47 protein-coding genes, 1 tRNA gene and 1 pseudogene (1 of these 49 running past the window's edge) are annotated in these 57,671 nt (G+C 63.9%); 14 read left to right on the forward strand and 35 right to left on the reverse strand.

Annotation, left to right across the window (positions count from 1 at the left end):
- Window positions 1–1,749 (forward strand): annotated as a pseudogene (locus tag CLV47_RS22015) (hypothetical protein); the annotation flags it as partial.
- 249 nt (window positions 1,750–1,998) lie between these two features.
- On the opposite strand, the gene CLV47_RS08680 reads toward CLV47_RS22015, so the two are convergent.
- The 4 genes from CLV47_RS08680 to CLV47_RS08695 all read right to left on the reverse strand — a co-directional run bounded on the left by CLV47_RS08680 (window position 1,999) and on the right by CLV47_RS08695 (window position 7,286).
- Window positions 1,999–2,799: a polyprenol monophosphomannose synthase gene (locus CLV47_RS08680; RefSeq protein WP_106348645.1), complete on the reverse strand. Its 801-nt coding sequence runs from the start codon at window positions 2,797–2,799 to the stop codon at window positions 1,999–2,001.
- Window positions 2,796–4,433: an apolipoprotein N-acyltransferase gene (lnt, locus tag CLV47_RS08685; RefSeq protein ID WP_170111009.1), complete on the reverse strand. Its 1,638-nt coding sequence runs from the start codon at window positions 4,431–4,433 to the stop codon at window positions 2,796–2,798. The genes CLV47_RS08680 and lnt overlap by 4 nt, the downstream gene beginning before the upstream one ends.
- Window positions 4,434–4,533: 100 nt before the next feature.
- Entirely contained in the window at window positions 4,534–6,090 is a 1,557-nt protein-coding gene (locus CLV47_RS08690) for an amidohydrolase (RefSeq protein WP_170111010.1), read from the reverse strand.
- 56 nt (window positions 6,091–6,146) lie between these two features.
- Window positions 6,147–7,286 carry a M24 family metallopeptidase gene (locus tag CLV47_RS08695; protein WP_106348648.1) on the reverse strand — a complete coding sequence of 380 codons (1,140 nt, stop codon included), beginning with the start codon at window positions 7,284–7,286 and terminating at the stop codon, window positions 6,147–6,149.
- A gap of 119 nt (window positions 7,287–7,405) precedes the next feature.
- On the opposite strand from CLV47_RS08695, the gene CLV47_RS08700 reads away from it, so the two are divergent.
- On the forward strand, window positions 7,406–8,347 hold the full coding sequence (locus tag CLV47_RS08700) for a 5'-3' exonuclease (protein ID WP_106348828.1): 942 nt from the start codon (window positions 7,406–7,408) through the stop codon (window positions 8,345–8,347).
- 47 nt (window positions 8,348–8,394) lie between these two features.
- Here CLV47_RS08700 and CLV47_RS08705 read toward each other — a convergent pair whose 3' ends face one another.
- The 9 genes from CLV47_RS08705 to CLV47_RS08745 all read right to left on the reverse strand — a co-directional run bounded on the left by CLV47_RS08705 (window position 8,395) and on the right by CLV47_RS08745 (window position 18,816).
- Window positions 8,395–9,483, reverse strand: a complete 1,089-nt coding sequence (locus tag CLV47_RS08705) for a DUF4333 domain-containing protein (RefSeq protein ID WP_106348649.1) — start codon at window positions 9,481–9,483, stop codon at window positions 8,395–8,397.
- A 162-nt stretch (window positions 9,484–9,645) separates the two neighbouring features.
- Entirely contained in the window at window positions 9,646–12,492 is a 2,847-nt protein-coding gene (locus tag CLV47_RS08710) for a DEAD/DEAH box helicase (protein WP_106348650.1), read from the reverse strand.
- A gap of 58 nt (window positions 12,493–12,550) precedes the next feature.
- Complete coding sequence (gene tatC / locus CLV47_RS08715; protein WP_238145289.1) at window positions 12,551–13,405, reverse strand: twin-arginine translocase subunit TatC; 855 nt, start codon at window positions 13,403–13,405, stop codon at window positions 12,551–12,553.
- 64 nt (window positions 13,406–13,469) lie between these two features.
- Window positions 13,470–13,937: a twin-arginine translocase TatA/TatE family subunit gene (locus tag CLV47_RS08720; RefSeq protein WP_106348652.1), complete on the reverse strand. Its 468-nt coding sequence runs from the start codon at window positions 13,935–13,937 to the stop codon at window positions 13,470–13,472.
- 14 nt (window positions 13,938–13,951) lie between these two features.
- Entirely contained in the window at window positions 13,952–14,227 is a 276-nt protein-coding gene (locus CLV47_RS08725; RefSeq protein ID WP_106348653.1) for a hypothetical protein, read from the reverse strand.
- A gap of 34 nt (window positions 14,228–14,261) precedes the next feature.
- Window positions 14,262–15,806, reverse strand: coding sequence for a class I adenylate-forming enzyme family protein (locus tag CLV47_RS08730; protein WP_106348654.1), 1,545 nt, complete (start codon window positions 15,804–15,806; stop codon window positions 14,262–14,264).
- Window positions 15,806–16,777 carry a phosphotriesterase family protein gene (locus tag CLV47_RS08735; RefSeq protein ID WP_106348655.1) on the reverse strand — a complete coding sequence of 324 codons (972 nt, stop codon included), beginning with the start codon at window positions 16,775–16,777 and terminating at the stop codon, window positions 15,806–15,808. Before CLV47_RS08735 ends, CLV47_RS08730 begins: the two co-directional genes overlap by 1 nt.
- 78 nt (window positions 16,778–16,855) lie before the next feature.
- Window positions 16,856–17,782 (reverse strand): WYL domain-containing protein, encoded by a 927-nt coding sequence (locus tag CLV47_RS08740; protein ID WP_170111019.1) that lies wholly within the window; start codon window positions 17,780–17,782, stop codon window positions 16,856–16,858.
- A gap of 35 nt (window positions 17,783–17,817) precedes the next feature.
- Window positions 17,818–18,816: a helix-turn-helix transcriptional regulator gene (locus CLV47_RS08745; RefSeq protein ID WP_106348657.1), complete on the reverse strand. Its 999-nt coding sequence runs from the start codon at window positions 18,814–18,816 to the stop codon at window positions 17,818–17,820.
- 59 nt (window positions 18,817–18,875) lie between these two features.
- Between CLV47_RS08745 and CLV47_RS08750 the strand changes: the two genes are divergently transcribed.
- The gene (locus CLV47_RS08750; RefSeq protein ID WP_106348658.1) at window positions 18,876–20,006 is read left to right on the forward strand and encodes a DUF3866 family protein; all 1,131 of its coding nucleotides are present in this window, start codon (window positions 18,876–18,878) and stop codon (window positions 20,004–20,006) included.
- Window positions 20,007–20,263: 257 nt separating this feature from the next.
- On the opposite strand, the gene pafA is transcribed toward CLV47_RS08750, so the two are convergent.
- The 6 genes from pafA to arc form a co-directional block, all read right to left on the reverse strand.
- A complete protein-coding gene (gene pafA / locus CLV47_RS08755; RefSeq protein ID WP_238145290.1) occupies window positions 20,264–21,634 on the reverse strand; it encodes a Pup--protein ligase in 1,371 nt (456 codons plus the stop codon).
- A 6-nt stretch (window positions 21,635–21,640) separates the two neighbouring features.
- Complete coding sequence (gene prcA / locus CLV47_RS08760) at window positions 21,641–22,435, reverse strand: proteasome subunit alpha (RefSeq protein WP_106348659.1); 795 nt, start codon at window positions 22,433–22,435, stop codon at window positions 21,641–21,643.
- Entirely contained in the window at window positions 22,432–23,313 is an 882-nt protein-coding gene (prcB, locus tag CLV47_RS08765; RefSeq protein ID WP_106348660.1) for a proteasome subunit beta, read from the reverse strand. Before prcB ends, prcA begins: the two co-directional genes overlap by 4 nt.
- Before the next feature lie 85 nt (window positions 23,314–23,398).
- The gene (locus CLV47_RS08770; protein WP_106348661.1) at window positions 23,399–23,590 is read right to left on the reverse strand and encodes a ubiquitin-like protein Pup; all 192 of its coding nucleotides are present in this window, start codon (window positions 23,588–23,590) and stop codon (window positions 23,399–23,401) included.
- A 35-nt stretch (window positions 23,591–23,625) separates the two neighbouring features.
- Window positions 23,626–25,134 carry a depupylase/deamidase Dop gene (gene dop, locus CLV47_RS08775; protein ID WP_106348662.1) on the reverse strand — a complete coding sequence of 503 codons (1,509 nt, stop codon included), beginning with the start codon at window positions 25,132–25,134 and terminating at the stop codon, window positions 23,626–23,628.
- Window positions 25,131–26,939 carry a proteasome ATPase gene (gene arc, locus CLV47_RS08780; protein ID WP_238145291.1) on the reverse strand — a complete coding sequence of 603 codons (1,809 nt, stop codon included), beginning with the start codon at window positions 26,937–26,939 and terminating at the stop codon, window positions 25,131–25,133. Before arc ends, dop begins: the two co-directional genes overlap by 4 nt.
- 227 nt (window positions 26,940–27,166) lie before the next feature.
- On the opposite strand from arc, the gene CLV47_RS08785 reads away from it, so the two are divergent.
- Window positions 27,167–28,012: a hypothetical protein gene (locus CLV47_RS08785; protein ID WP_106348664.1), complete on the forward strand. Its 846-nt coding sequence runs from the start codon at window positions 27,167–27,169 to the stop codon at window positions 28,010–28,012.
- Here the strand turns inward: CLV47_RS08785 and CLV47_RS08790 are convergent.
- A complete protein-coding gene (locus CLV47_RS08790) occupies window positions 27,989–28,999 on the reverse strand; it encodes a tRNA (adenine-N1)-methyltransferase (protein WP_272946790.1) in 1,011 nt (336 codons plus the stop codon). The genes CLV47_RS08785 and CLV47_RS08790 overlap by 24 nt on opposite strands.
- A gap of 32 nt (window positions 29,000–29,031) precedes the next feature.
- Complete coding sequence (locus CLV47_RS08795) at window positions 29,032–30,156, reverse strand: site-2 protease family protein (protein ID WP_106348666.1); 1,125 nt, start codon at window positions 30,154–30,156, stop codon at window positions 29,032–29,034.
- A gap of 53 nt (window positions 30,157–30,209) precedes the next feature.
- Here CLV47_RS08795 and CLV47_RS08800 point away from each other — a divergent pair, with 53 nt between their 5' ends.
- A complete protein-coding gene (locus CLV47_RS08800) occupies window positions 30,210–31,115 on the forward strand; it encodes a RecB family exonuclease (protein WP_238145292.1) in 906 nt (301 codons plus the stop codon).
- Between the two features lie 26 nt (window positions 31,116–31,141).
- Here CLV47_RS08800 and metH read toward each other — a convergent pair whose 3' ends face one another.
- Window positions 31,142–34,930: a methionine synthase gene (metH, locus tag CLV47_RS08805; RefSeq protein ID WP_106348668.1), complete on the reverse strand. Its 3,789-nt coding sequence runs from the start codon at window positions 34,928–34,930 to the stop codon at window positions 31,142–31,144.
- A gap of 231 nt (window positions 34,931–35,161) precedes the next feature.
- Between metH and CLV47_RS08810 the strand changes: the two genes are divergently transcribed.
- Complete coding sequence (locus CLV47_RS08810) at window positions 35,162–36,016, forward strand: PAC2 family protein (protein ID WP_238145293.1); 855 nt, start codon at window positions 35,162–35,164, stop codon at window positions 36,014–36,016.
- A gap of 7 nt (window positions 36,017–36,023) precedes the next feature.
- Here CLV47_RS08810 and mshC read toward each other — a convergent pair whose 3' ends face one another.
- The 6 genes from mshC to CLV47_RS08840 are packed head-to-tail and all read right to left on the reverse strand — an operon-like array spanning window position 36,024 to window position 41,212.
- Window positions 36,024–37,247 (reverse strand): cysteine--1-D-myo-inosityl 2-amino-2-deoxy-alpha-D-glucopyranoside ligase, encoded by a 1,224-nt coding sequence (gene mshC / locus CLV47_RS08815; RefSeq protein WP_106348669.1) that lies wholly within the window; start codon window positions 37,245–37,247, stop codon window positions 36,024–36,026.
- Window positions 37,248–37,305: 58 nt separating this feature from the next.
- The gene (locus tag CLV47_RS08820; protein ID WP_202862471.1) at window positions 37,306–38,061 is read right to left on the reverse strand and encodes an SCO1664 family protein; all 756 of its coding nucleotides are present in this window, start codon (window positions 38,059–38,061) and stop codon (window positions 37,306–37,308) included.
- On the reverse strand, window positions 38,058–38,615 hold the full coding sequence (locus tag CLV47_RS08825) for a DUF3090 family protein (RefSeq protein ID WP_106348671.1): 558 nt from the start codon (window positions 38,613–38,615) through the stop codon (window positions 38,058–38,060). Before CLV47_RS08825 ends, CLV47_RS08820 begins: the two co-directional genes overlap by 4 nt.
- A gap of 4 nt (window positions 38,616–38,619) precedes the next feature.
- Complete coding sequence (locus CLV47_RS08830; RefSeq protein WP_106348672.1) at window positions 38,620–39,330, reverse strand: MSMEG_4193 family putative phosphomutase; 711 nt, start codon at window positions 39,328–39,330, stop codon at window positions 38,620–38,622.
- Window positions 39,331–39,332: 2 nt separating this feature from the next.
- Window positions 39,333–40,163 (reverse strand): undecaprenyl-diphosphate phosphatase, encoded by an 831-nt coding sequence (locus CLV47_RS08835; RefSeq protein WP_106348673.1) that lies wholly within the window; start codon window positions 40,161–40,163, stop codon window positions 39,333–39,335.
- Window positions 40,163–41,212 (reverse strand): LLM class F420-dependent oxidoreductase, encoded by a 1,050-nt coding sequence (locus CLV47_RS08840; protein ID WP_106348674.1) that lies wholly within the window; start codon window positions 41,210–41,212, stop codon window positions 40,163–40,165. The genes CLV47_RS08835 and CLV47_RS08840 overlap by 1 nt, the downstream gene beginning before the upstream one ends.
- Window positions 41,213–41,320: 108 nt before the next feature.
- Here CLV47_RS08840 and CLV47_RS08845 point away from each other — a divergent pair, with 108 nt between their 5' ends.
- From CLV47_RS08845 to CLV47_RS08855, 3 genes are all read left to right on the forward strand, one after another.
- Window positions 41,321–42,295 (forward strand): aldo/keto reductase, encoded by a 975-nt coding sequence (locus CLV47_RS08845; RefSeq protein ID WP_106348675.1) that lies wholly within the window; start codon window positions 41,321–41,323, stop codon window positions 42,293–42,295.
- A gap of 6 nt (window positions 42,296–42,301) precedes the next feature.
- On the forward strand, window positions 42,302–44,230 hold the full coding sequence (locus tag CLV47_RS08850; protein WP_106348676.1) for an AAA family ATPase: 1,929 nt from the start codon (window positions 42,302–42,304) through the stop codon (window positions 44,228–44,230).
- A gap of 87 nt (window positions 44,231–44,317) precedes the next feature.
- A complete protein-coding gene (locus CLV47_RS08855) occupies window positions 44,318–44,563 on the forward strand; it encodes a DUF5703 family protein (RefSeq protein WP_106348677.1) in 246 nt (81 codons plus the stop codon).
- 25 nt (window positions 44,564–44,588) lie between these two features.
- On the opposite strand, the gene CLV47_RS08860 is transcribed toward CLV47_RS08855, so the two are convergent.
- From CLV47_RS08860 to CLV47_RS08870, 3 genes are read right to left on the reverse strand one after another with little or no spacing between them, the layout of a single operon-like run.
- Window positions 44,589–45,581, reverse strand: a complete 993-nt coding sequence (locus CLV47_RS08860; protein WP_106348678.1) for an NADPH:quinone oxidoreductase family protein — start codon at window positions 45,579–45,581, stop codon at window positions 44,589–44,591.
- Window positions 45,578–46,417 (reverse strand): SDR family oxidoreductase, encoded by an 840-nt coding sequence (locus tag CLV47_RS08865; RefSeq protein ID WP_202862472.1) that lies wholly within the window; start codon window positions 46,415–46,417, stop codon window positions 45,578–45,580. The genes CLV47_RS08860 and CLV47_RS08865 overlap by 4 nt, the downstream gene beginning before the upstream one ends.
- 11 nt (window positions 46,418–46,428) lie before the next feature.
- Window positions 46,429–47,787, reverse strand: a complete 1,359-nt coding sequence (locus CLV47_RS08870; protein WP_238145294.1) for a M20/M25/M40 family metallo-hydrolase — start codon at window positions 47,785–47,787, stop codon at window positions 46,429–46,431.
- A 282-nt stretch (window positions 47,788–48,069) separates the two neighbouring features.
- Here CLV47_RS08870 and CLV47_RS08875 point away from each other — a divergent pair, with 282 nt between their 5' ends.
- Together CLV47_RS08875 and CLV47_RS08880 are read left to right on the forward strand one after the other, a co-directional pair.
- On the forward strand, window positions 48,070–50,154 hold the full coding sequence (locus CLV47_RS08875; protein ID WP_202862473.1) for a DEAD/DEAH box helicase: 2,085 nt from the start codon (window positions 48,070–48,072) through the stop codon (window positions 50,152–50,154).
- Window positions 50,155–50,210: 56 nt separating this feature from the next.
- A tRNA-Leu gene (locus tag CLV47_RS08880) sits at window positions 50,211–50,295 on the forward strand.
- Between the two features lie 48 nt (window positions 50,296–50,343).
- Here CLV47_RS08880 and CLV47_RS08885 read toward each other — a convergent pair.
- Window positions 50,344–50,766, reverse strand: a complete 423-nt coding sequence (locus CLV47_RS08885; protein ID WP_106348681.1) for a hypothetical protein — start codon at window positions 50,764–50,766, stop codon at window positions 50,344–50,346.
- On the reverse strand, window positions 50,766–52,316 hold the full coding sequence (locus CLV47_RS08890; RefSeq protein WP_106348682.1) for a sodium:solute symporter family protein: 1,551 nt from the start codon (window positions 52,314–52,316) through the stop codon (window positions 50,766–50,768). Before CLV47_RS08890 ends, CLV47_RS08885 begins: the two co-directional genes overlap by 1 nt.
- A 118-nt stretch (window positions 52,317–52,434) precedes the next feature.
- Here CLV47_RS08890 and CLV47_RS08895 point away from each other — a divergent pair, with 118 nt between their 5' ends.
- The 3 genes from CLV47_RS08895 to CLV47_RS08905 all read left to right on the forward strand — a co-directional run bounded on the left by CLV47_RS08895 (window position 52,435) and on the right by CLV47_RS08905 (window position 55,724).
- The gene (locus CLV47_RS08895) at window positions 52,435–53,166 is read left to right on the forward strand and encodes a mycothiol-dependent nitroreductase Rv2466c family protein (RefSeq protein WP_106348832.1); all 732 of its coding nucleotides are present in this window, start codon (window positions 52,435–52,437) and stop codon (window positions 53,164–53,166) included.
- 3 nt (window positions 53,167–53,169) lie between these two features.
- Window positions 53,170–53,634: an alternative ribosome rescue aminoacyl-tRNA hydrolase ArfB gene (gene arfB / locus CLV47_RS08900; protein WP_106348683.1), complete on the forward strand. Its 465-nt coding sequence runs from the start codon at window positions 53,170–53,172 to the stop codon at window positions 53,632–53,634.
- A 71-nt stretch (window positions 53,635–53,705) separates the two neighbouring features.
- Entirely contained in the window at window positions 53,706–55,724 is a 2,019-nt protein-coding gene (locus CLV47_RS08905; RefSeq protein WP_106348684.1) for an NAD(P)/FAD-dependent oxidoreductase, read from the forward strand.
- Window positions 55,725–55,751: 27 nt separating this feature from the next.
- Here CLV47_RS08905 and CLV47_RS08910 read toward each other — a convergent pair whose 3' ends face one another.
- Together CLV47_RS08910 and CLV47_RS08915 are read right to left on the reverse strand one after the other, a co-directional pair.
- Window positions 55,752–57,293, reverse strand: a complete 1,542-nt coding sequence (locus CLV47_RS08910) for an acyl-CoA synthetase (protein ID WP_106348685.1) — start codon at window positions 57,291–57,293, stop codon at window positions 55,752–55,754.
- A gap of 58 nt (window positions 57,294–57,351) precedes the next feature.
- Window positions 57,352–57,671, reverse strand: the 3' end of a protein-coding gene (locus CLV47_RS08915) for an isocitrate lyase/PEP mutase family protein (protein WP_106348686.1). Its footprint extends 583 nt past the window's final position; 320 of the gene's 903 nt are visible here — the last part of the coding sequence; the start codon falls outside the window, past its right edge; the stop codon is at window positions 57,352–57,354.

Below are 57,671 nucleotides of genomic sequence, written 5' to 3' on the forward strand. Positions count from 1 at the left end.
CTCGGCGACCTGCCCCTCCCCCACGCACGCGCGCTCGACCTCGCCCTCGACGCGCTGGCCGACACCGCCGACGCCGATGATCCGCGTACCCACGCGCAACGCCGTATCGACGCGCTGCTGGCCTGCGTGCTAGGACCCGCGGTATTCCACACCCACCCCGCCAAAACCACGAACCACCGAACCGACGGCGACGACGGTCGAGGTCGCGGTCGCGGTCGCGGTCGCGGTCAGGACAATGAACCCGGCGACACCGGCCAGTACCGCGACCACCGAACCGGCGGCGGCGGTCGCGGTGATAGTGCCACAGACCACGGCAATGACTGCACCCCCGGCGGGACTGGTACCGACAGTGAGACCGGTACAGACAGTGAGACCGGTACAGACAGCGGCACCGGTACCGACAGCGGCACCGGTAACGACAGTGACGCGCCGGCGTGGCCGGCGCCGCGAGACGAAGACGAACCGGCAGCGGACTACGGCCACGGACAACCCGACGACCGCGCTCACGACACCGAGGCACCAACGAGAAACAACAACAACGCCGGTAGCAACGACAGCAAGGCCGAGACCGAAAACGAGACCAAGATCGAGGCCGACGCCGACATGGTGGATCTCGACGCGGACGAACAGAACCCCTACCGCGCACTACCACTACCGATATTCGACGACCGAGACGAACCCCAACCCGATCCGCACACCCCCGACAACGACGACGCGGACCCACTCACCCGCGCCCTATGGGACCCCGACGACCGTGGCGTGTTCGCGTTGATCGACCCAGCAGAGGCCGAACGAGTCACCGAACTCTGGGACCTGATCCGGCAACTCGCCGCCCACATCAACCTCACCATCCCCACCCCACCAGAGGTGCATTTGGATGTCACGATCCCGGTCGACCTCCTCGCCGGCAGCGACCACGCCACCAATCCCGACACCAGCACCACCAGCCCCGACCCAAACAGAAGCCACGCACACGACGACGGGAGCAGTCTGCCTCCAGACACCGACAGCCCACCCGACCGCGGCGACCAGCCGCCAAATCCGGATAACCGGAACAACAGACCACCCGACCCAGGGGTTCACGACACTGACCGCGACGGTAGTAACAGCATCGGATGCGATCAGCCATGCCTGGACATCGACGAGACCGCCAGCCAAACCGCGCACCCACCCGACCAGTCAGATCCCGTCGACACCAGCACCAACGACGTCCGAAGCAGCAGCGGCGGTGATCCGAGCTGCCCACACACCGGAACGACCCGGTGGCGCGCCGGTGACCTCATCGATGAACGGCACGCCGCGATCATCGACGGCATCGGACCGGTCGACCCCGACCTCGCCCGCCACCTCGCCGCCGACGCCCGCTGGCGCCGGGTCCTTCACGACCCAGTCACCGGCATCGTCTACGACGTCGGGAAGACCCGCTACCGGCCACCAGCAGACATGCGCCGCCGCGTCATCACCCGGGACGTGACGTGCCGCTTCCCCGGCTGCGCCCGCACAGCCGAGTACTGCCACCTCGACCACGTTATTGAATACCCGAACGGGCCGACCGCCGACACGAACCTGATCGCGCTGTGTGAACTCCACCACCGAGTGAAACACCAAACCGGATGGCGACTAGTCCTCCACGACGACGCGAGTATCGACTGGACCAGTCCCACCGGCCGCCGCTACACCACCTACCCGCCAGGACGTAAAACACCACCCCGCCGCACCACGCGCAACAAGAAGAAAACCGCCGCCTAAACCAGGTGACTCCATACCTCGGCGTGATCTGCACGATCCGCCTGATCGGCATCCAGCGCTGCGACCGGCGCGACCACGAATCAGCGCACAGACATGCGCGGCTAACGGGTCTCGGATCCCCCGAATCGATTCGCTTCGCTCACTCGGGGCAAGTCCCTAGCTCTCTCCACCAACGAGGGCAACTCGCGAGCAAGTTCGACCAGCGGAGGACCAGGAGTATCCACATTTCGGCTGCCGAGTGAGCTGCGATCAATCAGTGTTAGGGGTGCGTCTGAAGGATCGTGAGACCGCGCGTCGTACCTGCGTGAAACGGTCTGCGATGCCCCAGCGAGTCACGTTGACCAGCGACTCGAAAAAGACGCCGCCCGACATTTTGCTGTCTCCAACGGTACGTTCGACAAAGGTGATCGGTACTTCGCGCACCGTGAATCCAGCGCGCACCACTCGTCTTGACACGTCGATTTGGAAGCAGTAGCCGGTCGATTCCACAGATGTCAGATCCACCGTCCGCAGTACGCCGGCTCGGTAGGCGCGAAACCCGGACGTTGCATCGTTGAGATCGATTGCCAGCATTATCCGCACGTAACGGTTGGCCGCGCGTGAGAGCCATACGCGCGACCTTGACCAGTCACGTACGTCGCCGCCAGCCACCCATCGGGCACCGACAACCGCGTCGACGCCGTGCAGGCCGGCCAGTAGCGCGGGTAGTTCTTCGGGCTGATGCGAACCGTCTGCGTCCATCTCCACGATGATCGTGTAGTCGTGATCGAGCGCCCAGTGGAAGCCCGCGACGTAGGCGCGTCCGAGCCCTTCTTTGCCCTGCCGATGCAGGACATGGACTTGCCGGTCCTCGGCACTCAGGTTGTCGGCAAGTGCACCGGTACCGTCCGGCGAGTTGTCGTCCACAATGAGGATGTCGGCCGCACGCAACTCGTGACGCACCCTGGCCACGGTTCCTTCGAGGTTGCCAACTTCGTCGTACGTCGGGATCACGATCAGGATTCGCTCAATCGGAGTGAGACCTCCGGTCCGCGGGTCAGGAACGCTCACGTCACCACCGCGTCGGCAGCCGTCATCTCGACAGGATCGGCACTCTTCTCGCGGGACCTTCGTCGGGTGCGTGGACGCCGAAGAAATCCGATCACGATCCCACACAGCGCGGCCACACACATCAGGTATTCCGGCCACGGACCGACCCAGGCCGCGACCGTGGTCGTGCTCATCAGCGGCACGGTGCCGACGTACTTTGCAGGTTCGTACAGGCCCGACTTGTCGATGACCGTGCCGTCCGGCAGGATGATGCCGCTGATTCCGCTGGTTGACGCCGACAGGACCGTGCGATCAAACTCGATTGCCCGCAGCCGGCTCATCGCGAACTGCTGTGCCGCCTCGTTAGTGTGCCCAAACGTCGCATTGTTGGTCTGTACGGTCAGGATCTTTGCGCCGTCCCTGACCGTGTCCGCGACCAGTCCGTCGTACGCCACCTCGAAGCAGATGACGTCGCCGAGCACAAACGGCTTCGCGCCGTCCCGGGCGATGTTAAAGGTGCCCACCCGTTTTCCGGCGAGGAAGTCCGCGCGCACCTCATCGACCATCGGGGTGATCTTGCGGAAGAACGAACGGTACGGGATGTACTCGGCGAACGGCGCCGGATGCCGCTTCACGTACTTCTGCCCAGGACCAGGCTTCGCGGCATTACTAGGCCACCACATCACGGCCATGTTCAGCGGGTGATCGCCTGGGCCATTAGCAACGGCACCGACCAGAATCGGCGCATTGACCGCATCGGCGGCCGCCTGAATCTCAGTCGACGCGTCTTCATTCACAAACGGGTCGATGTCCGACGAATTCTCGGGCCACAGTACGACGGTCGGCTGCGGCGACTTGCCCGAGTCGATATCGGCGGCCAGTTTGAAGGTCTCCTTGACGTGATTATCGAGTACGGCGCGGCGCTGCGCGTTGAACTCGAGCCCTTCACGCGGCACGTTGCCCTGGATAACCGCGACGACAGTGGTCGGCACTTTGGAATCGCTGCCACTGTTGATCGTGAGCCAGCCGAGCGAACCGAGCAGCGGGATGAGCAACGCGCAGCCGGCTACGACCAGCACCGGCCGGGTGAATGTCGTGCGCCAATTCGGTCGCCTTGTCGAGCGGAAACCCGCCTGCGCACGAATCCATGCTTCGGCAAGCAGAAACCCACACAGGGCGACCATCGCCGACAGCAGAGGTATGCCGCCGTACGCGACCCAAGGAGTGAACGGCCCCGCGTCCTGACTGAAGCCGAGCCGACCCCACGGGAACCCACCAAACAAGTAGCGGGAACGCAGCGCCTCCATCCCGACCCAGGCGCAAGCAGCCCAGACAGGCCAGACACGGAGCCGGAAGATCGCCACCAGTGCCGGTCCGAGGAAGCCGACGAACACCGATTGATACACCGCCAGCGCTGTCCACGGCAGCCAGCCGAGGAACTCCCCCGCCCACGCGATATGCGGCACGAAAAACGCCATACCGAACACGAACGCAACGAGGTACGCCGTACGGGCACGCAGACCACGCACCGACAGTGCCAGCAAGAGCGGGCCGGCAACCGCCAGCGGACGCAACGCACCCGCCGGAGGAAAGGACAACGCCATCAGCAACCCGCCGGCAACCGCGACGACGATCGCGACAATGAAACGCCGCACTAAGCTGCCTTTCCTCGAGCTGCAGAAGTTGACAATCGGCCAACGGGAACGGTCGTTGGTCGAACGACCCATCGTCTCACGCTTCGTGTATGCGCGTTGCTCAGTTAGGGATCAAGCCGGTGTTGTGTACGACGCGTCCGCCGGCAATCGTTGCCGCGCAGGTCGGTGCGGCGAAACCCTCCGCCGTAGGCAAAACGATGCCCTCGGTATCCCAGACCGCGACGTATGCGGGAGCCCCAGTTCGCAGAGTCCCCGCACCGCCGTCGCGGCGCAACGCCCGCCACCCGCCGCGGGTCATAGCCGAGAACGCCGCGCGGGCCGAGATCCGTTGATCGTGCGTGCGGTGAAATACTGCCGCCTGCACCGAGGCCCACGGGTCGAGTGGTGTGACCGGAGCATCCGAGCCGAACGCCAGCGGTACGCCGGCCGCGCGCAAGGTGGCGATCGGGTTGAGTAACGCGGAACGCTCGCCAAGCCGCTGGCGGTACATCGAGTCATCGCCGCCCCATGCCCGGTCGAACATGGGCTGCATAGAGGCGACCAGACCGAGCCTGGACATCGTCGTGATCTGCGCGCCCGTCACCATCTCGCAGTGTTCAATCCGGTGCGACAGCCCGCGTACCGCTGCCTCCCCCAGCTCGTTCGCGACCTCACTGATGCCGTCGATCACCGCACCCACCGCGACGTCCCCGATGGCGTGAAATCCGGCTTGAATGCCCGCGAGCGTGCATGCGCGCACGTGACTGGCAACCTGTTCTTTCGACAGCCATAGATGCCCCGTGCCGGCGTCGTCGGCGTACGGCGTGGATAGTGCGGCAGTGTGTGAGCCGATTGCACCGTCACAGAAGAGGTCGCCACCTGCGCCGGCCAGTCCGAGTTCGGTGACGATGTCGGTCCGCCCTAGTTCTCCCCAGTAGGCCGCGGCGTCGATGGTGTCCGGCGAATCCGCGAGTCGCAGCAGCGCCTCCATGTCGGCCTCACCAGATATGGTCGGGCCCGCCATCTCGACGATCAGGCCAATCCCGAGCTGTGCGCACCGATCAAGTGTCGCCCGCTGCGCAGCAGTTCGTTGCGTGCTGGTGAGCTGTTCGCCGGCGTACTGGTGCACGAGGGTGTACGCCGCCAGTCGCAGATGCGCGCTGCCGGCTTCCTCCGGCGCACCCAGCGCTCCGTGAACGCCAGCGACACGGTCTCGGAGACGAGAAGAGACCAGTCCCGAGTGCGCGTCGATCCGAGTCAGGTAGATCTGCCGGTCACCGCACGCGGCGTCGAGCTCGGCAAGCGTCGGCGGCTCGTTTTCCGGCCACTGCGTTTCGTCCCAGCCTTGACCGGTCAGCACGGAGTCGGTGTCCGCCGACTCGCAGTAAGTCGCGACCATGTGTAACGCCTCGGCCTTGGACCGGGCCGCCGTGAGGTCCAGGCCGAGGATCGACTGACCGGTGCCGGTCGCGTGCACGTGACTGTCGACGAACGCCGGCGTGACGAGCCGGCCGCCTAGGTCGACGACACGGTCGGCCACGTGCCGTGGAGCGTCGTCCTCGCTACCGACCCAGCCAATGGAATCGCCCTCAATCAGCAAGGCTGTCGAAGGCGTCGTCGTACTCGGTTCGTCGATCCGTCCGTTGTGGAACAGGATGCTCGGGGAATGCGCGGGCATCTCCCGATGATGTCGCATCACCAGGTGACCTGCCCGACCGGATCGGTTCGAAACATCTACCCCGGCAGGGCGACGAGGGCGTGATCACGGTTGTTGAGTCGTCGTACCGAGTCGTCGGTGCACACGACGATGTCCTCGATCCGGGCGCCGTACCGACCCTCCAGGTAGATGCCGGGCTCGATAGAAAATGCCATTCCCGCCTCGATCGTCCGATCGTTGCCTTCGACAATGTAAGGATGCTCGTGCACCTCAAGCCCGATCCCGTGTCCGGTGCGGTGCAAGAAGTGCTCACCGTGACCGGCCGTGGTAATGATTTCGCGGGCCGTCGCGTCGATCTCTTCAGCGGTCACGCCGGGCCGGACGAACTGTACGGCGGCTTCTTGTGCGGACTGCAGTACGTCGTAGAACTCGCTCACCTCTTTGGTCGGCTCACCACCAACGACGTAGGTGCGGGTGCTGTCGGAGCAATAGCCGTCCGGCATGGTCCCGCCGATGTCGACGACCACGACGTCCCCGGCACTGATGACCCGATCGGCGTACTCGTGGTGCGGGCTTGCGCCGTTGGGCCCCGAACCGACGATCGTGAAGTCGACGGTGGCGTGACCGCTGGCCCGGATCGCCGCCGCGATCTCATGAGCGACCTGCCTCTCGGCCATACCGACTTTCAGAAGTTCGCCCATCTGCGCATGCACGGAGTCAATCGCGTCGCCGGCACGCGCAAGAGCCTCGACCTCGACCTCAGACTTGACCATCCGCATCGCTGCCATGATCGTCGCCGCGCTGGTGAGCTTCGCGTCGGGCGCGGCGTAGTGGATTCCGAAAAGGTGCTGCGCCCACATCCTGTCTGCCACGGCAATCGCGCGGGGTCGATCGGTGGGCCGCGGGACCAGGTCCACCACCATGTCGGACGGGTTGTCGGTCTCGTCCCACCCTCGTACCTCGACACCGAGCCCCGCGGCCACGCTCGCGGCGGCAAGGGATTTTTCCAGCGTCGGCGCGATGAGCATTGGCGTCCCGGACGCCGGTACGACGAGGCAGGTCAGCCGCTCGCTGAGCATCGCGTCGTACCCCGTGAGATAGCGAAGGTCGGCGCCCGGAGTCAGGACGACGGCGTCGGCTGCGGATTCGGCGACTAGGCGTGCCACCTTGTCGAGCCGGGCACGAATTTCTTCAGGGCTATCCGGTGCGAGCGTCATGTAATGAGCGTGCCACATTACGGCGCCAGTGACACCTGCCTCGGGGTGAATTGAGAGCGCCAGGCTGCGTCGTCGGTGACACCAGCCTCACCGGTGAATACAGTGGCACGGTGACCACGATGCTGCTCGATAGCGCTAGCCTCTACTTCCGCGCGTACTACGGCGTACCCGACACGTTGAAGGGGCCGAACGGCGCGCCCAACAACGCGATCCGCGGATTCCTCGACATGATCGCGCGGTTGGTCAGCGACCGCCGGCCCGATGGGCTCGTCGCGTGTCTCGACTACGACTGGCGGCCGGCGTTTCGGGTCGAGGCGATTCCGTCGTACAAAGCGCATCGTGTCGCCGAGGACGGCTCCGATGGCGCCGAGGAAGTGCCCGACGATCTCTCCCCGCAAGTGCCGGTCATCATCGAAACCCTTGCCGCACTCGGGATCTGCACGGTAGGCGTCGAAGGCTTCGAAGCCGACGACGTCATCGGCACGCTCGCGCAGACGTTGCCCGGACCGATCGAGGCCGTCACCGGCGATCGGGACCTGTTCCAGTTGGTCGACGACGATCGAGGCGTGCGCGTGGTCTACACGGCACGGGGTATGTCCAACCTCGAGGTTCTCACTAATCCCGACCTGGTCGCGAAGTACGGCGTACGAGGTGACCAGTACGTCGACTTCGCGGTCATGCGTGGCGATCCGTCCGACGGGCTGCCCGGCGTACCCGGGATCGGCGAAAAGACTGCTGCGCGGCTGATCGAGGCGTACGGCGACCTTGCTGCGATTCGGGCGGCCGCCGCCGACCCGGCCGACAAAGGACCGTTGAAACCGAAACAGCGCGAGAACCTCATCGCGTCGAGCGATTACCTCGACGTCGCCAACCGTGTGGTCGAGGTGCGCGGCGACCTGACAATCGACATCGACCCGACGTTGCCTACGAAACCAGCGGACCCTGAAGCCCTCGGCGTCCTGGGGCGGACCTGGGGTATCGAGTCGTCGCTACGCCGGATCGCCGATGCGCTTCAACACGGACCTTCTGACCGGCCGCCCACGCAATCGGGGCCGATCTAGTCGCCCGGATGCGACTTGACCGGCCCCGAGAGTGCGGCTGTGGTTAGTTACTGGTGGTCGTCTTTCCAGGTGTAGTCGCCGTTGTCGGCGTTGGTCACCGTGATCGTGATGTCGACGTTGTCACCACCATCTGCCTTTGCATGGCACTTGTACTCAGCGCCCTTTTCGACCTTCAACTGGTCTTTGTCGCACTTGAAGCCACTGAGTTTCGTCTGGTACTGATCGTTGTACTGCGCGGTGACATCGGAGGCAACGGCGCTCTTGTCAAGGACCTTCGTGCTGAGTGGACCGAGGGCAAGCCAGGTGCCGACGCCGCCGAGCGCAAGGATTACGACGGCGACAATGCCAATGATGAGGCCCTTGTTGCTCTTCTTGGGGGCGGCCGGCTGGTTCCAGCCGGTCTGGGGTCCGGCCTGCTGACCGTAGCCAGCGGTCGCAGGCTGTCCGTACTGGTCATAGCCGCCCTGCTGCTGGCCATAAGGATCGGCCGCCGGCTGCTGTCCGTACTGGTCATAACCGCCCTGCTGCTGGCCGTAGGGGTCGGCCTGGGGCTGGCCGTAACCCTGCTGGGCATACGGATCGCCCTGCTGCTGGCCGTAACCCTGCTGGCCGTAAGGGTCCGCTGGCTGACCGTAGTCCTGGCCGTACTGCTGGGTGGCGTACGGATCCGCGCTCTGACCATACTGGCCGGCGCCGTACACCTGGGTAGGCTGCTCATAGCCACCGGTCTGAGGCGCGCCGTACTGCTGATCCGGCGGCGGGGTCGGCTGTGCGCCCGTCGATGGTGCCTGTCCATAAGGCTGCTGCCCGTAAGGCTGTTGTCCATAAGGCTGCTGACCGTATGGCTGCGCACCGGTGGCAGGCTGTTGGCCTTGGTCATAACCGCCAGGCTGATATGGCTGCTGACCCTGGTCGTAGCCGCCGCCGGGCTGATATGGCTGCTGACCCTGGTCGTAGCCGCCGCCGGGCTGATATGGCTGCTGATTATCAGGGTAGGACGGTGTGCTTCCAGTCGCCGGACCCTGCTGCGAGCCGTCGTGAGGAGCCTGGCCCTGCGCCGGTACGCCGCCGGTGCCCGGCTGCTGCGGTGGCTGCTGACCGTTTTGGTTGCCGTCGCCGCTAGGCGGATACGTCATCGTGTTACCCCTTTTTCAACTGGCCGTCTGGGTGCGGCCTCTACTGTATTGCAGACCGACCCGTTATTCGTGACCTACCGCCTAAAATGACTTCAGGACGGTAACTCCCGGGAATTCTAGGGTGGTGGTGCGGATTAGCCCCCTAATACCGCACCACCGTGGCTACGACGTAAGACCATTTCCTCTGGTTGCATCGATTTCCGCGAATTCTGCCGCGCCCAAGTTGTCGTCGGTCACATACCCGAGCCGTTCTGCTGGCAGAGCGCCGGTTGAATCGGCCAGTACGCCGCGGCGCATGAGGCTCGCGGCCTCGTGCGCGGTGCGAGTCACGGACGGATCGACGGCATCAGTTGGTAGCCGTGCGATCTGACCAAGCATGTCGATGACCTGCCGACACCAACGAACGAAATCTCCAGGCGACAGTTCCACACCCGCGCCGCGCAGGTTGCGCAGTACTTGTTCGAGGCTGTCCCCCACAGTCCATCGGTACGCCGCGAGCGCGAATCCGTGGTCAGGTTCACGGATGAGCGGCGCATTCGCTTGCCCCGCGGACTCGCTGATCTGGGCCCATACGTCATGCGTGGCTTGGAGTACGGCGCGCACGGCTTTGGATCCGACCGGCACCGTATGGGTCTCGAACCGTTCCCCGGAACGGCTTTCATACAGCAGAGCCGAGACGACGCCAGCGAGTTCCGGCGCGGTCAGCTCGTCCCAAAGTCCGCGGCGCAGACAGTCCGCCGCAAGCAGGTCTGATTCGCTCCACAGCCGAGAAAGCAATGCGCCATCGTCGGTGACGACAAATTCCGATCCGTCGGCCTCCAGGTAGCCGAGAGTCTCGAGTACGGTGCAGATGCTGTCGAAGGTGCGCCCGAGCGACGTCGTACGTCCTTGGACGCGGGCGGTGAGTGTCTCGGCCCGACGCAAGGCGTGCCGAGCGTTCTCGAATTCGCGCACGTGCCGGTCGCGGTCGGTGCACTCATGGACGGGGTGCGCCTTAATCTGCGCGCGCAGCTCGTGGACTTGCTCATCGACCGGGTCGGCCCCGCGACCGATCCGAGCGCCCTTCAACGGAAGGTCACGGGTGACGTTGGCGAGGTTCGCGGCCAAATCACGTCGCGCCTGAGCAGACCGATGCGCGAAGGACTTGTTGACCTTCATCCGCCCGACGGGAATGACCGCGTCGTGGAAGTCGCGCATCGGCACCCGGCCGGCCCATTTTCCGGCCGTCAGCACGACAAGCCGCGGCTCGTCCGACGTCGACACCGACTCGAGGACGACCGCTGGCCCACGGTGCCGCCCGCTCGGTACGACGATGATGTCACCGCGACGCAGCGCCGCGACCGACGATTCGACCCGATCGCGGCGACCGGCCGAGCGGGACTTCGCGGCGCCCTTTTCAAGATCGCTCAGCGCGCGCCGCAGGTCGGCGTACTGCTCGACCGATCCGCGGCTGCAGGTGATCTTGTCGGTGACCTCACGCGCCTCGCGCGCGGCCTGATCGCGCTGCTTGACCAGTCCGACGACCGCGCGGTCGGCCTGAAACTGGGCGAAGGACTGCTCGAGCAGATGCCGTCCCTCCTCCCGACCGATCTGGCGGACGAGGTTGACGGCCATGTTGTACGACGGTCGAAACGACGATCGGAGCGGAAATGTGCGGGTCGTCGCCAGCCCGGCGACGTCGTTGGGGTCGAGGTCTGGACCCCAAATGACGACGGCGTGCCCCTCGACGTCGATCCCGCGCCTGCCGGCGCGCCCGGTCAACTGGGTGAATTCGCCAGGCGTGAGGCGGTTGTGCGACTCACCGTTGTACTTCACCATGCGTTCCAATACGACGGTGCGGGCCGGCATGTTGATGCCAAGCGCGAGTGTTTCAGTCGCGAACACGACCTTGCACAGCCCACGAAGAAACAGCTCTTCGACCGTCTCCTTGAAGATCGGGATCAGTCCCGCATGGTGAGCGGCCACGCCGCGCTCCAGCCCGTCGAGCCATTCCCAGTAGCCGAGCACTTGCAGGTCCGCGTCAGACAGGCTTTGGGTGCGGCCGGTGACGATTCGCCGAACCTCTTCGCGGTCCTCGTCGTCTATCAGGCGAATGCCAGAGCGCAGGCACTGTTCGACCGCGGCGTCGCAGCCGACCCGGCTGAAAATGAAGTAGATCGCCGGCAGCAGGGCACCGCGATCGAGCCGGTCGACGATGTCCGATCGCCGCGGTGGACGCCATTTCTCTCGTGTGTGGCGCCGGCGCTCGACGCGCATCGCCTGCTCGCGCGCGACCCGAACCAATACCCTGTTAGCGCCGGACTTCTTCTGGGCGGCGCCCGGCCGATGCTCGGCCTCGGTGTCGAGCAGGTCGTAGATCTTGTTGCCGACCATCATGTGCTGCCACAGCGGCACCGGACGGTAGTCACTGACGACGACGGCCGTGTCACCGCGCACCGTAACCAGCCACTCACCGAACTCCTCGGCGTTGCTCACCGTCGCGGACAACGAGACGAGCTGCACCTTCGCGTCGAGATGGATGATCACCTCTTCCCAGACCGCGCCGCGGAACCGGTCGGCCAGGTAATGCACCTCGTCCATCACCACGAAGCCGAGATCGTCGAGGGTGCTGGAGCCGACGTACAGCATGTTGCGCAGCACCTCGGTCGTCATCACGAGTATCGGCGCATGCGGGTTGATCGAGTTGTCGCCAGTGAGTAACCCGACCTTCTCGGCGCCGTACCTCGTCACGAGATCGGCGTACTTCTGGTTCGACAGCGCCTTGATCGGTGTGGTGTATGCGCAGCCGAGACCCTGTGCCATCGCCAGGTGTACGGCGAACTCCCCCACGATCGTCTTGCCCGCGCCGGTCGGTGCGCACACGAGCACACCGAGGCCGTCTTCGAGGGCGCGACAGCCAGCGGTCTGAAAATCATCGAGATCGAACGGGAGCTCCGACCTGAACTGCGCGAGCTGGCTGTACTTGCTTCGGTCCTTCGCAGCGGAATACGCCTGTGCGGGACTGTCCATGCATCCGAGCCTACGTGGTTCTACCAGTGACGCTGCGCCAATAGGCCGTATCGCGGGATTACTCCTCCGGATTCAGCGGGGACGGTTCATCGTCGGGGATGTCTTCGAACCCTTGCGCCATCTGTCGGCGCGCCACTCGCTTGTCGTGGACGCGCGCGAACTGGATTGCGCACTCAAACAAGATCGCCATCGGGATCGCCATCGCGAGCATAGAGAACGGGTCTTGGCTCGGCGTGATGACTGCGGCGAACACGAACGTCAGGAAGATCAGCCAGCGACGCGACTTCTTCAGTAGGTCGTACTTAAGGACACCGACGAGGTTGAGCATCACCATCAGTAATGGAAGCTCGAAACTGACGCCGAACACGATAAGCAGGATGATCACGAAGTTGAGGTACTCCGGCGCCGACAGCGCCGCTGTGACGTCTGGCCCGGCCAGCCCGACGAGCACCCGCAGTCCGGCCTTGAGCGTCAAGTAGGCGCAGGCGGTGCCCAGCGCGAACAAGAACGAGGAGACGCCCACGAAGGACACCGCCCACCGGCGTTCGTTCTTGTGCAGGCCAGGTGTCACAAACGCCCACAACTCATAGAGCCAGAACGGTGCCGAGATGACCATGCCGGTCATGAAGCTGATTTTGAGGCGAAGGACCAGGCCGTCCGTGGGATTGAAGAACAATAGCTTGCAGCCGCCGGTGCCGTCCGTGAGGCGCATGCTCGCCGGGAGGTCACAGTAGGGGTTTTGGAGGAACTGGAGCAGCCCGTGCGAATACCACCAAAATCCGATGGCCGCGCCAATCACGATGAAGATGAGCGCCTTGAAGATCCGGGACCGCAACTCGCGCAGATGCTCGATGAGCGTCATCGAGCGCTCAGGGCTCTTCGTCTTCTTACGTTTTTCGGGCGGCGACGGCAATGGAGGACTCGGCGATGCGGACGGGAGAGACGGCACGGGGCGTAAACGTCCGGGCTATCGGTCGTTAGCCGCGAGGCTGGGTCTGCGGGTCGTACGCCGGGGCCGGCTCCGCTGCCGCTGACGGCGTCGAGGCGGGCTGCTGCGCAGGTGCGACGTAGGGGGCGGGCTGAGCCGCCGGTGTAGCCGGAGCCGGTGCGGCTTGCTGAGGAGCGGTTGGCTGAGCCATAGGTTGCGCCGACGGCTGGGCGGGCTGTGCTTCTGTGTAGGCCGGCTGGGCTGGCGGCTGTGCTGTGTAGGTCGGCTGGGCTGGCGGCTGCTCGGTGTATGACGGCGTGGCCGGCGCCAGCGGCGAACGCACGGTCTGCGCCTCAGCCTTGGTGACGACGTCGTCTTCCTTAAAGCCCTTCATCTCGCCCTTGAAGATGCGCAGAGATCGGCCGATCGCACGAGTCGCGTCGGGCAGTTTCTTGTATCCGAACAGCGCAAAAATTACGATCGCAATGATGATGATCTCGGGGGCGCCGAGGTTCATGGCAGTTCCTCCAACTAGGACGTTGTTTCGAGTGTACGTCCTGTGTGTTCGTTCGCAGTATGTCCGGCGAGAACGTCCAGGTGGGATTCGTTCACGGTCTGATGTTTCGCGACCGTGGGCCGCGCAACGTTGGCCAACGACATGAGCACCGCGACATACGGCGCCGTGTCGTCTTGGGCGACCTTGACCGCCTTTTGTAGCCGTTTGAGGTGGCCCAACACATCGAACACCAGGATGGCGAGCACGATCAGCGCCACCACCACGACCGCAATGCAGATCCAGAGCACCATGCGGCCAGTGTAGAGGTGGTTACGACATATTCGCTCAGCGCAGCGGCTTTCCCCACTTTTCCTTGTCGCCGAGCTCTGCTCGCAGTGCCGGTTTGACCACCTTGCCGCCAGGATTGCGCGGCAGTGGTTCGCGGCGGTACTGGATGTACTGCGGGATCTTGAAGTCCGCGATCTTGCCTTGGAGGTAGGCGACGATGGCGGCGGGGTCTTCGGCCGAACCGGGCGCTGGTACGACGACCGCGCCGACCTTCTCCCCCATCACCTCGTCGGGTACGCCGACGACGGCGACCTCGCCGATGCCGGGCGCCGCAGCGAGGGCGTTTTCGACCTCGAAACTGTAGACGTTTTCACCGCCGCGGTTGATCAAGTCTTTCGCGCGGTCGACGATATAGACCAGACCCGACGGATCGACCCTGGCGAGATCGCCGGTCCGCAACCAGCCGTCGAGGAACGCCGCAGCGGTCTGTTCGGGTTTGTTCCAGTACGACGCGGTGACGTTGGGCCCCTTGACCAACAGCTCGCCCACGCCCGTGTCGGGGTCCGGTTCGTGCAGCGCGATGTCGTCGACCGGGACGACGAATCCGACCGAGTCCGCGTGCTCGGCGGCGTACCGGTCCGGGAGTGTGGTCATGAGCGAGGCGGACTCGGTCATTCCGAATCCGTTGGCCACGACGGCCTGTGGAAACGCGGCCTTTATCCGATGCACCAGGTCCGGCGCAATGGGTGCGCCGCCGTATCCGATCCACCGCACGGGCGAGGTGTCGGTGTCGACGAACTGGGGGTGCCCAATCAACAGTTGGTAGACCGCAGGAACAGTGACGAGGAAGTTGATCCGTTCGTACGGGATCGTCTCCAGCAGCACGCCCAGGTCCAATGCGGGCAGGATGACACTGGTGCCCCCGGTGTAGATCGTGACGAGCAGTTGGCTGTTGCACCCTGTGACGTGAAACAGCGGCACCGAGATCAGCGTGCGCAGGTCCGCGCCGACGTCGGCAGGCAGGCTCAGGCCGCGGATCATGTTTTCGCAGTTAGACAGGAATCCCTCATGCGTGGTGAGGGCCCCCTTCGGTGCGCCGGTTGTGCCGCTGGTGTAGAAGATCGCCGCGAGCGTGTCCAGCTGCGGGTCCGGCGCAAGGTAGGGCTCGCCGTCCGGCAGCGGTTCTCCCGCCCGAAACACAAATCGCGCTCCGGAGTCGTCGAGTACGTACTGCACTTCGGGTTCGGCGAACCGGGTGTTGATGGGTACGGCGACGGCACCGGCCAGCAGGCAGCCAAAGAATGCGACCACCCAGTCGTTGCCGGCCGGGGTGAGGATCGCGGCGCGGTCGCCCGAGGTGACACCCGCTTCCTTAAGACCCCCGGCGACCCGGCTTGCGCGTCGCCATAGGTCGGCGTAACTAATCCGGCTTCCGCCGACCTCCACGATCGCTTCCGCGTCGGGCGTGGACTCGGCGTGCTGGCGCAGGACATGCACCAGCGACTGGGGAAGGTCGTCGTACCGGCTGATGCCGTCCGCGCCTCGGGTGATGCCCTCGCTGCGGATCGGGTTGTCACCGCGCGGCAGTGCCTCGATCGTCATTATTTAGCTCCGACGGTGAAGTAGTTGCGCGGGTTGTCGACCAGCATCGTGGTGATCTGTTCCTCGGTCACGCCCCGCTCGCGCAGCGCAGGCAGCACGTCGTCGTGGATATGGGTGAAGTGCCAGTTGGGCACGGCGGCTTCTTTGGTGTCGGTCGGGAACCAGTCGATGTAACACGAGGCATCGTGGGCCAGAACAATTTTCTCGGCGTACCCGCGTCGACACATTTCGGCGACCGTGTTGACCCGCTGCTCGAACGGCAGCAGTACGTCGAGTCCGAAGCGGTCCATCCCTACATAGGAGCCGGCCTCGACAAGTTTCGTGAGGTAGTCCAGGTTGTCGCTGTCTCCGCTGTGACCGATGACGACCTTCGTCGGGTCGACACCGCACTCGGCGAAGATCTTCTGCACGATCAGCCCAGACCCGATATGCGGGTTGGTGTGCACCGTGATCGGCGCCCCTGTCTCGGTGTGCGCGGCCGCCACCGCGCGCATTACCCGCTCTACGCCGGGGGTCAGGCCCTGTTCTTCAATTGCGCATTTGAGGAACGCCGCCTTGACCGACGTACCGGCAATCCCTTCCGTTATGTCCTTGACGAACATCGCGATCATCGGGTCGTCGCCGCCGAACATCGTTTCGGGGCCGACGTACTGCAGGAAGAACGGAATCTCGTTGTAGGTGTACAGCCCGGTCGCGGCGATGATGTTGATATCGACCTGCTCGTTGATCCGCTGGATCCGCGGGATATAACGTCCGAGGCCGATCACGGTCGGGTCGACGATGGTATCGACGCCGCGCTCTTTGAGCGCCTTCAGCTTGGTAACTGCATCCGCGACGCGCACATCCTCGTCCCAGTAGTCGGGGTAGTTCTCGCGGATCTCTTCGCTGAGCACGAACACATGCTCGTGCATGAGCACTGTGCCGAGTTCGTCGATATCTACCTGACCGCGCACGCTCTCGACGTTCGCCATCGCGGAGCCTCCAGTTCATGCCGATTGATGATTCTGCTCACCCTAACCATTCGTGGGTGCCGACGCGAGGCGCAGCACTTAGCGGTAGTTGTTGAGCGCCTCGCCGCTTCGCTCCCCGATGCGATGGGCCGCTTCGAGCACGTGCGGATCAATGAACGCGGCGACCCCGGCCGACCCGAGCTGCCAGAGCAGGCGTTCGAGGGCATCGTCCTCGGCGACCGGCAATTCCGCGTACGTCGTACCGTCATCGGCGTACTCGACGTTTTCCAGCTCGTAGTAGTCGGTGAGCCAGCGCCCGCCGAGACTCAGTTTCAGACTCACGACGGTGTCGTCCGGGCCTGGCTCGTAGACCCCCGCGGACAGGTCGCGGGGGTCGTCTTCTGGTGGGCTGGCCGGCTCGTCAAGAACAAGCGCACGGTCGATCCGGTCGAGCCGAAATGTCCGCATGTCTTCGGCGCGCCGGCACCATGCTTGTAGGTAGTCCCCGCCCGGGACCCGGACCATCCGGACCGGGTCGACCACCCGCGTCGTCTTCTCGTCTCTCGTCGCGACGTAATAGTCGATTTCCAATGCGCGACGGGACTCAAGAGCCTTCTTGACATCCGCCGCAACGGCTGGTGTCGGCGTGGCGCTTACCGCGATTGCCCGGGAAGTGGATGCCCGGTCCCCCACCGCGGTCTCGATCTTGTCCAGTGCGGATGTCACAGAGTCGTTGTCCACTAGCTCCGGGCTCGCGGTCAACGCCCGCAGCGCGACGATCAGCGCCGTCGCCTCCTGCTGTGTCAACTGTAGCGGGCGGTCGATACCCGCATCGAAACTGATGTCAACTACCTCCCCGTTGAAGCTGACTTCGATCATCTCGCCCATCCCCTGGCCGGGGAGCCCGCAGAACCACAGCGCCTTGAGGTCCTTACGGATCTGGGCCGGTGAGGTATCGAACTCGGCGGCGAGCTCCTGGACAGTGACGCCCTCATGAGTCTGCACATACGGCACGAGCAGACTCATGCGGCGCAGTTGGGTTTGTGAATTTCCGACGGACGTCACGAACGGCCTCCGTTGCGTGCGGTGAGCCGAGCTTCCGACCATTGGTAGAGCGCGGTGAGCCGGTCGATGACTGCTTGACGCGCTTCGGGCGGCTCGAGGACTTCGACGTCCGCGCCGTAGGGCGCGACCAGGGTCGCTAGCCGGCGCAGGTCGTCGTAGCGAACGGATACAAGGCCAGGCTCGGTTGGCTGCTCGAGACCTTCGGTAAGTCGGCGTAGCCCGACCGCGTCGCCGCGATGGATTCGGATGGTCGCCACTTGGTCTGCGGTCGGCGTGTAGAAGTCGATCGACTTGTGCAGGTCAAGGTCGTCCGGGCGGTCGAAGACGCCCGGTTTGCTGGTCGTCTTGACCTCTCCCTCGATGCGCGAGAGCCGGAAGATGCGTTCCTTCTCCCGATCAAGGTCGAAGCCGACGACGTACCAGCGAAACTTCCAAGACGCCAGTCCCCACGGTTGCAGCCGACGCACGGCCGGTTGCGCGTCGCTACTGCCGCGATAGGTGAACTCGATCTCCGTACGTTTTTCAACGGCAGACAGGATCGCATCAAAAGAGGCGTCGTCGGCGCGCATGTGCGGTTCGATGTGCCCGAGCGTTTCTCGGTCCATCGTCAAGCCGGCCGCCTTGAGCTTCAACAGCGCGCCTCGCGATGCAGACTCGAACTGAGCGCCCTTCCATAGCTCAGTAGCGATCCCGACGGCCGTCGACTCGGCCTGGGTGAGATTGATGTCGGGCAGTTTCGCGTCGCCGCCCGCGATCCGATATCCCTCCGTGTCATCGCCCCACCCGTTGCGGCCGGTCTCGATCTCCACACCGAGCTCGCGCAGTTCGTCCTTGTCGCGTTCGAACATCCGCTGAAATGAAGCGGTGCCTTTCTCGGACCTGTCAGTGCCGTACGACGTCACGGCGCGGCGGATTCGTTCGGCGGAAATGAACTGTTTCGTCGACAGCAGACAGATCAGCAGATTGAGCAGGCGCTCGTTCTTTGAAGAGGACACGTTGCAACCCTAATGGGCGATTGCCGTCGCGGCATGTAGTGGCGCGGTAGCCTCGTGCCGTGCCGACCGATCCTCAGACCCCAGCCGAAGACTCGCTCATCCGATGGCGACGCGGAGTCGTCGTACGCGAGCGCAAACGGTGGCGCGGCGCCGTCGAGCTCGATGTGGAGATCGAGGGTCGCGTCGCGGGTGAACCGGACCGCCAGGACGCTCGCGCGATCGCCTACCCCGCGCTGGTCGGTACGCCGCGCGCCGGTGAGTCTGTGCTTCTGAATACGACGGCACTGGCAATAGGTCTGGGCACCGGCGGGTACGCCGTCGTGATCGCCAACCTCGACCGGTTACCGGACGACCGCGAGGGACTGGGGCATTTAGTCAAGGCTCGTTATACGCCGCTGCAGGCCACGGTTCTCGGTGTCGACGAGCAGGACTCGCCTCATCACGACACAATCGCGGGCGCCACGCACATTGGGCTGATGCCCGTGGTGGTGGCCGATCTGCACTCTGCGCTGCCGGCCATTCTCGCAGGCATCCAGGCGACGTCCGCCGGACTTAAGGTCGCCTACGTCTGGACCGACGGCGGCGCCTTGCCGGCCTGGTTCTCGCGCACGGTCGCCGATCTCGGAGACCGTCTCGCGGCGACGATCACCGTCGGGCAGGCGATGGGCGGCGACCACGAGGCCGTCTCAATCCACAGCGGGCTGCTCGCTGCGAAACATGTGGTCGGCGCCGATATCGCCATCGTGGCGCAGGGTCCCGGGAACCTCGGCACCGGTACGCCCTGGGGATTTTCTGGCGTCGCCGCTGGTGAGGCGATCAATGCGGTCAACGCACTGGGCGGCCTTCCGATTGGTGCGCTGCGGATCTCCGACGCGGACCCGCGTGGTCGCCACGTCGGCGTCTCGCATCACTCGACTACGGCATTCTTCAAGGTCGGGTTGGGTCCGGTCCGCATTCCGTTGCCTGACAGTCTTCCGGATGAGCTCGCTCGGTCGGTGGCCAGCGACCTGGCGGATCGACCCGATCGGGCGGTTCTGGAGCGAGTCGACACGTCCGGGCTGGATGAGGCGCTGCGGACGAGTCCGGTGCGCCTGTCCACAATGGGCCGAACACTTGACGAGGACTACGCCTACTTCCTCACCAACGCCGCCGCCGGCCGCTTCGCCGCGACAGCGCTCACCACGGCCTAACACGCTTCACCCCCGACCGGAGCCTCCGCGCTCTGCCACGAAACGCTTGGTCGTAGTTAGAAACGCTTCGACGTAGTTATTGCACACAAATGTATGGTTCCGCAGCGCCGATGACGAAGTCTTGCTGTCGAACGATACATTTGTACGATCGATGTGCTGAATTCGGCCTGCTTTGAACGCAACCACGGCTGCGGGCGCTTCCGGCGTACGAGGTTTCGGTCCGCTCGTACCTCGCTTCGCTCCACCCGCGAGACTAATTAGCCGATGCTGTCGATGAGGCGTTCGACGCGTTCGTCGACGGACTTGAACGGGTCACGGCACAGGACGGTGCGCTGAGCCTGGTCGTTGAGTTTAAGGTGCACCCAGTCAACGGTGAAGTCGCGGCGGTGGTCCTGTGCCTTGCGCACGAAGTCGCCGCGTAGCTTGGCGCGAGTGGTCTGCGGCGGGATGGACTTGGCCGCGAATGTCTCGATATCGCTCGTGATCCGATCGACGGTGCCGCCGGCCTGCATGAGGTAGAACAACCCGCGGCCGCGCCGGATGTCATGGTAGGCCAGATCGATCTGCGCGACTCGCGGATCGCCCAGCTCCAGGTCGTGCCGCGCCATGTAGCGGTCGATGAGCCGCTTCTTGATCGCCCAGTCGACCGTGCGCTCGATCAGCGAATGATCACCACTCTCGACCGCCTTGATCGCGCGTTCCCACAGGTCGATCGCGACAAGATGCGCCTGGTCGGCCTCGTGATTGGCGACGAATTCCTTCGCGCACTCGAGGTACTCCGTCTGCATCTGTAGCGCGGAGACCGTCTTGCCGTTGACGAGGCGTACCTTCTGCCGACCGGTGAGGTCGTGCGAAATATCGCGAATCGCGCGAATGGGATTTTCCATGACGAAGTCCGGCGTGCGCGCGCCGTTTTCGAGCATACGTAGGACCAGGTCGGCGCTGGCCACCTTGAGCAACGTGGTGGTCTCGCTCATGTTGGAGTCGCCGACGATGACATGCAGCCGCCGGTAGAGCTCGGCGTCGGCATGCGGCTCGTCGCGGGTGTTGATGATCGGACGCGAACGAGTCGTCGCGCTCGATACTCCCTCCCATACGTGCTCGGCGCGTTGACTGAGGCAGTATTTCGCGCCCCGCGGAGTCTGGAGTACCTTGCCGGCGCCACAGATCAGCTGCCGGCTGATCAGGAACGGCACCAGCACTTCCGCGACGTCGGAGAACCGGCCGTGGCGGGTAATCAGGAAGTTTTCGTGACAGCCATAAGAGTTGCCGGCTGAGTCGGTGTTGTTTTTGAACAGATAGATCTGCCCGGCGATGCCCTCGTTGTGCAGGCGCTCTTCCGCGTCGACGAGCAGCCCCTCGAGGATGCGCTCACCCGCTCGGTCGTGCGCGACGAGTTCAAATAGGTTGTCGCACTCGGCCGTCGCGTATTCGGGATGGGATCCCACATCGAGGTAGAGGCGCGAGCCATTGCGTAGAAAGACGTTGGACGAACGGCCCCAAGCCACGACGCGTCGGAACAGATATCGCGCGACCTCGTCTGGGGACAGCCGGCGTTGCCCGCGAAAGGTGCAGGTCACACCGTATTCGGTCTCGATCCCAAAAATTCGCCGTGTCAATGGGGCCATCGGAAGCTACTTGTCCTCGGGCGACGCCGGATCGGGGTCGCTGTCCTCGCCAGTCTCGTCCGTCGCGCTGGCTTTTGGTGTGTCGGTCGACGGATTGTCACCAGACTGTTCGACAAGCTGGTCGAGACCAGCGCCAGTAACGCGACGAAATGTGCGCCCGGGCTTGTCTCGTTCGAGAATGGCGACCTCAAGATTCTCGGCCGAGATCGGCCGCGGGGTGCCGTTTTCGGCGCCGACCGCACCGAGCGCACGCACACACAGGCGGACCGCCGCGGTGAGGTCGATGCCCTCTTCATAAGAGTCCTTGAGCGCCCCGGTCACCACGTCGGCCTGCCCGCCCATCGCGATGAACGACGGTTCGTCGACGACGGAGCCGTCGAACGTCAGCCGATAGAGCTCATCGTCGGCGGGCGCCTTCGCGACCTCGGCGACGCAGACTTCGACCTCGAACGGCTTGAGCTGTTCGGAGAAGATCGATCCGAGGGTTTGAGCGAACGCGTTGGCCAGGCCCCGCGCGGTCACATCGCGGCGGTCGTAAGAGAACCCGCGGGTGTCGGCGTAGCGAATGCCGGCCTGGCGCAGGTTTTCGAACTCGTTGTAGCGGCCGACCGCGGCAAAGCCGATCCGATCGTAGATCTCGCCGACCTTGTGCAGCGAGGACGACGCATTTTCGGCGAGCATCAGGACGCCGGCGTCGTAGGTCATCACGATGACGCTGCGTCCGCGGGCGATGCCTTTGCGGGCGTATTCGGTCTTGTCCCGCATGATCTGCTCGGCTGAGGCGTACATGGGCATCGTCATAGTTGGCCATCCTCGGTGGAGTCGAGCATGGGCGGCAGCGGGGTACGCCGCAGGCGTGTGGCGCGTTCTTGGTCTATCCGCCGGCAGACGTTTTCGATGTCGTTGTCGGGCAGTCGGGTCGTACCGTCACGGTCGATCGTGTAGATGATCGGGAAAAGCCCGCGGGTCGAGTCCGGACCGCCGGTGGCGGTGTCGTCGTCGGCCGCGTCGTACAGCGCCTCGATCAAGGCATAGGTCGCGTCGTCTCGGTTGAGTCCCTGGCTCCAGAGCTTCTTGAGCGAGGACTTAGCGAACATCGAGCCGGAGCCGATCGAGTGGTAGAAGCGCTCCTCGTAGCAGCCGCCGGTGATGTCATAGCTGAAGATTCGGCCCGCGTCCTCGTGCGGAGTCTCGGTGTCGTAGCCGACGAAGATCGGAACTACGGCGAGGCCTTGAAGAGCGATCGACAAGTTGCCCTTGAGCATCTGCGCGAGGCGGTTTGCCTTGCCGTCGAGCGAGAGCGTCGCGCCCTCGATCTTTTCGTAGTGCTCGAGCTCGACCTGAAACAGCCGGACCATCTCGATCGCGATCCCGGCCGCGCCGGCGATTCCGATCGCCGAGTGCGAGTCGGTGGCGAAGACCTTTTCGATGTCGCGCTGCGCGATGACGTTTCCCATCGTCGCGCGCCGGTCGCCGGCGATCATCACCCCGGACTCATAGGTCGCCGCGACGATCGTCGTGCCGTGCGGCGCGACGTCGCGGCCCGTCATATCGCCCGGCAGTGCGCGCCTGCCGGGTAACAGGTCGGGTGCGGAGTTTCGAAGAAGCTCGGTAAAGGACGAACCATTGGCATTGAGGTAGCTCGGTGGCAATCCACCGCGAGAGTGTTCTATGGGCACAACGCGACTGTACCGTGCAGCGCCGACAAGGTGCTGGTGAACGGCGCGGATTGGCGCGATCTCGAATCCGCCCGCACCGATGCGCCTACTGCCCGCCCTTCTGGACGAACTGTTTCACGAACTCTTCGGCATTTTCTTCCAGTACGCCGTCGATCTCGTCCAGAATCGAGTCCACGTCCTCGGTCGCATCTTCGCGGCGTGCGGTGGTCTGGGCGTCTGCGGCATCGTCGCCGTCGTCACGACCGCCGCGTCTTTCGACTGATTCCTGACCTGCCATGATGACCTCCGATTTGTGCCAACGGACTCCGGCACCTAGTGCGCGGTTGCGGTGAGCTGATCCACCAGTTCGCGCGCGGTTGAGCTTGTTTCCAACAACGTCTCGACGTGTGCTTTTGTGCCTCGAGTTGGTTCGAGCATAGGCACCCGGACGAGTCCGGGTCCACCGACATCAAAGATCACCGAGTCCCATGACGCCGCGGCGATGTCGGCCCCGAAGCGCCGAATGCATTCGCCTCGGAAGTAGGCCCGGGTATCGGTCGGTGCGGCGTCGACCGCACTCTTGATCTGATCCTCGGTGACGAGGGTGTGCATCGCGCCGCGATGCACAAGCCGGTAGTAGAGACCCCTGTCGCGCCGTACGTCGCTGTATTGCAGGTCGACCAGTTGTAGGCGGGGACTTGCCCAGCCCAGCCCGTCGCGTTGTCGGTAAGCCTGCAGCAGCCGCAGCTTCGCGACCCAGTCGAGGTCCTGGGCAAGCGTCATCGGGTCGGTCTCGAGTCCGGTGAGGATCCGGTCCCAGCAGCGCAGCAGCGCCGCCGTCTCATCGTCGAGGTCGTCCCGCATGAACTCGGTCGCCGTTTCGAAGTACCAGCGTTGCATCTGCAGCGCGGTCATCGTGCGGCCGTCGCGCAGCGTGATCAGTGTCTTGAGTGACGGATCATGGGAGATGGCGTGCAGCGTGCCGACTGGGTCGCTGATCGCCAGGTTTTCGCGTAGGTAGCCGTTTTCGATCATCGCCAGAATCAGCGAGGTCATACCGACTTTGAGGTACGTCGAGGTCTCGGCCAAGTTGGCATCGCCGATGATCACGTGTAGGCGGCGATACTTGTCGGCGTCCGCATGCGGCTCGTCGCGGGTATTGATGATCGGTCGCTTGAGCGTCGTCTCCAAGCCGACCTCGACCTCGAAGAAGTCCGCGCGCTGCGACAGTTGAAAGCCGTCGCCGCGGCCGTCCTGTCCGAGGCCCACGCGCCCGGCGCCGGTGATGACTTGACGCGACACGAAGAACGGCGTGAGGTGGCGCACGAGATGCTCGAACGGCGTGGATCGGCGTACAAGATAGTTTTCGTGAGTGCCGTACGACGCACCCTTATTGTCTGTGTTGTTTTTGTAGAGCCCTATCCGCGGCTGCCCGGGCACGGTCGCCGCCCGCTCGCCGGCAGTCTCCATGACCCGTTCACCCGCCTTGTCCCACAGCACCGCGTCCATCGGATTGGTGACCTCTGGGGCGGAGTACTCCGGATGCGCGTGATCGACGTACAGGCGGGCGCCGTTGGTCAGGATGACGTTGGCCAGAAACGGATCGTCGTCGGCGTCCAGACCGGTATGATCCAGGGCCGCCGACGGCGCAAGCGAGAATCCTCGAGCGTCGTGCAGCGGCGTCTCCTCCGCGAAGTCCCATCTGGGTTTGCGGCGGGGTACGTCGTTGGCGGCGTACGCATTGACGATCTGCGCTGACAGCAGCATGGGGTTTGCAGTGGGGTCACCGGGCACGCTGATGCCGTATTCGACCTCGGTGCCGACGATGCGATGAACGGTCATAGGTACTGGCCGGTGTTGGGCATCGTGTCGATCGCCCGCCCGGCATCCTTTGACTTGCTGGAGATCAAGGTGCGGATGTAAACGATCCGTTCCCCCTTCTTGCCCGAGATCCGAGCCCAGTCGTCCGGGTTGGTCGTGTTAGGAAGATCTTCATTTTCGGTGAATTCGTCGATGCACGCGGTCAGCAGGTGCTGGATCCGTAGCCCACGCTCACCGCTGACGAGGAACTCCTTGATCGCGAGCTTCTTGGCCCGGTCAACGATGTTTTGAATCATCGCGCCTGAGTTGAAGTCCTTGAAGTACATGATTTCTTTGTCACCATTGGCATACGTGACCTCCAAGAACCGGTTTTCGTCGATCTCCGAGTACATGCGCTCGACGACGCTTTGGATCATTGCCTGGACCGTTGCCTCACGGTCGCCGCCATACTCCGCGAGATCGTCGGTGTGAATCGGCAGATCCGCCGTGAGGTATTTGGAGAAGATATCCGCCGCTGCCTCGATATCGGGTCGCTCGATCTTGATCTTCACGTCGAGCCGGCCCGGACGCAGAATGGCCGGGTCGATCATGTCCTCGCGGTTGGACGCGCCGATCACGATGACGTTTTCGAGGCCCTCCACACCGTCGATTTCGCTGAGCAGCTGCGGCACGATCGTGGTCTCTACGTCCGAAGACACACCCGTGCCGCGGGTCCGGAAGATCGAGTCCATCTCGTCGAAGAACACGATGACCGGCGTACCTTCATTGGCCTTCTCCCGGGCGCGGGCGAAGACGAGCCGGATATGCCGCTCGGTCTCACCGACGTACTTGTTCAACAACTCCGGGCCCTTGATGTTCAGGAAGTACGAACGACCTTGCCGGCCGTCGATGTCTTCCCCCTCCCCGGCCTTGGCGCGTGCCAACGTGATTTGTTTGGCCAGCGAGTTGGCTACCGCCTTGGCGATCAGCGTCTTACCGCAGCCGGGCGGGCCGTAGAGCAGCACGCCTTTGGGCGGGCGCAGGTGGTGTTCCTTGAATAGATCTTTGTGCAGGAACGGCAGTTCCACAGCGTCGCGGATCAGATCGATCTGATTGGTCAGTCCGCCGATGTCCGAATAGTCAATGTCCGGCACCTCTTCGAGCACCAGATCTTCGACCTCGCTTTTGGGAATGCGCTCGAAGACGTACGACGACTTCGGTTCTAGGAGCACCGAGTCACCAACCCGCAACGAGCCGTCACGCAGTGAGTCCGAGAGGTGCACGACACGCATCTCATCGGTATGCGTGCTGACCATCGCACGATCAGTCTCGCCGGCCTCGTTGACAATCAATTCTTTAACGGCCACGACCTCGCCGGCGCGGTCGTAACCAACGACCGCAACGACGTTCATCGCTTCGTTGAGCATGACCTCCTGACCGCGGTGCAGGCCATTGATGTCGATGTCCGGGGAGACACTGACGCGCAGTTTGCGTCCACCGGTCACGATGTCGATAGAGGTCTCATCGTGCACCTTGACGAACACGCCAAAGCCACTCGGCGGCTGGGCGAGACGTTCGATCTCGTCGCGCAGCCGCACAAGCTGCTCCTTCGCGTCGCGCAGCGTAGAGCCGAGCCGCTCGTTCTTTTCCAAAAGCGCGGAATTGCGCTGCTGCGCTTCCATCAGCCGGTCCGCCAGCACCCGGCCTTCACCGGGGCGGGTCGCGATCTTCGCGCGCAGACGCTCCACCTCAGCCTGCAGAAGGCGCACCTGCTCGGCCGATACCGGTTCCTCATGAGCATTGCCACGCGGATCGTCGGCCTGGGACATCGGCGAATCTTCCGACACGTTGCCTCCTCAGCAGCTTGGTTGAGCAACTACACGTCTGACTGTATAGCGCTGGACGGCCACTTAGCCCGAGACGCACTCGACCATTAACGCACTCGTTACGAACCGCGTTCCCGCCCACCGCGCTTCCCGGCGTTGTGACAAATGGTGCGGATGTTTTCAAAGTTAATTAGTGTGACTGGGCCGTGCCTCCACGACCACGCCGATTTTCTCGCTACCGTTGTTGCATGTTTAGAGCACGTGCCCTGGCCGCCTCACTGACCGCGGCCCTTTTCACCGCAATCACGTTCGCCGCACTCTCCTGGGGTGTCGCCGAATCTGCCGCACGCGGAGTGGACGGAAACAAGCTGCCAGCTCTGCTGACCATCGGAAACTTCTCGAGCATCGAGTGGCCATATCGCGTGGGAGGGGTGAGCCTCTCGACGCACATTTCGTTCTACGTCGCGATCGTCGTACTCGCCATCATCGCCGCGATCGTCACGTTGGTCGCAACCCGTACCGCCTCACCGCGTTCAGGTGCGAGTGCGTTCCTCGGCACCTGGATCGGGGTAGTCATCGGCGCAACGCTGGTTGGCATCGCACTGTACTTCTTCAAGGTCGGCGACGCGGTAAGTTCCGCCGCCGGACGAAACGACTACCTCGTCGCGACGATCAAGGGAATGGCCTTCGGCGGACTGATCGTCGGTTGGTTCCCCGCGATCTTCTCGTGGTCGGCGTTCAAGGTCGCCAACCGCAAGGGCCTTATTGCCCTGGAAGAGGCCGAGGCGGCAACCGGTGCACGGGAGTCGGACAACCCGTTCGACTTCACGCCAGGCTCTATCTCCGAACAGCGTCCAGTGGAGCCAGGCTTCACCTATCCCTCCGGCGACGAGTTCGATGATGTCAGTGCATACGACACGCAGAACGCGTACTCGACCACCCCTGATCGGAACGCTGCCGCGGATCGCTTCTCCGACACGACCGACGTGACCGGCGAAGATGACGGCGACACCGGTTACACGACGCGTGTTGCCGAGCAGCGAGTCACCGATAAGGATGGCTCTACCCAGCTACGGGAGCCGGGGGCGGCGTAACTTACGAACATCGTCGACGCCGTCGGCATCTGGGGCAACCTGGATGTCGACGGCGTTTGCGTGTGTGAAGGCCCCATCGGTCGGCGTACCGACCGTTTCGCCCGCGGTTGCCGCGCGCGCGGTCGTGGGCTTGCGGTGCCGAGACGGCGCGGTGACGCCATCGGCCAGTCGGCGTGTCTTCACCAAGAACGCGGTGTGCGCGATCATTCGATGATCGGGCCGTACGGCGAGCCCGACCACGTGCCACGGGCGCAGTAGGCATTCCCACGACTCCGGCTCGATGAAGCTGCCGTGGGCACGGATCGCCTCGACCAACCGCGAGAGCTGCGGGACGGTTGCGACGTACCCAATCAGTACGCCGCCCGGCCGCAACGCCGCGGCAACGCTCGCCAACGGAAGCCACGGAGCGAGCATGTCCAGGATGATCCGGTCGTAAAGTTCGTCCCCAGCCGCACCGATGCCGTCCACATCTGCGCGGCGCAGCTGCCAGTTGTCCGGTCGGCTGCCAAAGAAACGGTCGACGTTCTGCTCGGCGACATCCGCATGGTCGTCACGGACCTCGTAGGAGACGACGCTGCCCTGTGGACCGACCGCCCGCAGCAACGAGCAGGTCAGCGCCCCCGACCCGGCGCCGGCCTCGAGGACGCGTGCACCCGGTCCGATATCGCCCATCGCGATAATCTGTGCCGAGTCCTTGGGATAGATCACCTGCGCGCCACGCGGCATCGACAACACGTAGTCGGTCAGCAGCGGCCGCAGCGCAAGGTACTGCGTGCCAGACGTCGCGGTCACGATGATTCCCTCGGACTGGCCGATGAGATCATCGTGCAGGATCGCGCCGCGGTGCGTGTGGAACTCCTTCCCGGCCTCAAGCGTGACCGTGTGCAAGCGGCCCTTAGGGTCAGTGAGCTGGACCCGCTCCCCAACTGCCAACGGATAGTTCACCGGTGGCTGGTGGGCATTCTGATCGTCGGCGTCGGTCGTCACACTTCTCCTCGAGTCGGCGCTGATGTGAACCATCAACCCGATGAGGTTACCGACTCGACGGATACGACGCCGATCACCATCCCATCGGCGGCAGTCACGATGAAGTTCGTCGTGCCGTTGTGAGTGAACCGAGTAAGGACGTCGAGCATCGATGCCGCTTCGGTGAGCACGTCGTCGGCCCCGACACTCTGCGCCACGACGTCGATACGGGTGGCCTCGCGGATGGGACCAGGAACAGTTTCAAGAGCGGCTCGCGTTGCAATGCCGGTCGGCGCGCCGCCGTTGATGACGACCAGGCGGTCGGTGTCGCACAGAGCGAGTGCATCACGCACGGACGTGTCGTTAGAGACAACTGCCGCGGCCTCGATATGCGAGGAGACGGACTGGTCGGCGAGGCGCTGCTCTCGCACGGTGGCCCGGCGGCTGTCGCGGGCCATGAACCACAGCATGACCGCCACGATTCCCATGGCGATCAACAAAGGCGTCCCCCCGGGACCGAACGTCCCGGTAACTGCGAGGAGGGCGATCGCCAGCAGCAGCACGATCGCGATGCCTTGTCCGACGGTTGCCGCCGTGCGGGCGGCAGCGAACTGATCGCCCTTGCCGCGCCATAACATCGCGACCAGCACGCGGCCGCCATCGAGCGGAAGTCCCGGGAGCATATTGAATACCGCAACAGCGAGGTTGGACAGGGTGAACGTGCCGGCGACTACACCGAGACTGTCGCGTAAGCCGAATGACAGGGTCGAGCCGGCGAATGCCGCGATCACTCCAGGCGCGGCCAAGGCGAGCGATACGGCCGGGCCCGCGATTGATACCCAGAACTCCTCGCTCGGACGCTCGTCCTTGGTCGATGTCGTCGTAACGCCGCCGAGAAAGCCGACCTCTACCTTGTACACTCGCGACTTCATCAGCCGAGCCGCAGCAACATGCCCAAGCTCGTGCAAAAGCACCGAAAGGCCCCACAGCAAGGCAAGTCCCGCCGCGAACAAGATCGCCACTGGCCAGCTGTCTTCGATGCCGTGCAGGATTCGCGCGTAGAGCACGATGACGATCAACGCGAACCACAGCCACGAGGCGGACACATAAATCGGCGCCCCGAGGAACCGGCCGATCCGGGCTGTGGGAAAGGCACCACGGCTCCCGGTCGCTGTCATCCGCTCATCGTACGGACGACGAAGTTGTCGGGATGATCGCCTACGCTGGCGGTGTGCCCGAATCCGAAGCCGTCCGATCTGTCGACCTCTCCGCCGAAAGCCCCGCGGAGAGCGTCGTTCCCTCCCTGTCCCCGTCCCGGGCGGCGGACTTCAAGACCTGCCCTCTGCTGTATCGCTTCCGCAGCATCGACCGGATCCCCGAGGCACCGAGCTCGGCCGCGACGAGGGGCACCGTCGTACACGGTGTCCTGGAAAGCCTGTTCGATCTGCCGCCGGCCGAACGTACGCCGGATGCCGCCGCCGCGATGGTCGCCCCGCAATGGCGCAAGCTTCTCGAACAAGAGCCTGAGCTCGCCGCGCTTTTTGCCGACGACACCAATCATGCACAACTCGACGAGTGGCTGAAGTCCGCCGAGTCCCTTGTCCGCGCCTATTTCCGGCTCGAGGACCCGGCACGGTTCGAGCCAGCCGGGCGGGAACAGTACGTCGAAACCACGCTCGATAGCGGGTTACGACTGCGCGGCTACATCGACCGGCTCGACGAGGCGCCCGACGGCCGGGTGCGGGTGGTCGACTACAAGAGTGGTGCCGCGCCGCGCGAGGCGTTCGAAGCCAAGGCACTGTTTCAGATGAAGTTCTACGCGCTGATCATCTGGAAGACGACCGGCACGGTCCCCGCGCAGCTCAAGCTGATGTACCTGTCCAATGTCGACGAGCTCACCTATTCGCCCGACGAGCGCGAGCTACAGGCACTCGAACGACAACTTGGTGCCCTGTGGGCCGCGATCGAAAAGTCGATCATCACAAAGGATTTCCGGCCGAGCCCGAGCCGGCTGTGCGACTGGTGCGACCATCAGTCACGATGCCCGGCATTTGGCGGTACGCCGCCGGAATTTCCGGAGCATCCGCTGGCAGCCACGGCGGTCGACCGGCGTACCGAAAACGCCAACGCCGACTAGCGCTGGCGTTTCGGATGACCGCTGTCTTAGCCTTCGGGCTCGTAGCTGAGGTTCGATGACAGCCACCGCTCCGCGACCTCCACGGGCCAGCCCTTGCGCTCGGCGTACTCCTCGATCTGGTCCTTGGCAATGCGCCCCACGACGAAGTACTGCGACTGCGGATGAGAGAAGTACAGTCCGCTGACCGACGCGCCCGGCCACATCGCCATGCTGTCGGTGAGCTCGATACCGGTGTTCTCGGTGACGTTGAGCAGCTCCCAGATCGTCTTCTTCTCGGTGTGCTCGGGACAAGCCGGGTAGCCGGGTGCCGGGCGGATGCCGACGTACTTCTCGCCGATCAGCGAATCGTTGTCGAGCTCCTCATCCGGCGCATAACCCCAGAACTCGGTGCGCACCCGCTGATGAAGCCGTTCGGCGAAGGCTTCGGCGAGCCGGTCGGCGACCGATTCAAGCAAGATGGCGCTGTAGTCGTCGAGCTCGTCGCGGAACTCCTGGCACTTCTCGGTGCTGCCGAGCCCGGCCGTCACCGCGAACCCTCCAATGTAGTCACGCAGGCCGGTCGACTTCGGCGCGATGTAATCGCCGATCGACCGGTTGGGGATTCCGGGACGATGTTTGCCCTGCTGCCGCAATGTGTAGAGCGTCTTGAGGACCTCTGTGCGCGACTCGTCGGTGTAGACCTCGATGTCCCCGTTGTCGAGTGCGTTGGCCGCGAAAAGGCCGATGACCCCGTTCGCGCGCAGCCAGCCCTTCTCAATTGCTTCGTCCAGCATCTTCTGCGCGTCGTCCCACAGTTTGCGGGCCGTCTCGCCGGTGGCCGGGTTGTTGAGGATGTCGGGGAACCGGCCCTTCATCTCCCACGAGTTGAAGAACGGCTGCCAGTCGATGCATTCGCGTAGTTCCGCGAGCGGGTAGTCCTGGAACGTCTTGGTGAACTGAGTCGCCTTGGCCGGGCGGCCGTCCTCGTTGCTAAGGTCACGCGCCTGGCGCAGCAGCATCGTCGGCCGAGGCGGCTGATAACTGGTCCAGTCGATCGGCGTGCGGTTGTCCCGAGCAGCCTCGATCGACAGCATCGGCCGGTCGTTCTGCTTTGATGCGTGACGCTCTCGCAACGCGTCGTAGTCGGCCTTGATGTCATCCATCAGCGGCCCGCGGCCGGTCTCCGACAGCAGGGATGAGGCCACCGGCACCGAACGTGAGGCGTCTTTGACCCAAACGACCGAACCGTTGTACTTCGGATCGACCTTGACCGCAGTATGTGCGCGCGAGGTCGTCGCGCCGCCGATAAGCAGCGGTATCTCGAATCCCCGGCGCTCCATCTCATTTGCGACGTTGACCATCTCGTCGAGCGACGGCGTAATCAGACCAGAAAGCCCGATCATGTCGGCGCCTTCTTCGATCGCGGTGTCCAGGATCTTCTGAGCAGGCACCATGACCCCGAGATCGACGACGTCGTAGTTGTTGCACTGCAGCACGACGCCGACGATGTTTTTGCCGATGTCGTGGACGTCGCCCTTGACCGTCGCCATGACGATCTTGCCCTTCTTCGTCTCCGCGTCACCGGGCTTCTTCTCTGCCTCGATGAATGGAATCAGATAGGCGACGGCCTTCTTCATGACGCGCGCCGACTTGACCACTTGGGGCAGGAACATCTTGCCCGCACCGAACAGGTCGCCGACAACATTCATCCCGGCCATCAGCGGGCCTTCGATGACCTCGATCGTGCGGCCACCGCGGTCACTGATGAGTTTGCGCAGCTCCTCGGCGTCGACCTCGGCGAACTCATCGATGCCCTTGACCAGAGCATGGGTGATCCGCTCGTCGACCGGCAGTGAGCGCCACTCGGCGTCCTGCGGGTCCTCCTCCACCTTGTTGGTCGCGAACTTGCCGGCTATCTCTACGAGCGGTTCGGTGGTGTTCTCCTTGCGGTTGAGGATGACGTCCTCGATCCGCTCGCGCAGTTCCGGATCGACTTGGTCGTAGACGACCAGCGCACCGGCGTTGACGATTCCCATGTCCATACCGGCTTGGATAGCGTGGTAGAGGAACACCGCGTGAATCGCCTCGCGGACGGGATTGTTACCACGGAAAGAAAACGACACGTTGGACACGCCACCGGACACTAACGCGCCCGGCAGGTTCTGTTTGATCCATCGGGTCGCCTCGATGAAGTCGACGCCGTAGTTTGCGTGCTCCTCAATTCCTGTCGCAACGGCAAACGCGTTGGGGTCGAAGATGATGTCTTCGCTCGGGAATCCGACCTGTTGAGTCAGGATGTCGTAGGCACGCTTGCAGACGTCCTTACGGCGCTGCAGGGTGTCGGCCTGTCCCTCTTCGTCGAAGGCCATAACGACGACGGCGGCACCATATTTGCGGCACAGCCGCGCTTCGGCGATGAACTTCTCTTCGCCCTCTTTCATCGAGATCGAGTTGACGATCGACTTGCCCTGGATGCACTTCAGCGCGGTCTCGATGACCTCCCACTTGGAAGAGTCGACCATGACCGGTACCCGGCAGATGTCTGGCTCAGTGGCGATCAGCTTGGCGAAGCGGTCCATCGCGGCCACACCGTCAATCATGCCTTCGTCCATATTGATGTCGATCACCTGCGCGCCGGCCTCGACCTGCTGGCGCGCGACGGCGAGGGCCGCGTCGTAATCACCGGCCTTGATCAGGTTGCGGAACTTCGCCGAGCCGGTGATATTGGTCCGCTCACCGACATTGACGAACAGCGAATCGTTGGTGATGTTCACCGGCTCCAGGCCGGATAGGCGGAGGGCAGGTTCCGGCTCGGACCAGGTGCGCGGCGCCTTACCCTTCGCGGCTGCCGCGATAGCAGCGATGTGGTCTGGCGTCGTACCGCAGCAGCCACCCATCAAGTTGACGAGGCCGCTCTCGGCGAACTCCGAAATGACCTCGCTCATCGTCTCGGCGGTTTCGTCGTACTCACCGAACGAGTTGGGCAGGCCGGCGTTGGGATAGCAGGAGATAAACGTGTTGGCCAACCGCGACAGCTCGGCGATGTATGGCCGCATCTCCGACGCGCCGAGTGCGCAGTTGAAGCCGACGGCCAGCGGGGCCGCGTGCCGCACCGAGTTCCAAAACGCCTCGGTCACCTGGCCGGACAGCGTGCGGCCAGAAGCGTCGGTGATCGTTCCAGAAATGATGATCGGCCAGCGTCGGCCGCGCTCCTCGAAGAGGGTCTCAAGCGCGAAGATCGCCGCCTTGGCGTTGAGCGTGTCGAAGATTGTCTCGATCAGCAGCAGGTCCACACCGCCGTCGACCAAGGCGTTGGCCTGCTGCAGGTAGGCCTCCACCAACTGATCGAACGTGATGTTGCGCTTGCCCGGATCATTGACGTCAGGCGAAATCGACCCGGTGCGGTTAGTCGGACCGAGGGCACCAGCGACATACCGCGGCTGGTCAGGCGTCTCGGCGGTCATTGCGTCCGCCTCGGCTCGCGCTAGCTTCGCGGACTCGAAGTTGAGCTCGTAGGCGAGCTCCTGCATGTTGTAGTCGGCCATCGAGATGACCTGCGCGTTGAAGGTATTGGTCTCGATGATGTCAGCGCCGACGCGAAGGAACTCACGGTGGATGTCTCTGATCACGTCTGGCTGGCTCAGGCTCAGCAGGTCGTTGTTTCCGCGTACGTCGCTGGGCCAGTCCGCGAATCGTTCACCGCGGTAGTCAGATTCCTCAAGGCCGAGGCGCTGGATCATGGTGCCCATGGCGCCGTCGAAGGCAAGAATGCGCTCGCGGAGGGCGGCGGACAACTCGTCGGTGACATCGGGACGGATGAGCGTTGACTCTGGCAACGGAATACCTCTTGTTCAATTCTCGTGGCGCGGACTGAACCGCTGGTACGGACATGAGTGACGCGTGCGCTGGTCTGCAAATCGCGCGGCCTGCGGCCCGGTCACGAACATGGGTGTACCCAACCTTCGTGCATTGGGTACTACAACCGTACCCGGCTGCATGTCCGTCGCGACGCAGCCCGGTGTGTGAGGCGCGTGATTCGCGCGTGCGAATCGACGTACCCTGGCCTGGTGGACGATTACGACGACTTTCCCGAGCTCACCGAGCCGGTCATGATTGGCGCCTTCGCCGGCTGGAACGATGCAGGTGATGCCGCCAGCGCGGCGGTCGAGCATCTAGAGCTGATCTGGGATGCACGTCCACTCGCGGCGGTCGATCCCGAGGACTACTACGACTACCAGGTCAACCGTCCAATTATCGGCCTCACCGACGGTGTGAGCCGCAAGCTCGAATGGCCCAGCACCCAGTTCTCGGTATGCCGTCCGCCGGGTTCCGCGCGAGACGTCGTACTGATGCGTGGCCTGGAGCCCAATCTTCGGTGGCGCAGCTTCTGTGAAGAGATCCTCGAACTGGTGCGCGAGCTCGGCGTCGAAACCGTAGTCACTCTTGGCGCGCTGCAGACCGACATCCCGCACAGCCGGCCGGTCATCGTGACCGGGTCGTCGTACGACGCCGCCTCAGCGCAGCGGTTTGGGTTGGCACGTACCCGATACGAGGGTCCGACCGGGATCACCGGCGTCCTTCATGACGCGTGTATTCAGGCCGGCGTGATGGCGGTGCAGTTCTGGGCTGGTGTCCCGCACTATGTCGCTACCCCGCCCAACCCGCCGGCGACGCTCGCGCTGCTTCACCGGCTCGAAGACGTGCTTGACCTACCGATTCCGGTAGGCAGCCTGCCCGAGCAGTCGGACGCGTGGCTGGAAAACACGAATGCGATCACCAGCGATGACGCCGAGATCGCCGAGTATGTCCGCTCGCTCGAGGAAAACACCGACGATGACGCGGAAACCCCGAGCGCAGACATGATCGCGCAGGACTTCGAGCGCTATTTGCGTCGGCGCGGTCCCCGCACCGATGGCGGCTGAGCGAGCCCTACAGCGCAATACCCAGAAGCGCATCGATAGCCGTCGATAGCTGAACGCCCGCTCCTTCGGCGGTGCCGCTTGTCGATGCCCAGTCGTCGATGATGCGGAGCGCGGCAGGCGTGTCGAGGTCGTCGGCAAGTCGTTCACGGATCGCGGCGATCACCGGCGCGGCCTCGGGTGCGTTGTCGCGTGCGACTGCGGCCCGCCACGCACTCAAACGATCGAGCGCGGCGTGCAGCACCTCGTCGCTCCAGTCCCGGTCCTGTCGATAGTGTCCGGCCAGGAGCCCGACTCGGACGGCCATTGGATCGACGCCGTCGCGTCGTAACACCGACACGAGCACGAGGTTGCCCTTGCTCTTAGACATCTTCTCGCCGTCCAGGCCGATCATGGCCGCCTGGCTGTAGTGACCGGCGAATGGGGTGAGTCCGGTGAGTGTTTCGGCGTGTGCCGTGGACATCTCGTGGTGCGGGAACCGCAGGTCCGATCCCCCGCCTTGGATATCGATCGTGTCGCCCAGGCCGTCCAGCGCGATGGCCGCGCATTCGATGTGCCATCCCGGGCGTCCCTCGCCGACGACGGTGCTCCAGGACGGTTCCCCGTCGCGTATCCCCCGCCATAGCAGCGGATCCAGCGCGTGTCGCTTGCCCTCACGCTCCGGGTCGCCGCCGCGTTCGGCGAAGAATCCGAGCATCGTCGCCTCGTCGTACTGGCTGACATAGCCGAACTTCGGCGCCGCGTCGGTGTCGTAGTAGACGTCATTGGTGCCGTCGGCGAGCCGATACGCCGCACCCGACTCCAACAGTTTGTTGACCGCGTCCGCGACCAGGTCCATCGACTCGACCGCGCCGACGTATCGCTCCGGCGGAAGCACTCGCAGCGCGGTCATGTCCTCACGGAAGAGATCGGTCTCGCGGCGGGCCAGATCCTGCCAGTCCTCTCCGTTCGCCTCAGCACGCTCGAGCAGCGGATCGTCGATGTCGGTGACATTTTGCACGTAGTGCACCGTTTTGCCCGCGTCGCGCAGCTGGCGAATCGCCAGATCGAAGGCCAGATAGGTCGCCGCATGGCCGAGATGAGTCGCGTCGTACGGCGTTATTCCGCATACATAGATGCGATACTCGCCCCTATCGGCTAACGGTCGAACGGTGTCCGACGAACTGTCGTACAGCCGCAGAGCGGGCGGGTTGTCGGGTATAGGAGGTACGACGACGTCGGGCCACGAATGCATGATTTGACAGTACCGCCCACACTCAAACCGGTGGTCGCCTACCTAGCGACGGTTCGTCCTAGAACGGCGGGTACGGATAGGCAGGCCAATCGGCAGACGGCGTCGGGTGACGACCCGTGTGCAGCATGTCATCCACGCGGCGGACTGTCTGCCTCACCTCATCGGTGGTCAAGTGCTCGCGCAGCACACGGCCAAGTTCGCCATCCAAACCGCAACGGACCTTCCCCAGGATGTCGATCGCCTCGTCGGTCAGCCGATCCCCGGCCCACATCCAAAGGATCGTGCGTAGCTTGTCGTCGACGTTGAAGGTGACGCCGTGGTCCACGCCGTACACGTGACGGTCGGCCAACGCGTCGCTCGCGTCGGGTTCTGCGGGCATCGGGATCAGGTGGCCGCCCTTGCGGTCGGAGTTGTTGACGATCGCGTCGTAGACGGCGAGCCTGCGCAACGCCGGCGACTCGGAGCGGACATACTCCACGAGGTCGACATCCTCGTCGCCGTCCACCCACAACTGCACCATGCCCGGACCGAATTCGCCCTCGCGCAGGATCGTCGGCGGCACGAGATCCCACCCGGTGAAGGCGCACACCTTGTACGCCGCGACCTCGCGGTCGGCGAGCGTGCCGTCCGGGAAGTCCCATAGCGGCCGCTCGCCTCGAACGGGTTTGTATACGCAGTGGGCTTTTTGATCACCCAGAACGACTTCGCACAGCAGCGTGGCGTTGCTGGCTTCGACGATGCGCCCCAGGATCGTCAGTGATCCCTCGCGCAGCAGCTCCAGAGAGCTCGGCACATCTATGTGCGAGACGCTCACGCCAGCGTGGCCCGGTGGTAGCCATTTTGACGCGGACAGATATGGCCGTCACGGCTCAGCGGTTGCGAGCAGAGCGGGCACGGTGGCCTGCCGGACTCCACCAGCGCGGCCGCGCGGCTGGCGAATGCCTTGGCCTGCACGGCTTCCAACTTGACCCGGATCGCGTCGGGCGCATCGTCCTCATCGGAGAAGATGCCGGACTCCTCTACCTCACCCGAACTGCCTGAAACCGCCTCGATCACGAGCACATTGTCCGTGTCGTCCCATGCGAGACCTAGTGCGGCGACCCGGAACTCTTCGAGCAGCGGCATCTCCAGCGGGCCGAGATCACCGGCGGGAGCCTCGATCGGCGGAACCTCTCCGCGCCGGGTCACCTCGTCGATGACGTCGTCAACACGTTCGGCGAGAATCCGCACTTGTTCCTTCTCCAACGCCACGGACACCGTGTGCCCGCCGTCGGAGGCCTGCAAGTAAAAAACCCGGTCGCCGGGTTCGCCGACGGTCCCCGCCACGAACCGTTGCGGGCGGTCGAAAATGTGTAGTTTGCGAGACATTGTGTTATCGACTTCCCTTGCCCCGTCCGGCCCCTCCGCCTACAACGGCGTCCGAGCTCGGTTTCTTCCGCCGGCCGCTCTTGGGCGGCGGTGGCACGAAACGTTCCATGGGGCTACCTGTTGAATTCAGTTGCATGACGAACGGCCGTAACGGCGTGTAGCGGATCACCGTGATCGACGCGGGGTCGACGTTGATCCGCTGGAACTGATCGAGATGTAGTCCCAGCGCATCAGCGATGATCGCCTTGATGACGTCGCCGTGGCTACATGCCAACCAGACACCATTGTCCCCTACCTTGGCGTTCCAGTGCCGCACGGCCGCGACGGCGCGTTGTGACATCCCCAGCATCGACTCGCCGCCACGCCCCGGGAACTGCACGGCGGACGGATGCGCTTGCACGACCTGCCACAGGGGGTCTTTGGCAAGGGTGCCGATTGACTTGCCGGTCCAGGACCCGTAACCACACTCGATGAGGTCGTCGTCGGTGCGCACCTTGCGGCGACGGCCGGCAGCGACGTATCCGATTGTCTCCTGGCAACGTTCGAGCGGGCTGGAGACCATCGCATCGAAGGTGACGTTGGCGAGCGACTCGGCGGCGCTGGCAGCCTGCTTATGGCCGGTCTCGTTGAGGTGTACGCCGGGGGTACGGCCGGCTAGCACGCCGCCCGAGTTAGCGCTGGACTGTCCGTGGCGCAGCAGGAATAGCGTCGTCATCGTTAGGTCGCCGCCAATACGCCGGTCGACAGCAAGATAATGACCACGATCCCAAGAAGGATGCGGTAGAGCACGAATCCGGTGAATTTGTTGGACTGGACAAACTTCAGTAGCCACGCGATCGACGCGTATGCCACGACGAACGAGACAACGGTGCCCACCAGCGTCGGGCCGACACCCACACCACCCGGCTTAATCGCGTCGGGCAGCGTGAACAGGCCTGCCCCAATAAGGGCCGGCAACCCGAGCAAGAACGAGATTCGGGTCGCGGTCACCCGATCCAGTCCGATGATCAAACCGGTGCTGATCGTGGCACCGGAACGGGACACGCCCGGGATCAGCGCGAGACACTGGGCGAGACCCAAGACGATGCCGTCTCGGTAGGTCATGTCCTCCTCGACCCGGCGTTGACGACCGACGGCGTCGCCGAACAGCAACGCGAACGACCACACGATAAGCGCGATAGCGACGACCCAGAGACTGCGCAGCGGCCCCTCAATCACGTGCCGTAGCGCAAATCCGACAATGCCGATCGGCACTGAACCAAAGATCACAATCCATGCGAACTTATAGTCCGGGCTGTCTCGGTGGGCCGAGTTGAACACCCCTTTGAACCACGCCGTCACCAGGCGGACTAAGTCCTTCCAGAAGTAGATGACAACCGCGATGATGGCGCCGATCTGAATCACCGCGGTAAACGCAGTCACCGACGGATCGTCAATCTTCAGACCCATGATCTTCGAGGCGATCGTGAGGTGGCCGGTGCTTGATACGGGGAGAAACTCAGTGAGACCTTCGACAATTCCAAGGATGATTGCCTGGAGCAAATTCACTAAAGGATTCCTGCCTTACGACCTGCTTCAGCCAGTAGACGCACTTGTTCGATCTCACTTCCATTTGAGCCATCGCCGTAAACCGAGCAGTTCACCGTCGTGATGCCCTGCTCGGCAAGAATGCTCAACCGCTCTGCTACCCGGTCCACAGGACCGATGAGCCCGGTCCGGTCAACCAACTCGGTGGGCACCGCGGCTGCTGCCTCATCATACTTGCGACCCAGGTAGAGGTCTTGGATTCGCTCAGCGTCATCTTGGTAGCCGAGCCGCACTGCGTTGCGGTTGTAGAAGTTGGTCTTGCGGCTGCCCATGCCGCCGATGTAGAGGGCGTGATGGGGGCGGATCCGATCGGCTAACGACTCGATGTCGGCGCCGATGGCCGTGCTGCAGCTGATCGCGTAGTCAAACCCGTCAAGACTCTTACCCGCCTTCTCGCGGCCCGCCTTGATGTGGTCTAGTGAGTCACCCATGTCGTCATAGGCTGCGGAGACCCCGAGCCAGCCGTCGGCCACCTCGCCGGTCAGTTCCAGGTTTTTCGGGCCAACCGAGGCGAGATAGATGGGGATCTGCGCACGCACCGGATGCACCGTGAGCTTGAGCGCCTTCCCCTCCCCGTCCGGCAGCGGCAGCTGGAAGTGCTTGCCGTCGTACATCAGGCGCTCTCTCGTCCAGGCCCGCTTGACGATGTCGACGTACTCGCGGGTCCGGCCTAACGGATGCGCGTAACGGACACCGTGCCAGCCCTCTGACACCTGCGGTCCGGACAGGCCGAGTCCGAGCCGGAACCGACCGCCGGAGAGGCTGTCGATCGTCGCGGCTGTCATCGCCGTCATCGCCGGAGTACGGGCTGGGATCTGCATCACCGCCGAACCCACATCGATGCGGTTGGTTTTGGCCGCGACGTAGGCCAGCACGGAGACCGCGTCCGAGCCGTACGCCTCCGCTACCCAGGCAACGTTGTAGCCCAGCTGGTCGGCCTCAACGGCGAGATCCACATTGGATGCGTCGTTGCCCTTTCCCCAATATCCGAGATTGATCCCAAGCTTCATTTTTCCTCCGACAGGGTGGGAACGCGGCCGCATTACAACGTTGGCGGCGTCGTCAGGACATGGCGTGCCTGAACTCTACGCGGTGGCCACACGGGTAGGTTTGAGCGCGTGGAACAGCGCGTAGCAGGCAGAAGCGGATTGGTCGTCTCACGGCTCGGTCTCGGCACCATGACGTGGGGCCGAGACACCGACCGCGATGAGGCGACCGCTCAACTGATGGCGTACGTCGAGGCCGGGGGCAATTTCCTCGACACGGCCGATGTCTACGTCGATGGCGAAAGCGAGAAGGTCGTCGGGCGATTGCTGCGCACCGTCGTACGCCGAGACCAGATGGTGGTGGCGACGAAGGCGGTCGGCCGTACAGGACCCGGCCCAATGGGTCGCGGTGCCTCCCGGGGACACTTGCTCAGCGCGCTGGATGCATCACTGAAACGGCTCGGCACGGACTACGTCGATCTGTGGCAGTTGCATGCGTGGGATCCCCTCGTGCCGCTGGAGGAGACCCTTGCCGCGCTCGACACCGCGGTCTGCACGGGACGCGCCCGGTACGTCGGTGTCTCGAACTACAGCGGATGGCAGTTGGCGCGGACCGGCACACTGCAGTCGGTCACGCACCCTGCCGCCCCGATCGTCGCGGCGCAGATGGAGTACTCGCTGCTCGAGCGGGGCGTCGAACGTGAGGTGGTCGGCGCGGCACGTGCTCTCGGCGTCGGGATCATCGCCTGGTCCCCGCTCGGGCGCGGCGTACTGACTGGGAAATATCGGCACGGCACGCCATCAGACTCGCGCGGCGCCTCGCCGCACTTGGGCGAGTTCGTCAAGCGGTATCTGAGTGCGGACTCTTCGCGGATCGTCGAAGCGGTTGCCACCGCCGCAGACGGGCTCGGCGTCTCGCCGCTCGCCGTCGCACTGGCATGGGTACGGGATCGGCCTGGAGTGACTGCCGCGATCCTCGGCGCCAGAACCGCGGGCCAGCTGCAGGCGTCGTTGGACATTGACGATCTCGAGCTGCCTTCGGAAATTCAAGGTGTTCTCGACGAAATCTCGGCGCCCTCGCTCGGTTATCCCGAGCGTCGCCGCTAGTCGTTCGTGGCTGCCAAACCGGCCCCTCCACGTTGGCCTAGCGACGCTGATCCTGTTTTCATCGCGTTCTGCGAGGCGGGCCTGTGGTCCGGACTCGGCAAGAGCGCCCTTACGCACGTGCCGACAGCGGGCATCACGCGGCCGGGCCTGATCACCAAGGAAGCCCTGCTGCGGATTCCGCGCGTCGCCGCCTCCCGGGCCGAACGGCTGATCTCAGCTTGGATAGCGGCCACTCCCGAGTACGACCTCGCACAGGTAATCGTGCCTGCAGGTATCTCGGCGTACGCCGTGCCGGGACTGATCGACGCTCTCGGTGATGCTGCAGCGACCGTCCTCGAAGACGATCCGTGGCGGATCGTCGGCGTACGCGGGATCGATGTCGGCCAGGCCGACGCGGTGGCCCGGGCAATGTTTGGCGGTTTCGAGCGCGACGATCCTCGGCGGGCCCGCGCCCTTGTCGGCGAGGCGCTACGCGAGGACAACAACAACGGCCACACCATCACACCGCTGGAGGACGTGCGGGACTCACTGCGCACCTGGGGAATTCCCGATGCCGACACCGCCTGTCAAGCGAGTATCGACCAAGGGCTCGTCGTACACCGGCAGTTCGACGGCTACGACGCCTTATCGCTTCGCGTCCTCGCCGACGACGAAAAGTCGATCGCGCGGGATATCGCGCGGCTCACGAAGTCGTCGCGTAAGTGGGGTACCGCCGCGTCGTTGAAGAAGGTGAGCAAGGGCCTCGACAGTGCGCAAAGCCGGGCGGTCGAGCTAGCCCGCACCGAGGGTGTGTCGATCCTGACCGGTGGCCCTGGCACCGGAAAGTCACGCACCGTCGGCACAGTCGTCGAGCTCGCCGAAAAGCATTCACAACACATAGTCCTGGCGGCGCCCACGGGCCGAGCGGCTAAGCGGCTCGCCGAGCTCACCGGTATGGAAGCAATGACGATCCATCGATTGCTTGGTGCACAAGGAAAAGAGGGCGGTTTCCTGCGCGGCCGTGACGAGCCGATCGAGGCCGACGTCGTCGTCATTGACGAGGCATCAATGGTCGACGTCCGGCTTGCCGCGGCGCTCCTCGCGGCGTGCGAGGACGGCACACATCTGATGATCGTCGGGGACGAGGCGCAACTGCCTTCTATCGGACCCGGCAGGGTGCTCGCCGACCTGATCGATTCCGACGCCGTACCGGTGACCTACCTCGAGACGCTGTATCGGCAGGCGGCCGGTGGTCAAATCGCCAAGCTCGCCGCCGCCGTACGCAAAGGTGACCTGCCGCCAGTTGAGATGGACGAGTCCAAGGAAGTAGTCATCGTCGCCACCAACGGTTCGGGACAGGCCGCGCATCGCACGGTCCAATTGGTGACCGACTCGATCCCCCGCGCGCTCGGAATTGAAACCTCCGAGATCCAGGTCGTCACACCGGTGCATCGCGGTGCCGCCGGAACCAAGGAGCTCAACTACGCCCTCAAGCAGAAACTCAACCCCGGCCCTGGCGCGGTGTCCGGCTTCGATGTGGGCGATCGTGTCATCGCGACGGCAAACTACCTTGACGCCAGCCCGACCGGCTACGCCAACGGCGAAGTCGGCGTCATCACACGGCTCTCTGACAAGGGAGTGACAGTTCAGTTCGCGTCCGGCACAGCAGATGTCGCCGGCAAGGCGCTACGCGACCTCGTGCACGGCTGGGCGATCACGGTGCACCGGGCACAGGGGTCGGAATGGCAGGCCGTCGTCGTAGTCGCACCGCCAGAAGCCGGGCGGCTGATGAGCAGATCGCTGATTTACACCGCGTTCACCCGCGCGCAGAAACACCTCAGCATCGTTCGCACTCCCGGTCCGGCACTGGCATATGCCGTCCGCGAGCGCGCCCTACGGCCTCGTCGTACCACTCTTGCCGAGCGTCTTCGCGAGTTAATGCCTGCTTGTTCTTAGCGCGTCGGTTGGCGCTCAGGACAGATCAGGTCAGGACGCGGCGAACCGGTGCGCGCGTTAGTCGCCGATCTGGTGCAAAATGTCGTAATGGCGAATTCGAAGCGTGAGGCAGTCCACTCGGGCGCCGTCACGCGTAACGAGAGCGACTGGGAGTACGCGCCGGTGCGCATCGGTCCACACACTGGGATCTGGCTTGCCGCGCAGATGCTTGCGGCGCAGGCCGGAGTCGGGGGTTGGGAACTCGCTCGAGTACTCAAATACACCGATGGGACGAGGAAGGTCGTGATGCGCCGGCGTCGGCGCCACGAGCATCTTCCCCGCCCCATCTTGTGAGCGGTCGCCGGTCCGGCACAGTTGACTACGGAACGACGACGACCTTGCCAGTGGTTTTGCGCGAACCGAGTGCTACGAGTGCTTCGGGCAGTTCCGCGAACGAGTAGATCTTGGAGATATGCGGCTTGATCTTGCCCTCGGCGTACAGCTTGGCAAGTGCCTTGTCTGCCTCCGGGATGACCTCGGGACGCATTTTCCGGTAATAACCCCAGTGCACGCCGACGACGCTGTAGTTCTTCACCAGCACATGGTTTGTCTTCGATTCGGCCATTCGCCCCGAGGTGAATCCGATGATCAGGATCCGACCTTCGAATGCGATGCACTTTGTGGACTTGTCGAATACGTCGCCACCGACCGGGTCGTAAACGATGTCGGCGCCACGCCCGTTGGTGATTTCCTTGACCACGGTGGCGAAGTCCTCGCTGTTGTAGTCAATCGCGTGGTCGGCGCCCAGATCGAGGCAGACCTGCTTCTTGGCTGGACCGCCCGCGGTCGCGATCACCGTCGCGCCCGCGGCCTTGGCGATCTGGATCGCAGATGACCCGACACCGCCGGCCCCTGCATGCACCAGCACGACGTCGCCGGCCTTGATCTGCCCGCGGGTATGCAAAGCGACCCAGCTCGTCTGATACGTCAGCAGGTAGCCGGCGGCCTCCTCGGCTGGCATACCGGGTGGCGCGGTGAGGATATCCGCGGCGCTCATCAGCGCGTATTCGGCGTAGCCGCCGCCGGCGCCAGAGGCACTCTGCGGACCACCGAAGACCTTGTCACCGACCTTGATGGTGCTGACGCCCTCACCAACCTCCACGACCTCGCCAGACACCTCAACACCGGGCGTGAACGGCAGGGTCGGCGTGATCTGATACTTCCCCTGGCACAGCAGGATATCCGGGAAGTTAAGCGCCGCGGCCTCAACCTTGACCTTGACCTGACCAGATCCCGGCTGCACATCCGGCACGTCCGTCCATTTCAAGACGTCCTGCGGGTCACCGAGTTCGGATACCAGCCAAGCTTTCATTTATTGCCTCCTGAATTTGGTTTCTGAGCATCTGGATTGACCGATGTCGGCACACCGGCCCGCGTGCCGTCGGCGTGCCTGGCGGCAGGTACGCCGCGAAACTTGAACGGCGCGGGTTCGACGCCGGCCTGGATAAGCCAAGCAAGACCGCTGTCCGGCGACTTCACTGCCTCGATGAACGTCTCGGCCACCGTGCGCGGCTCAATAATCGGGAAGTTTGCTTTCTCGAAGTTGTCGCGCATCCGGTTGATGATTGGCGTGTCGGCGAATCCTGGGCACAGCGCGTGCATGCGGATCCCGTCGTGCGCGAGCTCCACTCCGAGCGAGCGCACGTAGCCGATGACGGCAGCCTTGGTGAGCGCGTAGAACGGGTTACCGGGAGGCGCAACGAGTCCGGCCATCGATGCCGTCGCGACAATGCAACCGCCCCCACGTTTGCGCAGCGCCGGCAGGACCGCGTCCGTGCCGTATACGACGCCGTCGAGGTTGATGCCCATAATCCGTCGATAGCCGTCCAAGTCAAGTGCGTCCGCGCCACGCAACCCGCCACTGATTCCGGCATTCAAGAAGGCAATATCGAGACCACCGAAATGCGCCTCGATATCTGCGACCACCTTGTGGTTGGCCTCGAAGTCGCTGACGTCGAGCGTGAACCCGACGGCACCGAGCTCTTTAGCCGCGGCCTGGGTGCGATCCTCGTCAATGTCGCACAACGCGACCTGGGCGCCGTTCTCGAGCAAGATCTGGGTGATGGCGCGGCCGAAGCCGCCGGCGCCACCGGTGACAAATGCGACCTTGCCGTTGAGGTTCATGACGCCGGGTTCGGTGGAAGTCAAGAGTTGAACTCCTATGCAGATAGCAGGAAACGGTCGAGTACACGTGCGCCGAACTGCAGCGCGTCGACAGGTACTCGCTCGTCGATACCGTGAAACAGTGATGCAAAGTCGAGATCAGGTGGCAGCCGCAGTGGTGAGAACCCGTAGCAGGTCATTCCTAGCGTTGCGAATGACTTCGCGTCCGTGCCACCGGACATCAAGTACGGCAGCGTATGGCTGCCAGAGTCTTCGGCGGCGAGCGCGGCGGTCATCGAGGCCACGAGGTCGCCTTCGAATGGCACCTCCAGCGCACGGTCGGTGATGATCCATTCTCGTTCGACGTCCGGGCCGAGGAGCTCGTCTATCTGACGCTCGAACTCAGCCTCCTGACCAGGAATGATCCGGCAGTCGATGACGGCGCTCGCGGACCCTGGAATCACATTGGCCTTATAACCGGCATCCAGCATTGTCGGGTTGGCCGTGTTGCGCATCGTCGCGCCCACGATGCGACCCAGCGGACCGAGTTTGTCGACGACCACTTGCGGGTCGACGTGCATCAGGTCGGTGTCCATCAGGCCGCCCAGCCCCGTCAGAAATGCACGGATCGTGTCTGTCCACGCGACCGGGAACTCGTGGCGGCCGATCCGGGCAACCGCCTCGGACAGCTTGGTGATGGCGTTGTTGTCGTGCAGCATCGAGCCGTGCCCCGGCGCTCCCTTCGCGGTGATTCGCATCCAGGCGATGCTCTTCTCCCCCGTCATAATCGGGTACACGCGCACTTCTTCAGAAATCGAGTAGCTGAAGCCGCCAACTTCACCGACCGCCTCCGAGCAACCGTCGAACAGTTCCGGATGCTCATCGACGAGCCAGTGCGCGCCGAACTTACCGCCGTGTTCCTCGTCCGCGACCCACGCGAAAACCATGTCCCGCGGTGGTTTGATGCCATCTCGTGTCCACCGCCGGACGACGGCCAGCATCATCGCGTCCATGTCCTTCATGTCCACGGCGCCGCGGCCCCAGACATATCCGTCCTTCACGATTCCGCCGTAGGGGTCGACCGACCACTCCGAGGCATCGGCCGGTACGACGTCAAGATGCCCGTGCACGAGCAGTCCCGGTCGGGTCGAGTCTTCGCCTTTGATCTTGATGATGACACTGGCCCGCGTCTCGGCGGACTCGAGAGTCGTCGACTCGATTCCAACCTCGGCGAGTTTGGCAACGACGTACGCCGCGGCTTCTCGTTCTCCGACAAGCGTTTCCGGGTCTCCGGTATTGGTGGAGTCGATCGCGATCAGCTCCGAACACAGTTGGACTACCTCGTCGAGTGCGCCTGGGGCGGCGAGTCCGCGGGGGTCGCTGTCGCTTGCTGGGCTACTAATTGAGTCAGTCACGTCTCTATTCCTACCGCATCGACCTCGGCGTACGGAGAGTCGCGTCACGAATCCCCCGTCGCTGGCTCCCGCCTGATAACGTATTGGCATCGGCATGTGCGCAGGTGAATATTTTGACGAGCCTGACTAACTCGTCTCTTGAAGTAGAAGCGCTCGGCCAAGCATCGAAAGCGACCGCTTATCGGTGTACGCGAGCGCAACCCGCACTCTATCTAGCCCCTTCTTATCTCATTCACGGGCATCCTTGTGCGTTCCGTTGTGCCACAACTGAATGGAACCACCGTGTCTTACGCACCAAAAACGCCTGGCCTTGCGCCGTCCAAAACCGGCGTGAAGCCGCGCCACAAAGGCAAGAAGAAAGCCTTTGGCGCAAACAAGAGCGGCCCGCCCTCTCGTACCGCCCCTACCGGAGCGCCCAAGAAGGCGCATCGCAAGGGCACTCGCAGGCCGGACGAGTTCACTCCTGCGTCCGAACGTGGCGCCGCCGGCGATCGCAAACCACGCACCTTCAACAATGACCGTCCGGCTCGCTCGTTCGACCGCCGCGACGACCGCCCGGCCCGCTCGTACAACAACGACCGTCCCGCACGCTCGTACAACAACAACAACAACGACGACCGCCCAGCGCGCTCGTTCGACCGTCGCGATGACCGCGGCAGTTACCAACGCCGCGACGACCGCCCGGCCCGCTCGTACAACAACGACCGTCCCGCACGCTCGTACAACAACGACCGTCCCGCACGGTCTTACAACAACAACGACGACCGCCCAGCGCGCTCGTTCGACCGTCGCGATGACCGCGGCAGTTACCAACGCCGCGACGACCGGCCGGCTCGCTCGTTCGACCGTCGTGACGACCGCCCGGCCCGCTCGTACAACAACGACCGTCCCGCACGCTCGTACAACAACGACCGTCCCGCACGCTCGTACAACAATGACCGCCCCGCCCGGAACTTCAACGACCGCCCAGCGCGCTCGTTCGACCGTCCCTCCCGGGACCGGTTCGCGGACAAGTACGAAGAGGGCATCGACGAGCTGACCCCGATCGCGGGCAAGGCTGCGGTTGAGGTTGGCGAGGACAACGGCTTCACAGCTATGGGCCTGCCTGACCAGCTCGTCGCCGCGCTCGCCGCGGCCGGCATCTCCGCGCCATTCGCAATCCAAGGCGAAGCAATTCCGACGGCGCTGACCGGCGCCGACGTGCTGGCCCGCGCGGCGACCGGCTCCGGCAAGACGCTCGCGTTCGGTCTACCGTTGATCGCCACGCTCGCCGACGTCAAGCGGGAGCCGAACCGCCCGCACGCGATGGTGCTGGTGCCTACTCGCGAACTCGCGATGCAGGTAATGGAGGCCCTGGCCCCACTCGGCAAGTCCCTCGGACTTCGAATGGTGCTGATAGCTGGCGGCATGCCGTACAAGAAGCAGCTCATGGCGCTCGAGAGCGGTGTCGACGTACTCATCTCCACGCCAGGTCGATTGATCGACCTCATTGAGCGTGGCGCTGCGGATCTGAGCGACGTGCGCATCTCGGTCCTCGACGAGGCCGACCAGATGTGCGACATGGGCTTCTTGCCCGAGGTAACTCGTATCCTCGACGAGACTCCGGCGCACAGCCAGCGGATGCTCTTCTCCGCGACGCTCGACGGCGACGTCGACAAGTTGGTCAGGAAATTCCTGACCAACCCCGTGCGTCACTCGACGGCCGACGTCACCGCGTCGATCGACTCTATGGAACATCACGTGTTCGTCGTGCATCCCGGCCGCAAGGCCGAGGTCACCGCCGAGCTCGCATCTCGCGAAGGCCGGACGATCATCTTCGTGCGGACCAAGCTCGGCGCGGACCGCGTCGCAGAGAAGCTTCGTGAGGCCGGTGTCGGCGCTGCAGCGCTGCACGGTGGGCTCAACCAGGGTGCCCGCACCCGGACTCTCTCGGCGTTCCGTGAGGGCCACGTGCCGGTGCTGGTCGCGACCGATGTCGCCGCCCGCGGCATTCACATCGACGACGTTGAGCTCGTCGTACAGGCCGATCCGCCCACCGACCACAAGACCTACCTGCACCGCGCCGGTCGTACTGCGCGCGCGGGTGGCTCGGGCAGCGTTGTCACCTTGGCGATGCCACGGGAGCGGGGCGGCGTTGAGCGCACCACACGGCTGGCCGGCCTGAAGGTCCGCGGCGTTTACGTCGAGCCCGGCGATGCGCCGCTCGAGAGCATTACCGGTGGCACTAAGCCCAGCGGTGTCCCAGTTGAGGAGTACCGCGCGCCGGCGCCGGTACGCAATCGTCGTCCGCGGCGTGACTTCAAGGGCGGCGATTTCAAGGGAGGCCGCGGTCGTAGTTATGGCCGCCGGCCGCAGCGCTCCTTCTAAAGGAGGGGCGGCTGCAAGCCGCTGCGTCGGATTGGGTATTGTTTCCGACGCACCTTGTCCAGGTGGCGGAATGGCAGACGCGCTAGCTTGAGGTGCTAGTGTCCTTGATAGGACGTGGGGGTTCAAGTCCCCCTCTGGACACTTTCGAACCCCTGACCTGCAGCTGTAATTGCGGGTCAGGGGTTCTTTTTAGTTGGGTGGAACCGAGCTACGGCGGCCGCCACTCGGGCCGGAGCGGTCCGCGCAAAACGCGTAGAGCAATCCGCTTGCGATCGAGTAGAAAGGCCAGCCAACAAGCACCAACACACCCATGCTCGTAGGCAGTCCGGCGATCGTAATGGCGGGGTTGCCGAGCGCGAGCCACGCGACGAGCCACACAGCCAGGGAGATCGCGCTGTACGCCCCCAACACGACGATCACGCTGCGGGTTGGCCAGGTGTTATTAGGCCCCAGAGTTGCCAGCAGCATCATGACGGCAATGATCAACGGAATCGGCAGCATGATCAATGCCGCGTTGTTGGCGAACATGCCAATCATCGTGAGAACGAGCAACGTCGTGAACGTCAAAACAATCCGGTCGACCCTGCTCTGACCGCGGGCTTGGGCATCCATTACCGCACCCCCTCTTCGGAGTAGGAATAGTTGGGTTCGGGCTCTGCGCCCGCGTCGACCTCGATCGCCGCCGGTACGACATCCAAGTCCGATGGATACAGGTCGTCGAACATCTCCCGGTCCTTTGCGGAATTCGTCAAGTAGGACAACACAACGAAGATGACGATCCCGGCAATAATGATCAGCGGCGCTGCGAAGAACTGTTTTGGCGGCACGACGAGCTCCTGGGAGGTCAGCAGCGTCATCCCGACATTGAGCACGAGGCCGGCGATGATCGAGACCATCGCGGCAATCCCAGTCCCACGACGCCAGTAGATGCCAAGTACGACGGGGCCGAAGATCGCCGCCGCGAACGCTGCCCAGCCGATCGAGCCAAGCAGATAAATGATCTGGTCGAGGTAGAGCCCGATGACCAGTGCGGCTAACACGATGACGAGGCTGGCTAGCCGGTTCCACAGTAGGTCGCGCCGTACCGTGATCCGCAGCGCGGACATCAAGTCTCGGGTCAGCGCGGCGGCGCCAATGGTGATGAAGCTGCTCGCGCTCGACATGATCGCCGCCAGGAGCGCGACAAGCGCGAGCCCGGCGATGACCGGATTAGTGAAATGCGAGAGGAAGCTAGTCGCCGTGTCGTCGAGGTTGTCCGGCGCTGCGACCTTGCCTTCGATAATCGCCGACCGCATGCCAATACCAACGCCCAGGGAGAACAATGTCGTCGTGGCGTAGCCGATAGCGGCTACCGTGGCGCCCCATTTGAGTTCCTTCGTTGACTTGAGCATCAGAAACTTGTGAATCAACTGCGGCTGAGCAACCATTCCGAGGAACAGCATGATCGCGTTGGCCACGATCCAGACGACCGGTTGCACGCCGTCCAGCGCGACAAAGCGCAGGCTCTCGCCGGACAGGGTCGACATGACGTTGGTCCATCCTCCGCCGCTCACAAGCGCGAGGATGAAGATCAGCAATGACATCCCGATCATGATCAGGCCCTGGATAAGGTCGGTCCAGACGGCCGCTAGCATTCCGCCGGCCATCGTGTACGCCGCGACGATGAGGCCGCCGATCCAGGTCGCGGTCATGAAGGGCACTCCGAGCAGGAGGCTGGTGATGACGCCGGCGGCAACGATTTGCGCTGTCATATAACCGATCGCGCCAAGAATCATCGCGATTGACATCCATATGTGGGCGCCACGACTCTGATACCGCACCCGCATGATGTCAGGGATGCTGTAGACCTCGTGCTTTTGCGAGATCCGTCGCAGACGGCTGCCGAGCAGAAACCAGGCAAGCGCGAAGCCAATAGGCACGACGGTGGCGCTGATGACCGCACCGACACCCCAGGCCGACACCGTGCCGGTCGAGCCGACCATCCCCCAGCCACTCTGGATCGAGGAGAACGACGCGATCGCCATCACGAAGAAGCCAAGTGACTGGCCGGCGACGAGGAAGTCCTTCGACGACTTCATCTTCGTGTTGGCCCAGATGCCGATACCGACCATGACCAACAAATACAGAATCGCTACCAGCAAGATGATTGTCTGGGAATCCATGCTCACCTAACAGTCGACGTGGACCCCCGCAAGCGGTGTTAGTAGAGCATCATGTGTGATTCAGGTCAAGGAGCCGACATCAGATGCCCGCACCTGGTCCGCGCGCTACGGTGGAGTCATGAGTGATGCCGACATCAATTTCTATTTCGATCCTGTGTGCCCGTTCGCCTGGATGACAAGCAAGTGGGTCCGCACGGTCAGTGCGCAGCGCGACTACAGCGTCGACTGGCGATTCATCTCGTTGCGCAAGATCAACTCACACGTCGACTACGACGCGCAGTTTCCGCCGCGCTACGAGGCCGGGCATACGGCCGGCTTACGCCTATTGCGGGTTGCCGCTAAGGCACGTGCAGATCACGGCCGCGACGCCGTCGCCGCCCTGTACGCCGGGTATGGCGCCCACATCTTCGATTCCGATGCACCAAAAAAGAGTGCCGATCCCACCAGCGACACCCGCGGCACGAGGGCCTTTGTCGAACCGATCCTCACCGAGGTCGGACTACCGGCGACATTGGCCGATGCGTTGGACGATGAGTCGTACGACGCATTGATCCAGACCGAGAGCGATGAGGCGCTTGCCCTCACAGGTAAGGATGTCGGTACGCCGATCATCCACTTCGAACCGCCAAACGGTACGGCGTTCTTCGGCCCGGTGATCAGCCAGTTGCCGAACGACGAGGACGCAGTGCGGCTGTGGGACCACGTCGTCGGCCTGGCGAGTTTCCCCGGTTTCGCCGAGCTCAAGCGCAGCCTGCGCGAACGCCCGCAGCTACGCGCTTTCGGCGTCGCGCCTGATGCGACCGGCAAGAAGGAAGACTGGCACGGTGGAAGCCGCCGAACCAAGCACTAGTCCATGACCACCTCGCCGCCGAGCCGCGTCGACGGACCATTATTTGTCAACGACGCTCTTACTATTCCCGCCGCAGAGCTGAACTGGCGGTTCTCACGGTCCTCGGGTCCGGGCGGTCAAGGCGTGAATACGGCCGACAGCAGGGTCGAATTGACCTGGAGCCCGGACCGGTCGGCCGCGTGCTCGGCTCTCGGCGACCACCTCCGACTACGGTTACTCGGACGGCTCGAATCCCGTCTTGTGGGCGATGCGGTGGTCATCGCAGCCTCTGAGTATCGGGCTCAGTTACGCAATCGGGAGGCCGCTCGTCGGCGGTTGGCAAGTCTCATCCGCGACGCGCTCGCGCCGGCTCCCCCGCGGCGGCGTTCGACGAAGCCAACGCGCGGTTCGGTTGAACGTCGGCTCGCAGGCAAGAAGGCCCGTTCGGTCGTTAAGTCGCGCCGGCGAAACCCGGGCGGCGACTATTGAGTGTCTGATCCAGTTCTGAACCGATTCGACGGGCACGTGATCGCGATAGGTTCTCCAGAAGGGCGTGAAGGATGACCACGATGCACGATGAGCTACTTGTCGCCAGTGACGAGACGATCGACGACGCTGTCCAGCACGCCGATCCGCTGGTGTTGCGCGGTTTGGTGTATCAGTTGACTGGTGATGAGAGCCTGGCCTCAGGCGTGCAGGTCGAGACCGTGGTGTCGGGGTACCGGTCGAAACAGGTCATCGCCGAGGACTCGGACGTGGCGATGATCCGGGACAAGGCGGCGGCGTTCCTCAAGTCGTGCCGCGATACCGGGCAGCACGAGGTCCCGTTCGGCCCGATGCAGCGACTACGGCGCAGCCTGAGCCTGATCGTCGGTTCCGAGGTCCCGGCCGCTGAACTGGAGTTGTGGACCGAGCAGCTTGGCATCGACCCGTTCGCGCGGGGTCTTGCGTGGACTCACCCTCCGACGCCCGAACAGCTGCAGGACTTTTCGGTGATCGTGATCGGCGCGGGTATGGGCGGGCTGAACGCCGCGGTCCACCTCAGCGAGGCTGGGATACCGTTCACCGTGCTAGAGAAGAATGACGAGGTCGGTGGCACCTGGTACGAAAACCGGTACCCCGGCGCCCGAGTGGACACGCCGAGCCGGATCTACACGCACGTCTTCGGCGCCGACTTCACCTACCCCTCGCCGTACTGCGAACAAGCCGAGAACGAGAAATACGTCAACTGGATCGCGGACCATTTCGACCTGCGCAAGCACATCACCTTCGATACCGAGGTCAGCTCGGTCGTCTGGGACGAGCCGGCGAGCATGTGGACCGTGACCGCCGCCGGCCCGGACGGTGAACACACGTTGTCGGCGAACGCGATCATCACCGCGGTCGGGCTCCTCTCTCGACCCAACGTTCCGCACCTCGACGGCATCGAGCGCTTCCGCGGTCAGTACTTCCACACCGCCCGCTGGCCCGCATCGCTGGATGTGACCGGTAAACGGGTCGCGGTCATCGGCAGCGGCTGCACCGGCTACCAACTCGTCCCCGAACTCGCGAAAAATCACGACGTCGAGCACGTGTACTTGTTCCAGCGCACCCCCAACTGGGTCTACGACACGCCCGGCTACCTCAGCCCCTACCCTGCCCAGGTGAACTGGCTGGACCGCAACTTCCCCTACTTCGCGAACTTCGTCCGCTTCGCCTACTCGTGGGCGCTGCGCCCCAGCGCCACTGCACCGGCGAACGAGATCGACCCCGCGTTCAACGATCCGCACGCGGTCAGTGCCGCGAACAAGGAACTGCGCGACCAGCGCCTCGCATTCATGCGCTCGAAGTTCGCCGACCGCCCCGACCTCATGGAAGTCATGCTGCCCGACGCGCCACCGATGTCGGCCCGGCCAGTCCTGGTCGACCGGGACTACAGCATTTATGACGCGATCCAGCGCGACAACGTCACGCTGGTCCCCGAGGGCGTCGGGCACGTCACCGAAGACGCGATCGTCCTGGACGACGGCACCGAATACCCCGTCGACGTGATCGTCCTGGCGACCGGGTTCCGCGCGAACGACTTCTTGTGGCCGATGGACATCCGCGGCCGGGACGGCGCAGCGGTCGAAGACCTGTGGCAGAAGGACGGCGCGCGGGCCTACCTCGGGAACCTGATGCCCGGGTTCCCCAACTTCTTCATGCTCTACGGCCCTAACACCAACGCCAACGTCGGATTCGCCGCGATCCACCTCGAGGAACTCGTCACCAGGTTCGCGTTGAAGTGCATCGAAGCGCTCGTCACCAGCGACAAGCACACTGTCGAGGTCACGACCGATGCTTACTGGAAATACAACGACGCTCTCGACGAGGCCGCCGCGACCAAGGCCTACCTCGACCGCCGTGCGCGCAACTACTACACCAATGAGCACGGCCGTTCAGCCACGAACGGCGCCTTCGATGCCCGGCTGTTGTGGGAATGGCTCCGCGATCCCGGCAACAGGCCACCACCCACCCCGAAGACCGACGACGAAGCCGACATCATGCGCATGAGGGGCATTATCTCGCCGTACTTCGGCGACGACCTCACTCTCTCCTGATGCACGGCGGTGGTTCGCTCCCAGCCGCTACTGAGCGCTATCGCCGACGTACAGCTCACGCAGTTGGCGTTTGAGGATTTTCCCGGTGGCGGTGCGGGGCAGCTCATCGACAAACAGCACCGAGCGAGGGCATTTGAAATGCGCAATCCGTTGCCGCGCCCACGCGATGATCTCATCGCCGGTGGCCCGCGCATTCGGCTGCAAGACAACGACCGCTGCTACGCTCTCGCCCCATTTCTCGTCCGGTACCCCGACGACGGCAACATCAGCGATTGCCTCGTGACGGTGCAACGCCTGCTCGACCTCGACCGGATAGACATTCTCGCCGCCCGTAATAACCATGTCCTTCTTGCGGTCGACAATGTAGAGATACTCGCCCTCGTCGGACCGCGCGAGGTCTCCTGTATGGAACCAGCCGCCACGCATGGCCGCCGCTGTTTCGATCGGCTTGTTCCAGTAACCGGCGAAGATCGTCGGTCCGCGGAAAACCATTTCGCCGACGACTCCCGTCGGCACGTCGTTGTCAGCCTCATCGACGATGCGAGTGTCGACATGGTGGACGGGGCGGCCAATAGAGCCGAGGTGCTCGACAATGTCGGCCTTATCCAGATACGACGCAATGGGTGACGTCTCGGTCAGGCCGAAGCCCTCGCTTAGCTCTGCGCCGAGTCGCCCGAGCTCCTCGATGACGACCAACGGTGTTGGCGCGCCCCCGGAGAGGTTGAACCTCAACGAGCTGAAGTCATAGTCGATCTCCCCTGCGGCTTTCGCGATGGCCGCCCACATCGCCGGTACTGCGAAGGTCACGGTTACGTGATGACGCGCCACCGCCTTGATCCACTCCACCGGGTCGAATGTTTCCATCACGACGGTCGTGCCCCCGACGTAGAGAAGTGCGGTCGTGTGGATACCGAGTGCCCCGATATGGAACATCGGTGCAGCCGCGATCGAGATATCGGCACGCCCGATTCCGTCGTCCAGGTTTGCGTTGTGCACCGCGTTCCAGAGAAAGTTGCCGTGCGTCAGCATGGCGCCCTTGGGAAATCCTGTCGTGCCCGACGTGTACATGATCGTGCAGATGTCGTCCAGTTCGACATCAGCCACCGCACGTGAGGAGTCCCCCTCGGCGATCAGCGTCTCGTAGGTGCTGGTCCGTCCGTTTTGCAACCGCTCGTTGTCGGGCACCTCGATCAGCCGTCCGTCCTCACCGGCGGCCTCTCGTACGGTGCCAGCGAAGCCGGGCGAGTGGAAGATCAGTTTCGCGCCGCAGTCGTCGAGAATGTAGTTGATCTCAGATGCACTCAGGCGCCAGTTGATCGGTACGCCGATCGCACCCAGTTTCCATATCGCAAACAGGATTTCGAGCATTGGGACGCCATTGAGGGTCACAAGTGCTACGCGGTCGCCTTTCGCGACTCCGATATCCCGCAGCGCCGCGGCCAGCGCATTGGTCCTGTCTTCGAGTTCCCGAAACGTCGTTGCCGCCCCGGTCTCGGCGTTGATAAACGCAGTTTGGTTGCCATTACGTAGCGCGTGGATCGTGGGCCAGTGCCCAGTCCCGTGGTCCATTGTCACTCCCACCGTCGATTGGCAGAAATGTAGCAGAGCATGGCCATGTTTCTTGTGGCTAATCACCACGCGCATCGTGCAACCGGGCGGCTAGGGAGGCGACACGCGCGTCCACACTGAGCCACTCATCAAGGCGGACAGCCGCCTGGCGCTCCGGCCATGTCACCATCTGATCGAGGAGATCCACCGTGCCTCCGCTGGCCTTGAGAACACGCAAGGCGGTGTTAGCACCAGCCATCGCCATACGTAGCACACTATTGGCATACAGGATGACCGCGAAGCCCATGCTCGCGAGCTCATCGGGCGCCAGCACCGGCGTACGACCACCCTCGACCATGTTGATCATGAGTGGAGCGGCGACGCCGTCGGCGATCGCCC

The sequence above is a fragment of the Antricoccus suffuscus genome, from assembly GCF_003003235.1.
GTDB classification, from domain to species: domain Bacteria; phylum Actinomycetota; class Actinomycetes; order Mycobacteriales; family Antricoccaceae; genus Antricoccus; species Antricoccus suffuscus.

Bases quoted from the DNA above. Each gene is read 5' to 3' on its own strand.
- CLV47_RS08690 (WP_170111010.1), bottom strand. From the start codon at position 6,090: ATGCCCGCGCATTCCCCGAGCATCCTGTTCCACAACGGACGGATCGAC.
- CLV47_RS08695 (WP_106348648.1), bottom strand. From the start codon at position 7,286: ATGACGCTCGCACCGGATAGCCCTGAAGAAATTCGTGCCCGGCTCGAC.
- CLV47_RS08700 (WP_106348828.1), top strand. From the start codon at position 7,406: ATGCTGCTCGATAGCGCTAGCCTCTACTTCCGCGCGTACTACGGCGTA.
- CLV47_RS08705 (WP_106348649.1), bottom strand. From the start codon at position 9,483: ATGACGTATCCGCCTAGCGGCGACGGCAACCAAAACGGTCAGCAGCCA.
- CLV47_RS08710 (WP_106348650.1), bottom strand. From the start codon at position 12,492: ATGGACAGTCCCGCACAGGCGTATTCCGCTGCGAAGGACCGAAGCAAG.
- CLV47_RS08720 (WP_106348652.1), bottom strand. From the start codon at position 13,937: ATGAACCTCGGCGCCCCCGAGATCATCATCATTGCGATCGTAATTTTT.
- CLV47_RS08725 (WP_106348653.1), bottom strand. From the start codon at position 14,227: ATGGTGCTCTGGATCTGCATTGCGGTCGTGGTGGTGGCGCTGATCGTG.
- CLV47_RS08730 (WP_106348654.1), bottom strand. From the start codon at position 15,806: ATGACGATCGAGGCACTGCCGCGCGGTGACAACCCGATCCGCAGCGAG.
- CLV47_RS08735 (WP_106348655.1), bottom strand. From the start codon at position 16,777: ATGGCGAACGTCGAGAGCGTGCGCGGTCAGGTAGATATCGACGAACTC.
- CLV47_RS08740 (WP_170111019.1), bottom strand. From the start codon at position 17,782: ATGAGTCTGCTCGTGCCGTATGTGCAGACTCATGAGGGCGTCACTGTC.
- pafA (WP_238145290.1), bottom strand. From the start codon at position 21,634: ATGGCCCCATTGACACGGCGAATTTTTGGGATCGAGACCGAATACGGT.
- prcA (WP_106348659.1), bottom strand. From the start codon at position 22,435: ATGACGATGCCCATGTACGCCTCAGCCGAGCAGATCATGCGGGACAAG.
- CLV47_RS08770 (WP_106348661.1), bottom strand. From the start codon at position 23,590: ATGGCAGGTCAGGAATCAGTCGAAAGACGCGGCGGTCGTGACGACGGC.
- dop (WP_106348662.1), bottom strand. From the start codon at position 25,134: ATGACCGTTCATCGCATCGTCGGCACCGAGGTCGAATACGGCATCAGC.
- CLV47_RS08785 (WP_106348664.1), top strand. From the start codon at position 27,167: ATGTTTAGAGCACGTGCCCTGGCCGCCTCACTGACCGCGGCCCTTTTC.
- CLV47_RS08795 (WP_106348666.1), bottom strand. From the start codon at position 30,156: ATGACAGCGACCGGGAGCCGTGGTGCCTTTCCCACAGCCCGGATCGGC.
- mshC (WP_106348669.1), bottom strand. From the start codon at position 37,247: ATGCATTCGTGGCCCGACGTCGTCGTACCTCCTATACCCGACAACCCG.
- CLV47_RS08825 (WP_106348671.1), bottom strand. From the start codon at position 38,615: ATGTCTCGCAAACTACACATTTTCGACCGCCCGCAACGGTTCGTGGCG.
- CLV47_RS08830 (WP_106348672.1), bottom strand. From the start codon at position 39,330: ATGACGACGCTATTCCTGCTGCGCCACGGACAGTCCAGCGCTAACTCG.
- CLV47_RS08840 (WP_106348674.1), bottom strand. From the start codon at position 41,212: ATGAAGCTTGGGATCAATCTCGGATATTGGGGAAAGGGCAACGACGCA.
- CLV47_RS08855 (WP_106348677.1), top strand. From the start codon at position 44,318: ATGGCGAATTCGAAGCGTGAGGCAGTCCACTCGGGCGCCGTCACGCGT.
- CLV47_RS08860 (WP_106348678.1), bottom strand. From the start codon at position 45,581: ATGAAAGCTTGGCTGGTATCCGAACTCGGTGACCCGCAGGACGTCTTG.
- CLV47_RS08885 (WP_106348681.1), bottom strand. From the start codon at position 50,766: ATGGATGCCCAAGCCCGCGGTCAGAGCAGGGTCGACCGGATTGTTTTG.
- CLV47_RS08890 (WP_106348682.1), bottom strand. From the start codon at position 52,316: ATGGATTCCCAGACAATCATCTTGCTGGTAGCGATTCTGTATTTGTTG.
- CLV47_RS08895 (WP_106348832.1), top strand. From the start codon at position 52,435: ATGAGTGATGCCGACATCAATTTCTATTTCGATCCTGTGTGCCCGTTC.
- arfB (WP_106348683.1), top strand. From the start codon at position 53,170: ATGACCACCTCGCCGCCGAGCCGCGTCGACGGACCATTATTTGTCAAC.
- CLV47_RS08905 (WP_106348684.1), top strand. From the start codon at position 53,706: ATGACCACGATGCACGATGAGCTACTTGTCGCCAGTGACGAGACGATC.
- CLV47_RS08910 (WP_106348685.1), bottom strand. From the start codon at position 57,293: ATGGACCACGGGACTGGGCACTGGCCCACGATCCACGCGCTACGTAAT.